At 41.7% G+C, this 57,671-nt stretch carries 46 protein-coding genes (1 of these 46 cut by a window edge); 17 read left to right on the forward strand and 29 right to left on the reverse strand.

Translation table 11 applies throughout. The features are described 5' to 3' along the window. The first annotated feature begins 14 nt into the window (after nt 1-14). A complete protein-coding gene (locus tag Q4557_RS03320) occupies nt 15-1,106 on the forward strand; it encodes a GGDEF domain-containing protein (protein ID WP_102531019.1) in 1,092 nt (363 codons plus the stop codon). A gap of 72 nt (nt 1,107-1,178) precedes the next feature. On the opposite strand, the gene Q4557_RS03325 is transcribed toward Q4557_RS03320, so the two are convergent. The 3 genes from Q4557_RS03325 to Q4557_RS03335 all read right to left on the reverse strand — a co-directional run bounded on the left by Q4557_RS03325 (nt 1,179) and on the right by Q4557_RS03335 (nt 3,209). Beyond that, nucleotides 1,179-1,418, reverse strand: a complete 240-nt coding sequence (locus tag Q4557_RS03325; RefSeq protein ID WP_102477044.1) for a hypothetical protein — start codon at nt 1,416-1,418, stop codon at nt 1,179-1,181. A gap of 446 nt (nt 1,419-1,864) precedes the next feature. Beyond that, nucleotides 1,865-2,074, reverse strand: coding sequence for a cold-shock protein (locus Q4557_RS03330; protein ID WP_076539522.1), 210 nt, complete (start codon nt 2,072-2,074; stop codon nt 1,865-1,867). Nucleotides 2,075-2,468: 394 nt separating this feature from the next. Then, nucleotides 2,469-3,209, reverse strand: coding sequence for a siderophore-interacting protein (locus Q4557_RS03335; RefSeq protein ID WP_303410656.1), 741 nt, complete (start codon nt 3,207-3,209; stop codon nt 2,469-2,471). 101 nt (nt 3,210-3,310) lie between these two features. Between Q4557_RS03335 and Q4557_RS03340 the strand changes: the two genes are divergently transcribed. Then, nucleotides 3,311-3,745 (forward strand): MarR family winged helix-turn-helix transcriptional regulator, encoded by a 435-nt coding sequence (locus Q4557_RS03340; protein ID WP_102439129.1) that lies wholly within the window; start codon nt 3,311-3,313, stop codon nt 3,743-3,745. 365 nt (nt 3,746-4,110) lie between these two features. Then, a complete protein-coding gene (locus tag Q4557_RS03345; RefSeq protein ID WP_303410659.1) occupies nt 4,111-5,106 on the forward strand; it encodes a calcium/sodium antiporter in 996 nt (331 codons plus the stop codon). A gap of 134 nt (nt 5,107-5,240) precedes the next feature. Here the strand turns inward: Q4557_RS03345 and Q4557_RS03350 are convergent, their stop codons facing one another. The 4 genes from Q4557_RS03350 to Q4557_RS03365 all read right to left on the reverse strand — a co-directional run bounded on the left by Q4557_RS03350 (nt 5,241) and on the right by Q4557_RS03365 (nt 11,253). Beyond that, nucleotides 5,241-8,531 carry an EAL domain-containing protein gene (locus Q4557_RS03350; RefSeq protein ID WP_303410660.1) on the reverse strand — a complete coding sequence of 1,097 codons (3,291 nt, stop codon included), beginning with the start codon at nt 8,529-8,531 and terminating at the stop codon, nt 5,241-5,243. A gap of 472 nt (nt 8,532-9,003) precedes the next feature. After that, on the reverse strand, nt 9,004-9,897 hold the full coding sequence (locus tag Q4557_RS03355) for a dienelactone hydrolase family protein (protein ID WP_102520779.1): 894 nt from the start codon (nt 9,895-9,897) through the stop codon (nt 9,004-9,006). Nucleotides 9,898-10,058: 161 nt separating this feature from the next. Then, nucleotides 10,059-10,790, reverse strand: coding sequence for an LrgB family protein (locus Q4557_RS03360; RefSeq protein WP_241904037.1), 732 nt, complete (start codon nt 10,788-10,790; stop codon nt 10,059-10,061). Between the two features lies 1 nt (nt 10,791). Then, nucleotides 10,792-11,253: a CidA/LrgA family protein gene (locus Q4557_RS03365; RefSeq protein ID WP_303410666.1), complete on the reverse strand. Its 462-nt coding sequence runs from the start codon at nt 11,251-11,253 to the stop codon at nt 10,792-10,794. Between the two features lie 105 nt (nt 11,254-11,358). Between Q4557_RS03365 and Q4557_RS03370 the strand changes: the two genes are divergently transcribed. After that, complete coding sequence (locus Q4557_RS03370) at nt 11,359-12,255, forward strand: LysR substrate-binding domain-containing protein (protein ID WP_303410668.1); 897 nt, start codon at nt 11,359-11,361, stop codon at nt 12,253-12,255. Between the two features lie 652 nt (nt 12,256-12,907). On the opposite strand, the gene Q4557_RS03375 is transcribed toward Q4557_RS03370, so the two are convergent. The 10 genes from Q4557_RS03375 to Q4557_RS03420 form a co-directional block, all read right to left on the reverse strand. Next, nucleotides 12,908-13,486: an LPP20 family lipoprotein gene (locus tag Q4557_RS03375; protein ID WP_241901119.1), complete on the reverse strand. Its 579-nt coding sequence runs from the start codon at nt 13,484-13,486 to the stop codon at nt 12,908-12,910. Beyond that, nucleotides 13,483-14,736 carry a transglycosylase SLT domain-containing protein gene (locus Q4557_RS03380; RefSeq protein WP_157936439.1) on the reverse strand — a complete coding sequence of 418 codons (1,254 nt, stop codon included), beginning with the start codon at nt 14,734-14,736 and terminating at the stop codon, nt 13,483-13,485. Before Q4557_RS03380 ends, Q4557_RS03375 begins: the two co-directional genes overlap by 4 nt. A 10-nt stretch (nt 14,737-14,746) precedes the next feature. Continuing rightward, entirely contained in the window at nt 14,747-15,541 is a 795-nt protein-coding gene (locus tag Q4557_RS03385; RefSeq protein ID WP_303410671.1) for an ETEC_3214 domain-containing protein, read from the reverse strand. A gap of 54 nt (nt 15,542-15,595) precedes the next feature. Then, nucleotides 15,596-16,321 carry a hypothetical protein gene (locus tag Q4557_RS03390; protein WP_102439142.1) on the reverse strand — a complete coding sequence of 242 codons (726 nt, stop codon included), beginning with the start codon at nt 16,319-16,321 and terminating at the stop codon, nt 15,596-15,598. After that, on the reverse strand, nt 16,321-17,613 hold the full coding sequence (locus Q4557_RS03395; protein ID WP_102439143.1) for a hypothetical protein: 1,293 nt from the start codon (nt 17,611-17,613) through the stop codon (nt 16,321-16,323). Before Q4557_RS03395 ends, Q4557_RS03390 begins: the two co-directional genes overlap by 1 nt. A gap of 17 nt (nt 17,614-17,630) precedes the next feature. Further along, nucleotides 17,631-18,995, reverse strand: a complete 1,365-nt coding sequence (locus Q4557_RS03400; protein ID WP_303410674.1) for a hypothetical protein — start codon at nt 18,993-18,995, stop codon at nt 17,631-17,633. Next, nucleotides 18,992-20,119, reverse strand: a complete 1,128-nt coding sequence (locus Q4557_RS03405; protein WP_102439145.1) for a hypothetical protein — start codon at nt 20,117-20,119, stop codon at nt 18,992-18,994. Before Q4557_RS03405 ends, Q4557_RS03400 begins: the two co-directional genes overlap by 4 nt. Before the next feature lie 8 nt (nt 20,120-20,127). After that, nucleotides 20,128-21,030, reverse strand: a complete 903-nt coding sequence (locus Q4557_RS03410; protein ID WP_303410677.1) for an LPP20 family lipoprotein — start codon at nt 21,028-21,030, stop codon at nt 20,128-20,130. Continuing rightward, nucleotides 21,030-21,731: a hypothetical protein gene (locus Q4557_RS03415; protein WP_303410679.1), complete on the reverse strand. Its 702-nt coding sequence runs from the start codon at nt 21,729-21,731 to the stop codon at nt 21,030-21,032. Before Q4557_RS03415 ends, Q4557_RS03410 begins: the two co-directional genes overlap by 1 nt. A gap of 706 nt (nt 21,732-22,437) precedes the next feature. Next, nucleotides 22,438-24,429 (reverse strand): alkyl/aryl-sulfatase, encoded by a 1,992-nt coding sequence (locus Q4557_RS03420; RefSeq protein ID WP_303410681.1) that lies wholly within the window; start codon nt 24,427-24,429, stop codon nt 22,438-22,440. Nucleotides 24,430-24,576: 147 nt separating this feature from the next. Between Q4557_RS03420 and Q4557_RS03425 the strand changes: the two genes are divergently transcribed. Together Q4557_RS03425 and Q4557_RS03430 are read left to right on the forward strand one after the other, a co-directional pair. Further along, entirely contained in the window at nt 24,577-25,404 is an 828-nt protein-coding gene (locus Q4557_RS03425) for a LysR family transcriptional regulator (RefSeq protein ID WP_303410683.1), read from the forward strand. A gap of 91 nt (nt 25,405-25,495) precedes the next feature. After that, nucleotides 25,496-26,641, forward strand: a complete 1,146-nt coding sequence (locus tag Q4557_RS03430) for a serine hydrolase (protein WP_102520890.1) — start codon at nt 25,496-25,498, stop codon at nt 26,639-26,641. 173 nt (nt 26,642-26,814) lie between these two features. On the opposite strand, the gene Q4557_RS03435 is transcribed toward Q4557_RS03430, so the two are convergent. Then, the gene (locus tag Q4557_RS03435; protein WP_303410687.1) at nt 26,815-28,002 is read right to left on the reverse strand and encodes a kynureninase; all 1,188 of its coding nucleotides are present in this window, start codon (nt 28,000-28,002) and stop codon (nt 26,815-26,817) included. A 147-nt stretch (nt 28,003-28,149) separates the two neighbouring features. Beyond that, complete coding sequence (kynA, locus tag Q4557_RS03440; RefSeq protein ID WP_102476692.1) at nt 28,150-28,995, reverse strand: tryptophan 2,3-dioxygenase; 846 nt, start codon at nt 28,993-28,995, stop codon at nt 28,150-28,152. Between the two features lie 408 nt (nt 28,996-29,403). Between kynA and Q4557_RS03445 the strand changes: the two genes are divergently transcribed. Then, a complete protein-coding gene (locus tag Q4557_RS03445; protein ID WP_102440441.1) occupies nt 29,404-30,963 on the forward strand; it encodes an NAD(P)/FAD-dependent oxidoreductase in 1,560 nt (519 codons plus the stop codon). Beyond that, on the forward strand, nt 30,956-32,173 hold the full coding sequence (locus Q4557_RS03450) for an FAD-binding oxidoreductase (RefSeq protein ID WP_102531899.1): 1,218 nt from the start codon (nt 30,956-30,958) through the stop codon (nt 32,171-32,173). Before Q4557_RS03445 ends, Q4557_RS03450 begins: the two co-directional genes overlap by 8 nt. Here the strand turns inward: Q4557_RS03450 and Q4557_RS03455 are convergent. The 3 genes from Q4557_RS03455 to Q4557_RS03465 form a co-directional block, all read right to left on the reverse strand. After that, nucleotides 32,163-32,816: a TetR/AcrR family transcriptional regulator gene (locus Q4557_RS03455; protein WP_198589377.1), complete on the reverse strand. Its 654-nt coding sequence runs from the start codon at nt 32,814-32,816 to the stop codon at nt 32,163-32,165. The two genes, Q4557_RS03450 and Q4557_RS03455, sit on opposite strands and share 11 nt — an antisense overlap. 355 nt (nt 32,817-33,171) lie before the next feature. Further along, nucleotides 33,172-34,263: a two-component system response regulator gene (locus Q4557_RS03460; protein ID WP_303410697.1), complete on the reverse strand. Its 1,092-nt coding sequence runs from the start codon at nt 34,261-34,263 to the stop codon at nt 33,172-33,174. Then, nucleotides 34,247-38,941: a transporter substrate-binding domain-containing protein gene (locus Q4557_RS03465; protein ID WP_303410699.1), complete on the reverse strand. Its 4,695-nt coding sequence runs from the start codon at nt 38,939-38,941 to the stop codon at nt 34,247-34,249. Before Q4557_RS03465 ends, Q4557_RS03460 begins: the two co-directional genes overlap by 17 nt. A 536-nt stretch (nt 38,942-39,477) precedes the next feature. Here Q4557_RS03465 and trmH point away from each other — a divergent pair. Continuing rightward, on the forward strand, nt 39,478-40,179 hold the full coding sequence (gene trmH / locus Q4557_RS03470) for a tRNA (guanosine(18)-2'-O)-methyltransferase TrmH (protein WP_102440436.1): 702 nt from the start codon (nt 39,478-39,480) through the stop codon (nt 40,177-40,179). Nucleotides 40,180-40,382: 203 nt separating this feature from the next. After that, the gene (locus tag Q4557_RS03475; protein WP_303410701.1) at nt 40,383-41,141 is read left to right on the forward strand and encodes a hypothetical protein; all 759 of its coding nucleotides are present in this window, start codon (nt 40,383-40,385) and stop codon (nt 41,139-41,141) included. A gap of 3 nt (nt 41,142-41,144) precedes the next feature. On the opposite strand, the gene Q4557_RS03480 is transcribed toward Q4557_RS03475, so the two are convergent. Further along, nucleotides 41,145-42,347 carry a cation:proton antiporter gene (locus tag Q4557_RS03480; protein WP_303410704.1) on the reverse strand — a complete coding sequence of 401 codons (1,203 nt, stop codon included), beginning with the start codon at nt 42,345-42,347 and terminating at the stop codon, nt 41,145-41,147. A 115-nt stretch (nt 42,348-42,462) separates the two neighbouring features. Here Q4557_RS03480 and Q4557_RS03485 point away from each other — a divergent pair, with 115 nt between their 5' ends. The 3 genes from Q4557_RS03485 (at nt 42,463) to Q4557_RS03495 (ending at nt 45,498) form a co-directional block, all read left to right on the forward strand. Further along, nucleotides 42,463-43,326, forward strand: coding sequence for a universal stress protein (locus Q4557_RS03485; RefSeq protein ID WP_102440449.1), 864 nt, complete (start codon nt 42,463-42,465; stop codon nt 43,324-43,326). Nucleotides 43,327-43,624: 298 nt separating this feature from the next. Beyond that, nucleotides 43,625-44,236 (forward strand): protein-disulfide isomerase, encoded by a 612-nt coding sequence (locus Q4557_RS03490; protein WP_102476685.1) that lies wholly within the window; start codon nt 43,625-43,627, stop codon nt 44,234-44,236. Between the two features lie 209 nt (nt 44,237-44,445). Beyond that, nucleotides 44,446-45,498: an NAD(P)/FAD-dependent oxidoreductase gene (locus Q4557_RS03495; protein WP_102476684.1), complete on the forward strand. Its 1,053-nt coding sequence runs from the start codon at nt 44,446-44,448 to the stop codon at nt 45,496-45,498. A 131-nt stretch (nt 45,499-45,629) separates the two neighbouring features. On the opposite strand, the gene Q4557_RS03500 is transcribed toward Q4557_RS03495, so the two are convergent. From Q4557_RS03500 to Q4557_RS03520, 5 genes are all read right to left on the reverse strand, one after another. Further along, nucleotides 45,630-46,271 carry a LysE family translocator gene (locus Q4557_RS03500; RefSeq protein ID WP_198589375.1) on the reverse strand — a complete coding sequence of 214 codons (642 nt, stop codon included), beginning with the start codon at nt 46,269-46,271 and terminating at the stop codon, nt 45,630-45,632. Between the two features lie 317 nt (nt 46,272-46,588). Then, entirely contained in the window at nt 46,589-47,371 is a 783-nt protein-coding gene (locus Q4557_RS03505; protein WP_102440447.1) for a polysaccharide deacetylase family protein, read from the reverse strand. A gap of 157 nt (nt 47,372-47,528) precedes the next feature. Then, a complete protein-coding gene (locus Q4557_RS03510) occupies nt 47,529-47,969 on the reverse strand; it encodes a hypothetical protein (RefSeq protein ID WP_303410711.1) in 441 nt (146 codons plus the stop codon). A gap of 24 nt (nt 47,970-47,993) precedes the next feature. Continuing rightward, the gene (locus Q4557_RS03515; protein WP_303410713.1) at nt 47,994-50,405 is read right to left on the reverse strand and encodes a winged helix-turn-helix domain-containing protein; all 2,412 of its coding nucleotides are present in this window, start codon (nt 50,403-50,405) and stop codon (nt 47,994-47,996) included. A gap of 457 nt (nt 50,406-50,862) precedes the next feature. Next, nucleotides 50,863-51,114, reverse strand: a complete 252-nt coding sequence (locus Q4557_RS03520; RefSeq protein WP_102440429.1) for a hypothetical protein — start codon at nt 51,112-51,114, stop codon at nt 50,863-50,865. Nucleotides 51,115-51,650: 536 nt separating this feature from the next. On the opposite strand from Q4557_RS03520, the gene katG reads away from it, so the two are divergent. Then, a complete protein-coding gene (gene katG, locus Q4557_RS03525) occupies nt 51,651-53,825 on the forward strand; it encodes a catalase/peroxidase HPI (RefSeq protein ID WP_102476679.1) in 2,175 nt (724 codons plus the stop codon). Nucleotides 53,826-53,990: 165 nt separating this feature from the next. On the opposite strand, the gene Q4557_RS03530 is transcribed toward katG, so the two are convergent. Further along, a complete protein-coding gene (locus Q4557_RS03530; RefSeq protein WP_076539562.1) occupies nt 53,991-54,239 on the reverse strand; it encodes a DUF3297 family protein in 249 nt (82 codons plus the stop codon). 458 nt (nt 54,240-54,697) lie between these two features. On the opposite strand from Q4557_RS03530, the gene Q4557_RS03535 reads away from it, so the two are divergent. The 3 genes from Q4557_RS03535 to Q4557_RS03545 all read left to right on the forward strand — a co-directional run. Continuing rightward, complete coding sequence (locus Q4557_RS03535; RefSeq protein WP_303410714.1) at nt 54,698-56,053, forward strand: NCS2 family permease; 1,356 nt, start codon at nt 54,698-54,700, stop codon at nt 56,051-56,053. A 362-nt stretch (nt 56,054-56,415) separates the two neighbouring features. Then, nucleotides 56,416-56,892, forward strand: a complete 477-nt coding sequence (locus tag Q4557_RS03540; RefSeq protein WP_198589374.1) for a cytochrome b/b6 domain-containing protein — start codon at nt 56,416-56,418, stop codon at nt 56,890-56,892. Nucleotides 56,893-57,664: 772 nt separating this feature from the next. Beyond that, nucleotides 57,665-57,671 carry the 5' portion of an MATE family efflux transporter gene (locus Q4557_RS03545; RefSeq protein WP_102435658.1) on the forward strand. The gene runs 1,367 nt beyond the window's last position, so 7 of the gene's 1,374 nt are visible here — the first part of the coding sequence; its start codon is at nt 57,665-57,667; its stop codon lies beyond the right edge, outside the window.

Consider the following 57,671-nt stretch of genomic DNA (forward strand, 5'->3'; position numbering starts at 1 on the left):
TAAGGAAGTCAATAATGAAATGGTTACCTGCTAAGTGGGTGTTAGATAAAGAGGCAGAACTATCATTTCAACAATCTTTAAATCAACGCTCACGCACAAATGCAGTAATGATGAGTTACATCTTAATTACGGTGTTGCTATTTTTTACCCTATCTTCATTTGCAGCCACTAATTATACTTTCGCCGACATCTTAACCCGTATTGTCAGCCTCCTAATTGCAATGGTAATGATTTTCAGTATTAAAAAATCAGCCACCTGTTACCTTGATTCGATACTGTTATTTTTTGCGGTGCTGTTTACCCTCATCAATGGTTTATTCTTTTATAGCTATGCTATTAACCATCAAGAGCTCCATGAAGGCGGCCCTATGCTGTCAGCCATTTTTATTACAGCCATTCCCATACTTCACTTAGGTCAAAAGTTCATTATTTGGCTGTTACTGGGTGTTGCTCTGCTTATAATCCAATTCAACACCGAGGTGGATATCATTTGGAGTATAAACTTCTATGTGATAACAGTTGCTATCATGACCGCGATGCAATATCAAACGGATGTACTGCTGAGAAAACAATATAAATACGAGTTAATTCAAACACAAAAAGCGCAAACTGATAAGTTAACAGGGATTCATAATCGCTATAATTTCGATAAGCAATTCTCGACTCTGTTACACAATTTAAAACAGGGGCAGTACCTTTCATTGGCGATGATCGATATTGACCACTTTAAAAAATATAATGACCGCTACGGGCATTTAATGGGCGATAAAGCCTTGGTCAGCTTTGCCCAGTTACTTTCAAACCAAGGTGCCGATATGGTGGTGCGCTTTGGTGGCGAAGAATTTATTTTGGTTTCTGTCAGTTCAAATCAAAATAAGCACTGGCTTGAAGATCTCCCCATGCAGCTTAAACGGCTCGAGATTGAGCATAGTGATTCAGCAACCGGGTTTCTGTCAGCATCCGCTGGGGTGGTAAGTGTTAGTGCCAATCAGCGTCACCTAGTTAATAAAACCAAGCTTTTAACCTTAGCCGATCGCTGTTTGTACCAAGCGAAAAAAGCCGGTAGAAACCAAGTGTGTCGCCAAAAGGTATCTTGTGAAGAATAAGACTTAAGTTAAGCTTGAGGCAAAAGTTGCAGTTGAGGCTGAGAATGAACTTGCGCTCACCGCCAGATAGCATCATTCGGATGAGTCTTTTTTATTTGCTTCTCTAGCAACCAAAATAAAGGTTAAATACATTTTAGTTGGCAGTGACAGCACCATGCCAAAAGCGACACACATCGAGCTGATGATAATTCCCTTAACGCCCATTGCGGCTACGGTATCATTAAAGTTGTGTAAATAAATCCCAAGTAAAATTAAGCAAATACCAATGGTAATACTGGTTCTAAGCAGTAGTATTAATTGTCTATTGCTCACTTAATTCTCCTCAGCTTAATGGTACACACCTTGGCATAGCACACCGACATTGTAGTCAATATATAGCTAAATTATGCCACCATTGTCAGTGAGTGTCGCGGCACAGGTTACGTTAAATATTACCAAGCAGTTAAAGAGCTTATTCTGACAAAAGATGGGTTAACCAGCTAAGCTTTTAGCTTTTATTAAAATAGCTCTCTTAAAGCCAAAAAAGGCTACCAGGCTTAGAAGATTAAATGCGTTCCAGCTAGCGCTTTAGTTGCAGCATTTTTAGTTTCTAAGCTTAAGCGCCTTGATGTGATACACAGATCGTTATACCTTGAATTTCAGACACAAAAAAGCGAACCCAAAGGTTCGCTCTTTTAATAATTACGATAAATAGGTAAACCTAAAAGCGTAATTATTTGAAGTAACGTACTGGCTAGCCAGTGACGTCGACTTTCAAATTAGATAGCAACTACGTTAGCTGCTTGTGGGCCTTTTTGACCTTGCTCTAAATCGAAAGAAACTTTTTGGCCTTCAGCTAAAGTTTTGAAACCTTCAGAAGCGATAGCACGGAAATGTACGAATACATCTGCGCCGCCATTGTCTTGAGTGATGAAGCCGAAACCTTTGTCTTCGTTAAACCATTTTACGATACCAGTAGTGTTAGACATAATGTGTCCCTTATATAATTAAGAATTAAAAAATTTATCGCGAAAATGCGATGCGCTGAGAGCTGAATTATTTAATGTGACGATGAAGCTAAGGGAAACACAGAGGAACAACGATAACGTAGAATTCTGAGGCTTTACTTTTACTTGATGTTTCATTAATAACTCTGAATGTCAGAGCGAGGTGAATCTTACATTAGTTTAAAAAATTGTAAAGGTATTATTTTATTTAAATATCAAAACAGCCAGATATCTGACCACTGACTAACAGGTATATAGCACAATTAATCGCTAATATACTTATGCTTAGCAGTAATTATAGCTCTGGCTGCTATGGTTTAGCTGTGATTGATAATAATATAGCTTGTCACTTGGCTATGACGGTTATCATGGATATTTACAGTGGATTAACTTTTTTCAACGCCCCGAAACGATCAGCATCAATCCCTTGCTTCCAATAGCCAACAGCAAAGATGTTAAGCCTTTCAAAACCAAGCTGTTGTTGTAATACGGGCTTCAAAGCGCGTATTTGACCAGCTTCTAGCCCCATAAAGACATGACTATCCTTGGGTAAGTCTTTAGCGATTAGTTGTACTTGTTGCTCAAGGGTTATTGTTGACTCATCTTCAATAAACCAATGAGTATTTTTTGAATCGTCATAATCCATCTCAATGATATCAGCACGGGTAGGCACGCTAATAATGGCCTTTAATTGGGCATCAGGATTAAATCTAGGCACGTAACCATTTATGGCATTTACAGAGGTGATATCCCCCACCAGCAAGTAACTATGGTGATTAAAGTCAGTTAATTTCATCAAACCTGGGCCCGCTATACTAATACGGTCGCCCACTTTTGCCTTTTTTGCCCAACTGGTGGCAGGACCTTGGTGACGGTTAATCACAAAATCTAACCCTAGCTGGTTAGTGTGTGGGTTAAAAAAACGAATCGTGTACGAACGCATTTTTTGCGCTTCATCGCCCGTCGATGGCAAAAACACTTTAACGTGCGCGCCTTCAAGCCCCTGCGGAAAACCTTGTAAACTGGTTCCGCTAAAGATAATTCGACGTAAATGAGACGACAGCTCAATAATCTCTGCAACCTGTACAGAGCGCAAATTGGGCTTTCTAGGCTTCATAGAGACATCCTCTTCGACTTGAAAAAAAGCTAGTAAGTTGATAAGGTCAACTATAGTTAGCATTGTTGACTAAGTCAACTAATTATCAGGACCAACCAAAAATGAGTCACTTATCCATTTCTGATGCGATTTTTAACATCGCACATTCATACCGTTTAGCCATGCGATCTTCTCTTAAGGCTAATGAAATTGGCTTAAATGCCATGCATGTTAAATGCCTTAGCTTGATTAACAACAGTCACACTTGCACCGCAAACGATATCGTTAACCTTTTAGCCAGAGATAAAGCACAAATTGCTCGGTTAATAAAAGAAATGATGGATAACCAATGGCTAACGAAAACGGCAAACCCAGAAGATAAAAGAAGTCAGATATTATCACTGACTGCAGACGGTAAAAAACTCGCTGTACTGATTGCAAAAACCCAAAACGATGTGAATCAAAAAATGCTGCGAAACCTGCCAGTTGAAGACTTGGCCACATTTACACGCATTGCTGATGCGCTCTTTAATAACCTTAATGACAATGAAGAATAAGCGGCCTTTTAGTTAGTTGCCTTTATCTTAGCCGGTTTTTAGCATGACAAGTCTCTCCTAGCACTAAGGCTTGTAAGCCGAGCGATATCAGTGCTAAATACTTGGCAGTAGCTTTGACGCGATTAGCCACAAATTTGCTATTGAAACGAATCGAATAACAGATTAAAATGCGCCCAAATTTGAGGGAGTAGCCGTTCTGTCACCACGACAGGAGGTTGTGTCAACATAATTGGTCGAAGACCATGGTGCAATCAACGCTTAGCATTAAGCGTCTGGCGAGACTCGAATGACCACACGCATATAGCTAGGGCTGGGCGTGGGTTTTTCGTGTCTTAACACAACCAGCCCTTGCAGTGCGTTATATTATGTTGTCATTATTTTTACCTTTACTTGCACTCGTTGCAGGTCTTATCGCTTTATCTGTCAGTGCCGACCGGTTGATCGCAAGTTCTGCGACTCTGGCTAAGCATTGCAAAGTCTCTATGTCCTTTATCGGTATGACTGTGGTGGCTTTTGGCACCTCAGCTCCAGAACTTCTCGTGTCCTCTATCGCAGCCCTAAATGGTGCTGGCGAACTCGCTATTGGTAATGGTATTGGCTCTAATATCGTTAATATAGGATTAGTGCTTGGCATTTGTGCTTTACTCGTGCCGTTATCCATTAAAGTCCATTTCATTCGTCGGGATTTACCTATCTTAATCGCGGCAATCTTATTTTGCGCCCTGTTAATGTCAGACGGCAATTTAGACTTCCAAGATGGCTTATTACTACTAGTAGCGTTAGCGGCATATTGTGGTTACCTAGCCTTTTTAGTGGGTAAAGGCGAAGCTGACGCAGAAGAAGTTGAGTTTTTAGGAATATCTAAAAGCCGCTCTGCTGTGGAAACGCTATTAATGCTAAGTGTGCTGTTAGCCGCCTCACAACTGATGGTTTGGGGCGCTGTAGAACTGGCTAAAGCTGCCGGGATCAGTGAGTTAATCATTGGGCTAACCGTTATTGCCTTTGGTACCAGTTTACCAGAGTTAGCAGCAGCCATTGCTGGAGTGCGCCGCGGTATGCATGACATGGTATTTGCAACTGTGATTGGTTCAAATATTTTCAATATACTTGGGGTGATTGCCTTCCCTGCGCTGTTAGGTGACAAGCAGCCATTACCAGAATTATTGGTCGCCCGTGATTACCCTATGATGCTGTTACTCACCGCTATCGTCGCTGTGGCATTTATGGTTACTTATTTTAAACAAAGAAACATCCCTGCTACTGAAAAAAGTTATACCTTTGGCCGCACTGCGGGGGCGCTGTGTTTAGTGAGCTTTAGTGGCTATATGCTTTATCTCGGCGCTGTGACAATGCAGGCCTAGTTAGCTAGGTAAATATTAACTAGGTAACCATTGGCTAGGTAAACAAAAGACAAATAACAGTGGGGTTCGAGTGCTCCACTGACCTTTACTCTTCGCTTACTTAACCTTCTCATTCCTATTCTGTATTTTCTTGATTACTGCCAAGCGCTATCAGGCTTCCAACTCTCTGCCCACATTGGTAATTGCTCAGCAGGCATTGGCCGTGCAATACCATAACCTTGCGCTAGCATGCAGCCCATAGACAATAGCTGGGTTCCATGTTCGATGGTTTCAACACCTTCAGCAATAACTTGGCGATGAAAAGCCCGCGATAAACTAATCACCCCCATCACAATGGCGCGGTCATCAATATCAATCAGCATGCCTTTGACAAAACTCCGATCAATCTTCAGTAGGTTGGCAGGTAAACGTTTAAGGTAAGTGAGTGATGAAAACCCTGTGCCAAAGTCATCAAGTGCAAAGCTGACGCCAATATTAATGCATTGCTCCATTGTCGCCAGCACTTGCCCCATATCCCCCAGCGCGCTGGTTTCTAGTATCTCAAGCTCCAATGAACTCGGTTTAATCAACGGTCGCTGCGCTAATGCTGCTGAGAGTTTGGCAGTAAAATCTTTTTGTTGTAATTGTAAGGCGTCAATATTAACGCTGACAGCAATATCAAAGCCAGCAAGGGTCCATGAATACATCTGTGAAAGCGCGGTATCAATAACCCAATATCCCAAAGTGACACTGATGGAATGATTATCAATAAAAGGAAGAAACTCCCCAGGTAATAGCAAGCCTTTCTCTGGGTGCTGCCAACGGATCAACGCCTCACAACCGATCACAGTGCCTAATTTCATATTCACTTTCGGCTGGTAATATAAAACAAACTCATCTTGCTCAATCCCCCGCTGAATATCATCAATCACCTCAAGGGTGCTTTGTAAGGATTTGTCTTTATTGACATCAAACAGGTGATAGCGGTTTTTGCCACTTTGTTTAGCTATATACATGGCCTGGTCGGCATGGCGTATCAGTTGATCTGCACTCACACCATCTTGAGGGTACAAGGTAACGCCAATACTGGCAGACACCTGCAAAATGGCTCCAGCAGCTTTAATCGGACAACTTGCTATCTCTAGCATCCGCTCTAGAACCAACTCACAATCGTGCATGCTTTCTAAATCCACCAGTAAAGCAATAAATTCATCACCACCAATACGGGCCAGAATGTCTCCATCTCGCAGAGTTTCGCTCATTAACTGCGACAAAGTAATTAGCAACTCGTCACCGACATTATGGCCATAGGTGTCATTAACGGCTTTGAATCCATCTAAATCAAGGTAAGCCACGGCTAAAAATTTTCCGCGTCTGATGCTCTGACTCATTGCATGATCCAGTCGTTCCGCCAGCATTACCCGATTGGCTAACCCTGTTAGCGGATCATAATGGGCAATGTGTTCTAGTTGTTGTTGATGGCGCTTCATTGAGGTGATATCTGAAAACAGTGCGACATAGTTTTGGGTTTGCCCCTCGGAATCTGTAACCGCACTAATGGTGATTAGCTCGGCAAATATGTCGCCATTTTTACGCTTATTCCACAGCTCGCCTGACCACTGCTTATGTTGTAATAACGATGCCCACATCCTGTTGAAGAACTCGCTGTTGTGCCTACCTGAGTTTAAAAAACGTGGGTTTCTGCCAATGACTTCTTCTCGCTCATAACCGGTAATCGCGCTAAAAGTGGCGTTAACATCAATAATAACCCCATTAATGTCGGTGATCATGATGCCCTCACGGGCATGAGTAAAAACACTGGCTGCGAGTTTGAGTTGATCTTCAATTTTTTTATTATTACTAATATCAATAACTTCAATAACTCGTGCATTACAGCCTTTATAAGTAATATTTTTTCCCTTAATGCTTAGCGGATATCGTGTTCCGTCCTTGCGAAGGCCTTCAGCTTCAAAACTATTTCTATCATCTTGATGCATTCTTATTTTTACCGTTTCAAGATACTCTTTCGCGATTAATTTCAAACCATCCATACCAATGAGCTCTGAGTAACTGAAACCAGTAATAGTGGATAAACCATTATTACACTCAAGGATACGGCCCTGATCATGGATAACAATACCGCCATAGGTTGCTTCGCTAAGAGCCCTAAAGCGCTCCTCACTTTGCTGTAAAGTCGTTTTAGCCTCTGCCAAACGTCGATTAAACAAGTGCATATAGAGAGTGATACTACTGGCTAAAACCACCAAAAAAAGCGCTATGGATAATACCGGGTAGAGCCAGTTAGGAGTTGATGTAGGGCTATCATTATAAATAAAGCCATCAAGGTGACGAATATCATTGACCACACTGGCCTTAGCAAAGGTATTTGCCATATGTTGCCAGCGATCAGAGTTCATATGCCCAATTTGGATCAAATTAGGCAGAATCAAGTTTTGCATTGCATTAGCTTCATAGAGCAAATGCTCACGGGTTTTATTAACCTGATACTTAGCCATTAATATATCGACTATTTCTTCAGGGTTGTCCATGGCATAGCGCCAACCTTTGAGGGTCGCTCGCCTCATTGCCGCAACACGTTTTGGATAATTATTTAACTCAGCTTCAGTAGTGAAAAAAATATCACTGTAAAAATCAACTCGGTAGCTTACTGGATCAATAATGTCATAGGGGACATTAGCTTGAGCAAGTACATAGGGTTCATTGGTAATATAAGAGTTAAAAGCATCCACCTTGCCCGTGATTAAATCATCAAGCTGAAAGCTGCTGGGGACGATCTCAAGCTGTGACAAGGAAATGCCTTCATTAACTAACATGGTCAAAAAGCCTGCATCTTTATCCTTATTCGCCAGCATCACTCTTCTGCCAATAAGGTCATGGGCAGAGCGTATTCCTGACTCTTTTAACGTCAACAAGATAGATGGTGAATGCTGAAAGATAGCAGCCAAAGCAATAAGTGGTTCACCTAAAAGGCGATGGTATAGCACCTCACTGTTACCTACTGCATATAAAGCATTACCCGATAACACTTCGGCTACCGGTAAGCGTTGCGGATCGCCTTCAAGCAAACGAACCTCAAGACCTTCTTCTTGATAAAAACCCTTTTCTAACGCAGCATAATAGCCGGCGAATTGAAATTGATGATGCCAACGTAACTGCAAATATACGATATCCACTGCTTTTGTTGACGCTAGTGATAACGATTCTGATATTTGGGTTATTTTGAGCTGTGCTGAGGTTTTTACAGAGCGTTCAACTAAAGGCTCAGATTTAGGCTCTGATAAGGGGGCAGATAAAGCAGCAGCGAACGAGCTAGATACGCTTACGATTAACAAAGTCACTAAGACAAATAGCACACACACAACTGCTGCACGACGCATCATCGAAGCATAGATACAATTTCTGAGCGATAATAAACCAAACCACATGCAGTAAACCTTAGCGCTAACAGTCGATAAAGGGTGCTAAATGCTGTACTTAAACCATGAATTTATTGGTACTGAGATTAAGAAATAAACGGCATTGCCATCGCAGGGAGGGGAATATAACTAAAGCTATTAGAATCTAAAAATTGCTCTTCTTCCCTGATATTAAAATCGACTTAAACCGCTAAAACTACTTTTTATCTTTGCAGCCAAAACACTGAATAATAAAAGTATAGAAGATAACAACACCTTCGCCATCAGCCAGGCTAGTTTAATCTAAAAAAGTGTCAAATAACGCCAATTTGTGGCAAGTATGTATTCAAGCTGAGTGTGAATAGCTTGGATATACTGCCAATAAAATATGCAAACCGATAAGATAACCCAGCAAAGAGTTCACCTGACTCTGAACTCTGGAAAAATAGCACTGAGCAGGTGGGCAAGTTAACACATGCCCACACACAGCTTAGCGCTCAACTCAGGCTAGTCTTGCTTCAAAAAATGCCACGGTTCTTGACCAAGCAAGTTCAGCATTTTTCTCATCATAACGGCCGGTAGAGTCATTATGAAAACCATGATTAGCATTGGGATACATGTGCATAACGTAATCGACATTGGCCGCTTTTAAATCCGCTTCATATTCTGGCCATGACGCATTAACCCGTTTATCAAGCTCACCCAATTGGATCATCAGTGGCGCCTTAATATTTGGCCGTAAGGCTTTGGCCGCTGGCGTACCATAAAATGGAACTCCGGCATCAATCAGATCGCTTTCTATCGCGGCTAAATAATTCACCATATAGCCACCAAAACAAAAACCTACTGCCCCCAGTTTACCGTTAGATTGCTGATGTGATTTTAAAAACTTAGCAGCGGCAACAAAATCATATTGAATTTTTTCACGCTCAAGGGTGCGCTGCATGGATCTGCCTTCATCGTCATTGCCAGGATAGCCACCTAGCGGAAACAAGGCATCAGGCGCAAACGCAATAAAGCCTGCTTTAGCCAGCCTGCGGGCCACATCTTTGACGTAAGGGTTTAAACCTCTATTTTCATGAATAACCAATACCACAGGGAATTTACTATCAGGGTTTTCTACAGCTTGGGTGGGTAACACTAAATAGCCTCGACCTTCGCCATGGCCTTGGGGGGACGCAAAGTTCTGATAACTGGCTTTAATGTCACTATCGTTAAATGACACTTGCTCGGCTAAGGCATAATTAGGTAATAGCGCACTGGTTAATACTGTCATGGAATAGCCCAGCGCCACTAAACCGGTTAATTTTTTCATAAAAGTACGACGGTCCATACCGCCATGGGCATATTCATCGTACCAATCAAAAGCTTCTTGTGGAATATTATTATTTTTCATATTTTACCCATATCAAATTAGCGGCGCTGGTGTATTGACTTGATTACTATTAACTCATCGCAGCATTTACCTAAACAAATGAGAATAACAATCAAAACCATTTTGACTAATTAATATGCGGTAAGCTTGCTTAAAAAGCAAACATAAAGCAGTTGATTTATTTACACTAAAACATAAGCAAATAACGGCGCGCCAATCACCATAGCAATACCGGTAAAAATCATGGTTAGGCTGGCCACAACCCCTTCCTCTTGGCCAATTTCAGCCGCCTTGGCCGCGCCCACACCATGGGCAGCGCCGCCTAAAGCTGCACCTTTTGCCAATGGGCTTTTAATTTTGGCTAATTTAAATACAGGGCCGCAAAGTAACATGCCTAGCACCCCAGTAATTAATACTAAGGTTGCAGTTAAATCAGGTGCACCGCCAAATGCGGTAGTTGCCTCAATAGCAAATGGGGTTGATACTGAACGCACCAGTAAACTGTGTGATAGCTCAGGCGGTAAATAAACAAACTGCTCAATCAGCCATGAAGATAATAATCCCACCAGCAAACCAGTAATCACCCCAATGCTAATTGTTAATGGATAACGGCCAATTAACTTACGCTCACGGTATATGGGCAGCGCAAAGGCAATAGTTGCTGGCGCAAGCAAAGCGCTAAGATAATGGTTATAAACAAAATAAGTAGGTAACGGCACTGAAAAAATCACTACCAATACCATTAAACTTGCCGGTGTTGAAATAATCGGTGACAACCACCAGTAATGGTAATGACGGTATAAAAACTTACTTGTAAAATAAGCCACTAAGGTTGCTAGCAGACAGATTAGCGCAGCGGTTTGTGATGTCATCCATGGCGATGTCATTAAGGTCAATGAGCTAAGAAACTGCATATTAAACTCCCACCGTATCTGACGTTGCCAGCGCTGCATCTGCTAACATTTTTGTTGCTCTTTTGCGACTTGCGCGGTTTCTACGGCGCTCGAATCTAAATACCCTATCGATAACAAAACCGGTGATCACTAACACTGAAATACTGCCCAGCACTAAGGTGAACATCAAACTACCCCCAAACTCTTCAAACATAGGAGCATAATGGATTGAGGCGATAACCGGAGGAATAAAAAACAGCAATAATTCACCAATTAACCACATTGCACCCACCGCGACAAACCGCTCAGGTAACCACTTAAATGCCAGCAGGCTGTACAAAAAAATCAGGCCAATCACACTACTTGGTATGGGTAACGCTAACAGCTCAACCAAGTATTGGGCGCTAAAAGCTAACCCACACAAAAAAGCCACTTGTAACAGCAAATGGGAAGTTCGTTTTACAAACAGCAGGGAGGAAGTCATAACACATCAGATTAAATTCGTTTCGATGTGGCTATTTTACCCTTGCAATAAAAATAAAAATAATGAATATTATTTACCAAATAGATAACTAATGGTTATGTAATTATGGATCTTAAAACGCTGCAATATTTTGTCGACATCGTAAACTGTGGTGGCTTTAATCGCGCTGCAGAAAAAATCCATATTAGCCAACCTGCGCTGTCAAAATCCATCACCCAATTGGAAGCTGAACTTGAGCTTACGCTACTCACCCGTGGTAAACGCGGCACAGCCATAACCCTGACCAGCTACGGCCAGCTGGTGTATGACTATGCGCAGCAGTTACTCAGTACTAAACAAGCGCTGTTTGATGAAATCGCTTTACTTAAAGGACTCGATAAAGGCGAATTAAAGTTAGGTTTAGCGCCACTGGGTAGCGCCGAGCTATTTGCGCCAATTATTGCCAAATACCAGCAACGTTATCCACACATTAATAATCAGCTGTTAGTTCGCGGTGGAGTGCAACAAACCTTAGCATTAAAAAATGGCGAAATAGAGCTAGCAACAGGTATTATCGAGCTTAATCAAGAGTTTGAAGGAATAGCAATTCATACCGAGCCTATGGTCGTGGTGCTGCCAAGTCAGCACCCGCTGGCAAAGCAGCCGCAAATATCCATCAAGGCACTGGGTAACTGCGAGCATATCTTATTTGAAGCAGAGTTTTCACTGCATGAGATGGTCATTAATGCTTATCAACAGGCTGGTATCAGCATAGAAAGCCCAACCTTAGTGAATCAACCTGAGTTTGGCATAGCGCTGGTTGCTGCAGGCACTGGGATAATGTTATTACCTAAGTTTATTGCCGAGCGTTATCAACTGGAAGGCGTGGTGCAGCGTGAACTTATTGATACCAATTTAAGCTGGAAGATGAATTTATTTTGGAGTAAAGGCAAGCCATTATCTTTTGCCGCAATGGCCATGATTGAACTGGTTAAAGAGCACCTAAACCAGCTAGCGCTTTAAATGCTAAAGTTGAATCATTTCAGATGAGATATCTCGCTATCAAACAACCTGAAAGTGATAATAGAAATGGATCGATTCTAAAGACAATTTAGGGCATAAGTGATTGAGTAATGCCGCAGTGGACGAAAACCCGGGCCAAGCGGCGGCTTTTTGCTTTTTCTGGCAGACCTTGTTAAAAGTAGTCACGACTGACCCAAGATGCGCCAGTGAACGAACACGCAATGACATAAGAGCCATGACAAAGTTTTCGCTTCTTTACATGTACACTTTAGCATTCTCGTGAAATCTAGTACGCTCTGATTTCCATCAGCTATCCTTACGGCCATACCCATGATTGAAGTTTCAAAGAACTTCATTAGCTGTTGAGTTGACATCATCCTTTTATTATCTTCCGCAGCTTCATGTGCTATGAATTTCTCGCCTTTCCAATCTAACAAGTTTACTAGCAAGAATCAGGGCAAGATAACGATGCCAATTTACAATAGAATACGGTCTTAGATGTTATATCACATTCTAAGACCTTCTATTACTTAATAGGATCCAGTTAAAAGCTATAGCCAATATCTGTACCGTTACTGATACTCAGAGTTTCACCGAGTAAGGTGAAACTCATTTCTGATGAATCATAAGTAGTGACTTTATAGCAAACTTATTAAAGCTTTTTTGCAGATGAAAGTTCAGCTTCTAGCTCTTTCATCGCTTTTTGAGTTTTAAATTCAGAATAAAGTACGGCTTCATCGTTAGGATCTAGCTTTTTACCAGACTCTTTAATTAACTTGTCAAATAAAGGCTTAGTATTTTCCATAATGACTAATGCACACAATTGTTTTTGATCATCAATACGAGCAAAAGCGACTTCTTTTGGTATTGCGCCTACAAGACTTTGTTCAGCAATCTGTTTGCTTACTTGTGCAAAGCTTGAACTACTTGTAGTCGTGTCATCTTCTTGTTGCTGTTGGTTAACTAGCTTATCCATCACCATTGCTTTAGTGTTTATTTGCGCAGCTAGATCTGCACGTGCGTTGGCAATCGCTTGTGCTCTACTTGCAGCCATATTACCGCTCCACTGAACACAGCTTGAAGATGCTAAGCCTGTTTCATGTGTCGGCATCAATACCCAACTCGGGACACTGTCATTTTCAGCTAGCGGTGTCGACTGAGGCTCTTGAGTGCTACTACATGCACCAACTAAAAGAAGGGTGCTAGCGATCATTAAATGTTTCTTCATCATAATTTACTGTTTCCATTCCATGTGGGTAATTTTGCTTGGTATTGCTCTTCTAATTTACGAACTTTTTTAAGGTAATTCTTAGTTTCAGAATAAGGTAAATCTTGCATTAGAGTGTGATAAACCTGCTCACTAGACATGGTATTTATTTTCCCTAATGCTTGTTTAACATTGCGATTGCTACCACCATTAAATGCCTTAGCGACATTACCTGCACCGGTATTGTAAGCCGCTATAACGCAGTATTTTCGACTTTGAGGATCAATAATGCCCTTAAGGTAGCGCTCAGATAATATCGAAAGATAGCCTGCTCCATAGAGAATATTTGTTTCTGGCTGATAGAGTTCGTTTGCGGTGGGAGCAGCTTCTTGTTGAAGCAACTTATTAGCCACATCCATTCCTGCCGATCTCGGGACAATCTGCATTAAGCCAAAGGCTGGTATATGGGATTTTGCTTCTGGATTAAATGATGACTCAGCATGGGAGATTGCTAACAATAAAGCCAGTTCTTGTCGCTGCTCACTGGCTTGTGTATTAAACGAATCCAAATATGGTGATGCCTTTTTATATAAATAGTCGTCAGGTAACGCAATCGTATACGACTGTATATTCTTATACTTCACATCCTTCTTTTTAACTTGCTCTACTTGTTTTTCAAGGTTTTTAACTCGTAACTGCTGTTGCTTATCAAGCTGTTGCTTCTTAGTCTTTAGCTCAGTTTCAGTAAGCCTTTCGTCAGCCTCAAAGCTATTTACGACTTGCTCATGCTGCACAATAATTTGTTGTTTTAGCAAAATTTCAGATGCTTCGACTTGAGGTTGCTGAATCATTTTTGGCGTTGTTTGCTGTAACAATTCAAAAGAATCGTCATTGTCGATGACGATTTTTACTAACGTCGCTGTATTGCTTTTATCCAGTTCTGCTGACGTTAAAGGATCATCCCCAACAAGCTGCTCTATGGTTAACGTATTGGCTTGTTCGTTAACAATAATCCTGCTGTTTAAATCGTCACTATAAACAATTTCTTGCTCAATTGAGCTTTGCGCAGGTGCAGCCCATTGCTCTAGCAGTTGGCCACGAAATGCATCATATTCTGCCAAGTATTGCTGCCTAAATGTGTCATATTCTTGCTGTCTTTGTTGGCTGAAATCCTGTTGCTGCTGTTTCCAGCCTTTTTTAAACTCATCAAAAGAGGCATCTGTTGCGAGTACCAAAGACGGTAGAAGTATCATTGGTAGCAGTAGTTTACGCATGACTATGTCCTTAAAAGTAAGCATTGAATTCATACTTTGTCAGCAATGAATCTGCAATATATTGCGGTGAAATCTCAGAAATGCCATAAAAATTAGCAGTATAAGCCGCTAGTTTTTGTGTTAATTGGCTTACCTCTGCAGAATTGTCTTCTAACGTTGCATGTTCAAGCTCATTCAAGGTTAAAGTGGCATTTGTTTGAGCTTGTTCATATTCAGTGAAACCGGCCAACAAATTTAAGTACATTCCCTGTGCCCCTAATTCTTTAGATTGCAGGTAGTAACTCACATTTTGATAATCATAAAAAAATAAATTTGAATCAGCTGTTATATCTGCAATGGTATTGGCTTTAAGTAAGTGGTCAGTAAAAGGTACTGCTGGGGTGAACTCAGCAAGTAACGGATTTTCATGTTGTAAGCTATGTAGCACAATTCCCACAATGCGCTGCTCTTTGTTAATTAGCGTCAGCAGATATTTAGGATCTTTATAATAACGATATTCGATATTGGGATCTAAATTCGAGGTTTTAATCACCTGAGGAATACCCACACTCTGCTGCACAAACTCAAGATAATTACCAATATCCAAAGCTGCTACTCTTTTATCCTCTATCTGGTGAGTAAAATGAGTAATGAATGCTTGATAACCCTCTGTAAGTAATTGCTTGGTGTCAGCCCAATTACCCAAGCCCATTAGCACCACCATCAGCACTAAAAAGCCTGAAGCGACTCGAGCAAAAAAGCCTTTTTTCTTGGGCTGGCCACCGGTATTGACGGTGTTTTTATTTAAAATATCTTGAGCATTCATTCGCTAAATTTTTATCCTTTACGTTTTACAATATGGCTTTATTGTTCTTAGTGATTAAAAATAACTACTTAAATCATCGGCTTGACTAGCTTCAATTTGTTGTAATTTGTCCTCTGCATTTTCAAGCAATTGCAGACAGACTGGCTCATCACAGGCCCCCATTAAGTTCACCACTTCATCAAATTTTTCAGCGGCTAACCATATTTTCCCGACAGCTATTTTACTTTGGTTTAGGGTTAATTTTTCAGGGTGTAAATGTTCGTCTAAATAGGCTAAAGCTGATGCTAAATCAGTTTGGCTCGCAATTAATGCCACCGCATCGGCTTGTGTTCGCCTATGCTGTAACGCCACCTTTAGCATCGCACGTAATAACTCAATATCACCGTCTTCTGCTGCCCACCAAGCGCCAGTGAGTGCCAGCCCGGCTATATTATATGAAGCATCACTAGAACTAACCTTACCTTCACAATTCAAACCATCGTGTGTTTTTTCTTGTTGATAATCCGTAATATTGGCATCTATAAAACTCAATGGTTTTGGCAGTACTTGCGACGTACGCGCCATTAAATCAGCGCGCACTTGCTCTCGTAGCGGTAACGTTAACGCACGCCGACAAGCTGCTTGTAAAGCAGCTTTTGAGTGTGTTTTTAAAGCCACCACTTTAGCGCTACTACCATTTGCCTCACTAATAAAAAAAGGGCTAGTTTCTCTAACGACACCACTACTATCTACGGAAATGTCGCCAGAGAAAATCGAGGCAGCTAAAACAATAGATAGCATTAAAGCTCCTCGGTGCTCGATACCTTGCCTGAAGCTGCTTGTGGGTTTGCCGCGTTATTATTTACACCGCCAACAGCCTTAATTTTGCGAGCTGAGTTATCGCTGGCATTTAAACTTTGCCCACCCACTTGCATCTCTTTATTGGCTTTTTTCGCTGTAGCTTCAAGGCTTGGTGAATACACTGCAATACTGTACTGCCAGTAACCATCTTCACTACTAAAGCTTTTTACACTGACACCCGCAGGCAGTGTTCCCTTTGCTAGTGTCGAGTAATCATCAGATTGTTTAAATTGGTTAACAAAGGTTTCACGATCATTTTCAAGCACTTTTACTTGCTGAGGATCTTGCATGTAAGGGTCGTCATATTGAAATTGTGAAGAACCTTCCATTTGCTTTTCATCAAAGCTACCTTCCCAATACACTTTCTCACCTTGCATGGTTGCCAATAATGCTGAGCGAGCTCGGGTTTGCGATTGTGACTTGGCTGCAGAGCGTAACTTATTGGCTACAGACTTATTTTTATTTTGTCGAATAATCGCAGAGCCATACCCCATAACAACAACTTCACCGGTTTCTGCATGGGTGAGGATTTTAGCGCCGACTGGAGGTAACACCCCACCTTTGATATCGCTAACAACTTGTTTAAAAATGCTATTAGGATCTGTGGTGACCGCTACTGCACCATGCTTTTGACGCACTTGAGCACGTGTTTTAGGCGTAGAAATTAAACTCACACGCACATTACTTGCTGCAACATCGTCATACACATCAAATGTCACGAAGCCTGCAAGAGAACCTGAGATCGACTCCTTACAGGCTTCCATCATTTTTGTTTGTGTATTGGCAACACTATCAACGCCAGTATCAATCGCATCCATACTGGTCTGAACGAGATTACTACATTGATGATCAACCCCTGTCATGTTTTCGATTAGCTGCTTTTTTGCGATCAAGTAAGCTTGGTTATAGGCGCCTCGCTTAGATAGTAATGTGGCATTGAGGTTGTCATAGGTGGTGTAACTGACGCTACCAATAGACAAAATCCCTGTTCCACTACCAACCTGGATCATTTTGACACCGTCTTCATCATTTTCAATCAACGCTTGATGTGCAACCGCAACCGCCAAACTGGCATCATCAGCGACGATGGCATCACCTTGCACGAGCACATCATCGCTATCAACCTGTTCAGCACCAGGTCTTGCCGGCACCATATCGGTTAAATCAAAGTCATCGCTCGCCATTGCTGGCATAGAAAGCGAAAGCGCTAGAGTTAATATTCTTAATTTCAAAATAGTTTCCTTACTTTTTAATATCTAAGAGTAAAATCATTTTCAATACTGATGGCGGATAATCTGTTACCAGTGGTAGTTAACACTTGATGCACGGCATCAGCGAGGTCACCTGTCGCGCCTTTATATCTCAGGCTAGCAACAATGTTGTTATCTTTTTCATATATGGTCACATCAGACACTCCGCCCAAGGTACTTAACAATGCTTGAAGTTTTTGCGGTTGCTTGATTTGGGATTGGGGTAACCATATTTGGCGGACTAGTCCGCCTCGAGCAACAACTTGAGTAAACGCCTGTTGCAACGCTTGTTGTAAATCTTGGGCTTGTTGTTCATGGGCAAGATGAACTGACATTAAGTCTTGTTCAACTCGCTGACCACTGGGCAAAGCTAATAGCGCAGGGTTATTTTTCCAGTGGCCATAGATATTACCGCTCAAATCTTGAACGCTCACATTGAGGTGTAATCGACTGGTATTGGTGGTATTCGCTAACTCAGCAGCGGCCAATACCACTAAACTAGCCACGTTAGCGACTTCCACACCTTGCTCACCTAACCATAAGGTTAATTCGGTTTTTAAAGGCTCTGGCGCAATCACTTTCACCCGCGGCGAGCCTATTACTGATAAAAGCTTGGATGCTTGCTGCACTAGCGGTTTTTTTTCAACTACCGCATGCAATGTCACTTGCAAACCATCATTATCGATATTTTGGCTATCTAAAATCTGCCACTCTTTAACTAAACCTTCGCTATGGCTGGATAACTGTTGCCCAATAAGCTCTTGCATTTGGGTGGTTTCAGTATCATTTAACACCTGTAAGTTCATCAATGATGACTGACTGTGCTGCTGGGTTAACCACACGCCAACCACCTGTGAAACAGCTCGTTGTAAAGCATCCATTTCAGCATGATGACGAGCGGTTTTGCCATTTTTAGGCCAACCTTCACCCGACACGGTAACACTGATATTTTGAGTACCTTCTTCCCAGTTTTGATGGCTAGGAGCAGGAATATCCAGCAAAGACAAGCTAACGCTGACACAAGTATCATTACCACTTAAGCTAGGTGATGAGGTGTTTAATGGAATAGCCCCCATACTTAACCCCTCAATAATGTCACTACGTTGCTGCTCATAAAGGCGCACAGTGTCATCATCTAACGATGCTCCTAAAAACTGATTATTGTCGGTAATAGCTAAACTTTTATTACCTTTAATAAATGCTGCCAGCTCTGCCGCAGCTTGGGTTTTAGCACTAGAAATAGCCAAGTTACCACGACCATAAGCGCAGGCAGTTGTTTCCATTATGCCATCAGGGAGAACCTTCACCTCTGCCGCCAGTGGCGTAGACAATAAGGCTAATAAACTTAAGCCTATTGTTCTCATGTGCGTTTCTCCAAAAAGCCTTGTGGCGTCCCTACAGAAACAGCAAATACCTTACTGTTAGGATTAGGGCGATAAATTCCACCTTTAGCTTTTTTCTTGATTGAATCCGCAAGGTCATTATCTTTCCAGCGAATGATCTCGCCAATAGAACTATTGGCAGAAGGAGTCACATGAGCAACACCAATAGGTTCAACAAACCCTGCTTCATAGCTAAATACAATCATGGTTTCATTGGGTAATACACCTGCATTTTGACCGCGGTCTAGACTTAGTTGATTACCTTTTATACCCATTACCTGAGTCGTTGCAGGCATTTCTGTCAGCATACGCGTTAATAAAATATCAATGCCACGAGAAGCCATATCATTGACTACGGCATTAACATGAGCACTATCAAAATAACGGAAGCCACTCACATAACGATTGCTGGCAGTGACGTATTTGAGTTCAGACCGCTGGCGCACATCTTCAGATTTAACTCTAATTTTGCCTAAATTAGGGTGAGATAATTTTTCACGAGTGTAAGGATTAAGCACCGAACTGGTTAGCTCTAAGGTGTAATCCATCCAACTGGTGATACTGCCTTCATTTTTAACCGTTCGTAGTGAATCTAATTTAACGATGTAATCTGGATGAAGCACTTGCTGGCTACTGACTTTTTCAGCTAATGCTTTAGCCCCTTGCTGATCAAGAACTGTTTGTTGTTCTTGTGAGACAGTTTTATCGTCACGGGTAACAATTCTAAAACGATTAATGCCAGCAAACTGATTCTCTAGCATCATTAACAGTTGCTGATCTTCAAAGGCACTTAATGCTTCAACCCCTTCCCCTTCACCAGTAACCCTAGCGACGTCAAAATACATCCGGACAATAGGTTTTTTCAGTGGGCAGCCATCATTTTCATTGTTTACATCGAAACTACAGCGGTCTAAACCCTGAGTATCAAAATAAGACGGAACACGAATGTCACTGTCTTTAAATTCGTAAGCACTTTTTGCCACTTCCGCATTAGATGCTCGATTACTGACTTTATCTGTGCGAGTCTGCTGTGCAGGAGTACTTTGACAACCCGCCAGCACAGCTAAAGCGAGTAGAGAAAAAGAAGCATATTTTACAAATTTCATAACAAATCCTAATTATCGAACATCCAATTACTGATAGGGTCTTGTACTTGTGTTTCTAACTGCTGCAGCGCAATTGACTTAGCTATCGCAGAATCAGCACCGACGCCTTCGGCAACAACATTGCGCTGATGTAATACTCTAAAAGGTGACTTGGTTTCTGTAATCGACAGCAACAAATTGGCTTGGGCTAAGCGCTTAGCACCACGATTAGCGTATTTCCATTTCAGATTAGCTTTGACCCACAAAGGCGTATTACCTCCATGAGGAAGTGCACTGCTTAAAGCTGACTTGACTGCGGCTAATTCATGACTGGCGATCACTTGGCAAGACACGGCATCAAATGCCTGTCGCCTGTGTGCCATAAAGCCCTCAAGCTGTTGAGAAAAAACACTCTTTTCAGCACTAAGGAGACTCAGTACTCTCAAGCGTTTATTGGCAAGTTTGAACGTTTCATCATAACGAAGCGCCCAAATAAATTTCAGGCTAGGATTTGAGGGAGGGGGTGACAGACGGGACAAAATAGCCAACTCATTTTCTAAGTTAGCGATGAGTGTCGATTTTTTTATTCCAAGCAATAAAGCGGTTTCTGTGTCGACTTGCGCAGCCTTTAACTCCTCTACACCTTCAAGCGTAAAAGGCAAACTACTCATCTGACTCGTTTGCGTAAATTGACTTTCTGCATGGCTGTTTTTAGTCGTTATAACCTGAGTTTGTTCAACGCTATAATCAACACTTAATTGTGCCACTATCTCGCTTAAAGCCGCATCTCTGGCAGCGATACGATCGCTGCCAGTCCCAATACCAATGATGTAATCATCATTGGTCGGTGTATGCGTTACCCACTCAGGCCAAGCATATACAGAAGCGCTAAAAGCAATTGCCATAAAAAAGGCAAATAGGCTTTTAATCATTAGCTTTTAGCTTCCTGCTCTTCTTGAAGCTGTTTAACTGCATCAATTGTTTCTTTTTCTAAATCAATAATTTCATTAGCTTCTAGTGCTAGTGATAATTGATCCGTGGCTTTTAATAATGCAGTACCAAGATCTTGTGGATCCTCTTCTGTTTCTTCATCAGACATCATAGATGAAAATAGAGAACCAGCTGCATTTAATGCCGTTGCTTGAGCTACTGCAGTGCCATGTTCTGATAAGATATAAGCAGACTTAGCAATCTCTATAGTCAAAGTGGTTGTTAACTCGACATTTTGATTGTAAACATTTTCATTCGCTTGGCTATAAGCATTGATTTTTGGTGCAATTTTTTCTTCTTCAGTTTTAGCGCCAGCATCAAATGTCACAATGGCAAGCTCAAGCTCTTCAGGGGTGGCATCTTTATAAGCATATAAAAATGCTTGTACATCTCTAAAATTTTCAGTTTGCTTTCTATATTCACCAATCACATTACGCTGACGTTTTAATATTACTGCCGCCATATTCAAAAACTCATCAACACCAGGTTGAATAGTTACTGGGTTATAGCCTAAGTTATCCATTTTGACAGTAAGCTCTGATACAGCTTGATCTCGATCAAGCGTTGCAGCGTTATCAGATGTTGAAGCACAGCCAGTAAATAATGGTACGCAGATTAATGCACAGATGAGAGATTTTTTCACGTGATAGTTCCTTTGATAATAGAATTATCAAGGAAGAAGGCGCAGGCAAATATTATAAAAAATGGATCTTCCATAATAAATTTCTTAACTCTTCCCTGAATCGTGGTTTCATACTACAACAATAAAAAAATATAAACCACAGGAAAGTAACGCATTTTTACATCACAATCACAAATTTAGACACTCAGCACAAACCGACAACAACCCAGTAAATAGCATGTACATTAGAAAAAAAACACAAAATAAAACTATTACAAAAACAAATTACAGAATAAAATTCCGCATATAAATTAAAAAATAACAACTAGGTTATCGTGAACGATAAAATTCACTCAATATTTATTAATTTAATATAAAAATATTAATATCTTTATATTAAATTTTTGAAATATATAAAAAGTACTTTTCTCTTCCTCCTCTATACCTCAATTAAGAGTGTGCAGTTATTATTTGAATTCGGGTTTTCAATGCTTAGCTAAACGTAATATATAATTTATTATTAGGCATGTTGCCATGATACATACCTTAAATAATCGCCATAAAATAATAGTTTCACTAATGCGCATCTAGTTAACCAAGAGATATTTAGCATTTAAGCCAGCCTAAGCGAAAAAATCCCTAGCTTAGATAGCTAGGGATTTTTTGTTGGTGAACTAACTCGTCTGCCTTTAACATTGAATGTTACAAATCGATTATACTCGTTCCCCTATGGCACAATTTTAAACGATGGGTTTGCTTGGGTTAGCGACTTAGCGAGTTTTTGAATTACTGTCTGATCGCCTTGTAAACTGGCTTGCTTGGTTTTCAGTAATTCCGCGATGCTCACCTGCTGTAAACTAAACTTATCAACATCTTCTTTGTTGATGGTAAAGGTTGCATCTGCAGCGCTCTTTTTAGTCACTTTGATGTTGTTGAGGTTACCGTTACTCATTTCAACATAGTAAGTTTCGTTAATATCAGGCAGTACGATATTCATGGTAAAGCTATTGTGTTGGGCAACACTGGCATCAACTTGCACTGCCAGATAATCTAAAATCATCCCCATGTCCATTTCACTGATCACATCAGCAGAATTGCCTTTTAACACTGTTTCTTGAATGCCATGGCGCAGTTCATAAGCACCACTTAAATACACGTTGCGCCAGCCCGCGCCTTCACTTTGATAGCCCAGTTGCTCGTAGGTATCAGCCAGTAAGTCGCGGCCTTGTTGTAGCTCAGGGCAAGCGGTTACGACTTTATTCATTGCCGTGGCAACAAAATTATATTCGCCTTTATCAAAGTCGCCCTGCGCTTTGGTTAACACCGCTTTACAGCCTCCCATGTACTCAACAAACTTAGCCGCTTCAGCTTGGGTTGGCAGTGGGTTAAGGTTTGCCGGATTCATATCAAAATAGCCAAGATATAAGTTATATACTGCTCTGGCATTATGGCTGTAGGTACCGTGGTACCCATTGGTATGCCATGCACTTTGAATGGTTTCTGGGATCAGGTTTTGGATCTCCCAGCCAATGTCTTGCATCACTACGCCGTTATTGGCTAAACGCAGCGACTGATTATGAACAAAGCCATAGTTGTCTCGTTGCAGTTTAAGAAAGTCATTTAAATCTTCATTGCCCCAAATCGGCGCTGAGTGCGCAGCAAATAACACATCCGCTTCAGCACCAAACTCAGTGATCACCTCATTAATTTTCTTTGACCACAGTAGCGCATCTCTGGTTTTCGCACCGCGTAAGGTGTAAATGTTATGCATGCCTTTATAGGTCAGCTCTGCTGCCCAAATGGCGTTCATACTTGGAATATAGGCCACAGCTTCTGAGGTCGCCTCTGTACCAGACGCATTCATGAAAATAAATTCAAGTCCATCAATAGTCCAAGACTCAATATCAGCTTTATGATTAGTTTCAATTGGTTTGACGTAGCTTAGCTCGCCTTTAGTGACCGCATTTGATAGCGCTGCATCAACAATACCGGTTTCACCAATTGGCAATACGGTGCCATATTGATAAGACACGCGGCGTGACATGGCATTACCCGCTAGCACGTTTTCATCAACTATTTCTTTGGTGATGTTTTTAGAGCCATAAGCCACTACATCAGGGAACATTTTTTGAATACCACGCGCGCCGCCAAAATGATCGCCATGGGAGTGGGAATAGATCATCGCTACCACAGGTAAATCGCCGTCTTCTGGTAAGTTGTTTAACGCAAAACGAAGCGATGCTTCAGCAGCCTCTGGGGTCGTTAATGGGTCTAAAATAATCCAGCCTGTTTCACCTCTAACAAGGCTCATATTGGCAAGGTCGGTGCCGCGTACCTGAAAGATTTTATCTGAGACTTGATACAAGCCTGCCGCTTCATGGTTCACTTGTCCTTGACGCCATAATGATGGATTCACCGTATCAGGGGTTTTACCTTCTAAAAATCGATAGTCATTCCAAATGATGGCTGCGGTCGTTTCATCAAATTCGGCGATTAAGCCTTTACGGGTTTCTTCAAAACCCTTGGTATTGTTAAAGTCTAAGGTTTTGGCAAAAGCTTTATTGGCTGCAATCGTCGCTTTGGTGGCTGGCTTTCCTTGGTATTCGAATGTGGTAGTAAGCGCATGCTCATCAGTGCCTGCGCTATGGTCATGATCGTGCGCCACGACAGCTGAAGAACATACAGACAAAATTACTGTAGTAATAATTGATTTTTTCATAAACACCTCGGTTTAAAGTAAAGCCAGATATCAGTTTAAGGGGACTAAATATCATCAATAGGTGTATTATATATAAGCTGTGACAACGATGAATAAGCTACAAGTGATGTTAAACATAAGCCTGACTTATATTAAAGAGGCCGTAATATGGATTTGAATCTGCTAAACACCTTCATAAAAGTGTATGAATTACAGTCATACACTAAAGCTGCCGAGCATTTTAATATCAGTCAGGCGGCGGTGAGTATGCGCATAAAACAACTTGAAGCCGATATCGCTAATACGTTATTTATCCGCAAAGGCCGCTCTATTGAGCCTACTGCCCATGCGAATTACATGATGACTAAACTCGCGCCAGCATCAGATTTAGTTTATGAAGCCTTATTTAAAGTAGGCCATAAAATTTATGCCCCTGATTTATTGGTTTATGACTTAGCCAACCTCGACATTGACGTATTTACCCCACCATTAAATCAAGAGCAGATTTTTACTGATATCAGAAATCGAAAGGTCGACTTGGTATTAGACTTTGTCACCATTAACGACCCAAGCGTGGTGAGTGAAAAGGTATCTGAAGAAGAAGTGATGGTTGCCGTAAGACAAGATCATCCTCGGATTGTAGACTCAATCACTGAACAAGAGTTTTATAATGAGCGCCATGTATCCATCAATGTCAGGCGCGAAAAGTCGAACTTATTTATGCTATTAAGTGACGCGCCAAAACCCAGAGATATTGCCCATGAGGCCACTTCGCTAGTCTCACAGCTTGCCTATGTCGCCCATACTGATGCCATATCCATCACCCCGAAACGACTTGCCGCGATTGCAACAAAGCTAGGCGTAAAGCTACTTGCTTGCCCAATGAAAATGAATAAAGCGCCCATCTCGATGCTTTATCATCGATCATTTTTACATAATGATGAGCATATAAAATTAAGGCAAAAAGTGAAAAATAAAATCAGCCTTCGCAATTAAGGTTAAGCAACTGATTTTTTTATTTGAATGTTGAGATAACAAGATAGTTACCCCCAAAAAATATGCTGCCCAATAATGTTAAGGACAACTAATGACCGTTTGTGTAAACACCACCAAATTAATCTGTTTTTTATTATTACTAACTAGTCAAAGCTATGGCTATGCCTCCTCGTTATTAGGTAATACAGCGCCTAAAAAAGTCAGCATTACAACTACATCAATAGCAAGGTTAATCAAGGACACCATAGATGATTCACCTCAGCCATTTAGTGGCAGCGTCATTTTACTAGAAAATGGTAAGCCACTGCTCAAGTTACAAAAAGGCAAAGAAATTACCCAAGGTTCTAGCTTTGTTATAGCATCTCTTTCTAAACAAATTACCGCCACTTTGATTCTGCAAGCTGTCGATGCTGGTCAGCTAGACTTAAAGGGTTCACTGAATAGTTATCTTTTTGATGAGGCTGCCCCTAATCAACCCAAACAGCACAACAGTATTGAGTCGAGCTCAATCGAAAAAACTCATTTTGATCCTAAACGATATAACGAAACAATTACCATACATCACCTCCTTAGTCACACCTCTGGAGTTGACAAGTTAGGCCAGCCCAATAAATTTGAACCTGGCAGTCAATTTCAATACTCTAACTTTGGTTATTCTCTTTTAGGGCAACTACTCGAACAGGTAAACCAACAATCATTTGCTCAACAGATTGTGCAGTTTTCACAAAATAATAAGCTAGACGAGCTTTATGCAGAAGTGGGCAGTATTGATAGTATTCGACGAAAAGTGACTTCACTGGCTGTCGGCCTAAATGAATCAGATGTTCTTACAGCTACAGATTTAGTGATTGACGAAGCACTTCTCCCTGCAGGAGGGTTAATTGCATCCACAAAAGCTTTTGCCTCATTTCAGCATAAATTACATTCTGGTAAGTTTATCAGCCCAAAAAGTTATGGGCTTATGACACAGTCTCATAGCAAGATTAAATTTTTATGGCCGGACATGAGTTATGGCTACGGGCTTAGGATCAATAAAGAAGATGGCATTTTAGAGTACAGCCATACTGGCTACTTATCTGGCTACATGTCTATGTCACTCCACTACCCAGAATATAATGTAGATTTGGTCATGTTAGAAAACATATCCTTAAATCTAAATGATCTCAGCCGCGTCTTCGAGCTTCACACCCAGATACGACAAGCTATTCGTCACAATTTATCCCTCAACAAACGATAACACCTCTGTAAACATTAACTCCCCAGTAAATAAAGTGAAGCGCTCAAAATTAACTCCTCAATATTAACCAGCCAAGTAGCATGGCTGGTTAATCTTTTAAGCAGACAAGCGCTGCAAAAGCTAAGCAAAAAAACTTTAGTAACAGAAATTTAGTAAAAAAGTTTAGTAAAAAACTAGCTCAAGCTTTTAGCCAAGTCCTCAATCGCATTCAGCGCATTAGATAACTGCGCATTTGATAAGTATGGTGCGGGGCCAAAGCGTAACTGATTGCCGCGACTGTCACATAAAACGCCTTGTTTCCCCAGCGCCACAACCCACTGATTGGCTTTGGCGGTGGTTAAAGACAAAAATCCAGCATTATCAATGATGTTATGTGACGGCAAAGCTAAAACGTCACGGCTTAAGCCCATAGTTTCAATCCCTTGCCATAAAACGCTAATTTGTTGCTGACTTATCGCCCTCAGCTTGATGTCAGTAAGCTTATGTTGCTCAAAAAAATCAAACACTTCAGCGGCGCGGTAATGGCTGGCGGGATCATAAGTCGAGCCTGCAAAAGCGCTTTGACCCGGGCCATAACCCACTTTCCCCGGTACGTGATCAAGTACCTCAAATTCCGCATACCAGCCAGTGATAATCGGGCTGCCCTGATAATCTGCAGGAATGCGCAGCATGCAATTGCCTTCACCTGCCTGACAATATTTGTAGCCACCAGCCACGATAAATGCCGATGTGAGCTGCCATGCATCGAGATTAAATGGCAGCACATTAAGGGCATGATAGGCATCAACCAAACAAGGGATGTTTAAATCTTGTGCCGCTTTTGCCACCAAGCCAACGTCGTTAAATATCTCACTGGTGCCAAAAAATACTGCTGATAACATTACGGCATCGGTATCGCTATCAAGCTTGTTGATGATGCGCTCAGCTAAAGTGTCACTTGGCTGCACCTCAACCACTTCAATATCAACATTGATGTCTTTTAAACGGCTCAGTTGGCGCCTCAAGGAGTGAAATTCACCATCTGTAGTGACAATCTTAATCGGGCGTTTAAGGGGCTGTTTAAAGCAATGCAAGTCGGACAAAAAGCGTAAGATCAGTTCATGGGTTGAAGCGCCTAAGGCAATTTGCGCTTGGGGCTCACCCAATAAACCACGGTAAAAGTCACGCACCCGGTCAGCTTTTTCAAAGGCTAGTGACCATTTTTCATCTATGTGTTTTGCGGCATCATCAAAGCACTTTACTAAGCCCAGCTTTGCTACATCAGGCCAGGCTTGATGAGAGTGGCCCGACAATAAAATACGCTCGCTCACCTTAAAGCTTTGATAGTGAGTTTGTAGTGTTAGCGCAAAATCCTGATCCATGCTTGCTCTCCAAAACCGATTATTTTTATTGGTAATCTTGTGTTATTTGTAACTGATACTATTACTGATATCGCTACTGATATTGCTGCCCGCGCTCGTACTTGTGCTAGCAGGGTTGTAAATATAGTAGTAAACCCGTAATCAAATTTACAGATGGGTGCGTAACTCAAACAGCTCAGGAAAAAAGCTAATATCCAAGGCTTTTTTTAAAAACCCCACCCCAGATGAACCGCCCGTACCCATTTTATTGCCAATAATGCGCTGCACGGTATACATATGCTTAAAGCGCCACTGCTGAAAACTGTCTTCAATATCAATTAACTTTTCCGCGAGTTCATACAGTTGAAAGTGCTCGTCGGCATTTTGGTAGACGTTTAGCCATGCATTTAACACTGAATCATTACGCTCATAGGGCTGGCTAAAATCACGATTTAACTGCAATGCTTCAATATGTAAACCACGCTCATGCAATACTTTTAAAGTGACATCATACAAACTAGGCGCTTCGAGAATTTGCGTTAACTCTTGATGCACCACAGGATCGCTTTCATGCACTTTTAGTAAAGAGGCGTTCTTGTTACCCAATAAAAACTCCAACTTACGATAACCATAAGACTGAAATCCCGATGAGTGGCCTAAAGAATCTCGAAATTTAAGGTAATCCACAGGGGTTAGTGTTGAGAGGATATTCCACGACTGAGTTAACTGGTTAAAAATCTGTTTGACCCGAGAAATCACTTTAAAAGCATGACCAAAATCGCCCTGCTGGATATTGGTAATCGCCACACTGAGTTCATGCCCTGCTAGCTTTAGCCACAATTCACTGGATTGATGGATAACAATAAACAACATCTCATCATGTTGATCTGATAATGGCTGCTGCGCCGACAACACTTGATTTAACTGTAGATAATCGCCATAGGACATATCATCTTTAAAGTCGGTGTGAATATCCTCTTCCATCGCCCGATAGTTACTGTGGGGACAACTCATGTTTATCGCTCCGGTTATTATTTTTATGCCTCAAAAACGATTTATTTAATCACGAACACTGCCTCAAGTCAGTGAGGACTGAATATTAACGTCATGCCTTACTGTACGCCTGAGTTAACACTGACGTTACAAGTGCCGATAACAAAACTGACAGCTCAACCGATAACTAAACCAACAGCCATTGTCCAAAAGCCAGTTAATTGATCAAAAAAACAGAGATGATTAACTGAATCAATCTTGACAAAGCACACATAACACACATATCTTTACAGTATAAAGTTTACACCGTAAGGATTGCTTTTTAACTTTGCCTTACTCGTTCGAGCCTTATCTGTTCAAAGGGACACAAGGGATTTATACCGCAAGTCGATATAACAAATTGATACTAACAATGGAGCTGAAACCACAATGACAGATTTTGATGCGATTGTAATTGGAGCAGGGAACGCTGGCTTAACCGCAGCAACCACCTTGCAAAGAGGCGGAGCAAGAACATTATTGCTCGAACGCCATAATATTCCTGGAGGTTGTGCCACCTCTTTTGTGCGCGGTAATTTTGAATTTGAAGTGGCTCTCCACCAACTTAGCGGCATGGGCACTGAGCAAAATCCGTTTATCATGCGTCAAATATTCACTGAACTGGGCATCATGGATCAACTTGATGTGGTTGAAGAGCGCGAGCTATATCGCTTTGTGATGCCATCAGCTAACGGCGCTAAGCCTGAAATTGATATTACTTTGCCAGCACATTGGAAAGCGCTGGGTAAAACACTGGTGAGTCACTATCCAGAAGAAGCAGACAATATTGGCCAGTTTTTAGATTTATGTGCAGGCCTTGCCATGGAATGCTTTATGGTCATGCCTAAAGTAAGGCATTCAAATGATGAAGCTGTTTTAAAAGCAAGCTGCCCGTTATTTGTGAAGTACGGCTTAAGGCCAGCCAAAGAATTACTGGATCAATTTTTTACCAATAAAGATCTTAAAGCCGTTATCGCCGCCTACTGGTGCTATCTGGGTTTACCGCCAAAAGACTTCCCGTTTCGTGACTTGGCAGTGATGCTATATGCCTACGCATCATTCAAACCTTGTCATATTAAAGGCGGTTCACAAGCTATTTCTAGCGCCTTATTGGAATCATTCCTTAATGCGGGTGGTGAGGTTCGTTTTAACTGCGGCGCTGACAAAATTATTACTGATAAAAACCAAGTTGTTGGGGTTAAAACTGAGCACAATGAGATATTTACTTGTAAGCAAGTTATCTCCAATACCAGCCCATTACACACCTTCAATGAACTGCTGGATATCCCAACGCCGAAACAAGCCGCATTTGATATGAAGTCGCGCCGTATTGGCACCTCTGCTTTTGTGCTTTACCTAGGGTTAGATTGCTCCCCAAGTGATATCGGCGTGACTGCGGCATCCAACTTTATTATTGATGATCGAGATGAAGAAGTGGCTCATGAGATCATGCAATCGTTAACGCCGCCAAAACACACCATGATGACCTGCTATAACCATGATGATCCCAGTTTTGCCCCGCAAGGTAAGTCGGCATTATCTTTACTTTGTTTGCAGTATGGCGAACCTTGGCAAGCACTCAGCCCTGAAGATTATGCTCGTACCAAATACCAGTTTGCAGAAAAACTCCTTGATCACGCCGAGCGAGTATTTCCTCACATTCGTGAGCATATTGAAGAAGTAGAAGTGGCCACCCCATTAACCATGATGCGTTACTTAAATACCCCCCATGGGGCGATATATGGTTTCCAGCAAAACACCCAAGATGCCAATATATTTCGTCGCCGCGTCAGTGAAGTAGCCGGTCTCAACTTAGCAGGTTGCTGGAATGGCATGGGCGGCTTCCAGCCAACCTATATGGTCGGTCAAAGCACCGCCAAAGAAGTACTAAAGCAATTATCAAAGCCTAAAGCGGCCTCGCAACCACAACAGGAGTTATCACATGCCTAATTCAGTCATCGAAAAAGAACAACGCCCCGTGGTGAATATTTTGCATGCGGTCGACGGTTACAATGAAGCGCTAGCACACCAAAAAAACTTGTATCAGGCAGGCACCGACTTTAACGAACAAAAAGGCAATGTGGCCCAAACTATCGCTCGGTTACATCCTAAAAGATTAAAGCTCACTGTCAGTGAGGTGATTGTCGATACCCCAAGCACAGTCACCTTGCGCTTAACCTCAAACACCCAAACCCTGCCGCCATTTCAGGCAGGCCAATATATTAATTTATTTGTCGATATTAACGGCACTAAAACCGCTAGACCTTACGCCATATCCTCAGCGCCCCAGCAGCGAGAATATTATGATTTAACCATCAAACGGGTTGAGGGTGGCTTTGTATCTAACTATTTACTAGATCAAGTGAAAACAGGCGATAGCTTTGAAAGCACAGGTCCCATGGGCACCTTTTACCATAACCCGCTATTTCACGGTGATGACTTAGTCTTCATTGCAGGCGGTTCAGGCATTGCCCCAGCCAGAAGTATGATCAAAGACATTGTTGCCAACACCTTAGTTGAGCGTAAGAAAAACCAAAAGCTGCATCTTATCTATACCAGCAGTTATCAAGCTGATGTGATTTTTGATGAAGAATTAAAGCAACTTGAAAAAGAGCATGATTTTTTGCGCATCAGTTGGATCATTACCCGTCCCAACGAGCAATACCAAGGGATGACAGGACGGATTAATGTTGAGCGGCTGACACAATTGTTAGGGGATGACGCTGAAAAATTATCACAGAAGATGTTCTATGTATGCGGGCCTACCAGCTTTCATGACCACTGCGCTGAGCAACTCAGGCTACTTAACGTCAAAGCCAGACGAGTACGAATAGAATGTAATGGCCCGCCTAAAAACCCACAAAACTTAGCGGGATGGCCGAGCAATGTTAACGCCTCAGATGTGATTAAGGTGACGATTAAAGGCCAAGGCAGTTTTGAAGCCAGAGTGGATGAGCCATTACTCAACAGCATGGAGCGTTATGGCTTTAGCGCCGAGAATGCCTGCCGCTCTGGTGAATGCAGCTTATGTCGAGTGAAGGTGTTAAACGGCGCGGTATTTAACCCCGCAGAAGCAAAGCTACGCTCAACCGATGAAGCTTATGGCTGGTGTCATTCTTGTGTGGCTTTTCCCTTAAGCGACATTGAAATTATGATTTAAGCTTGAAATAAACCGAGCTGGCGTCAGCTAAATATTGTTTTAAGTTAACCCCTTGCGGTAACTGAATATGGCCTTCGGTCATAAGTGCCGCCATGCCGTGTACCATAGCCCAAGCGCCAATTGCTTGGGCTTTTACTTTTTGGTTGTCTTCATTTTGTAAGGCAAAGGCGGAGCGAAGCAAATTAAATGGTCGTCTTAGTTGCTCATTTTCATTATGACTATTCTCACTATGGTTATTTTGTTCAGTCGACGAACTTGTCTTTAATGCTGGCGTTTTCATTGCTGAAGCCTCAACTTGACCAAGCATCAAACGGTATAGTTGTGGATTCGCGATGGCAAACTCTAAGTAGCTCACCCCATAAGCCAACACTAACTCTCCCGCTACCGCAGCATCATTTTTATCTAGATGTGCCGTGCAGTGTTCCATCGCATCAGCCATGAGTACAAAACCAGACTCAATAATATGACTCAGCAATTGTTTTTTGTTTTTGAAATGCGCATAAGGTGCCATATGAGAAACACCCACTTCAGCCGCTATCGCCCGCAGTGACAAGGCATTAGCGCCATCGCGTTGCAAGATAGTATTGGCTGCAGCAATCAAAGACGCCTTTAAGTCACCGTGATGATATTGTTTATCACTCATAAAACTCATACACCTTAAGTCTAATATGTTAATTATTATAATGAGGGCAACGTGAGAAATCATTAGAAATATATAATAAATCCAATATCTTGCTTTAAATTAGATGACGAGTTTTACAATAATGCTTGTACCCAATAGCCAAAAAGCCTATTTAACGATTAGCGCCACTGTCACGCTGTAGTCTTTATTCCCCCTCAACAATCCGCTGACCCTTTTTTGAGATAGCAAATCCGCCAAACAGCATAGGCTCTTTAAAATAACGACAATGTTATAAATTGATTTAAAATAGAACGTTAGCCTAAGACTTAAAGTGCATTAGGCTTGTCACGCCTCTTTTATTGCTTAATCGTTAAGGTTAATCATCATCCTGAAAGCGATCGGCAATTTTAATAAACTCTTCTTGAAGCGCATCAAAGGCATCTGCTATATGTGGGTCGAAATGACAGCCGCGGCCTTCTTTGATTATGCTTGTAGCCTGTTCGTGTGTAAAAGGCGGCTTGTAAACTCGACGACAAATAAGTGCATCATAACAATCGGCAATGGCCATAATCCGTGCCGACAAGGGAATATCTTCTTCAGCTAAACCTTCTGGATAGCCGCTGCCATCCCAACGCTCATGGTGACTATAAGCTATATCTTTAGCGATGCTTAAATAGCTTGAATTTCCGTATTCATTTTCAGCGCTTTCCAGTGCTGATTTACCATATTCGGCATGCTTTTTCATTTCACTCCATTCGCCTTCATCAAGCTTGCCTGGCTTTAGTAAAACGGCATCCGGAACCCCCACTTTACCAATATCGTGTAACGGCGCTGATTTAAACAATAGGTCAATGTAAGCATCATCAATACTCGCAGAATAAGGTGAGTTTTCTCTTAAATATTCAGCTAAGGCTTTAACGTAATATTGAGTGCGACGAATATGTTTACCGGTTTCATTATCACGAGTTTCTGCTAGCGAGGCCATACAGTAAATAGCGACATCTTGGGTTCGAGATATTTCAGCCGTTCGCTCAAGCACTTTGGCTTCTAAGTCATGGTTTTGCTCTGCCAGAGCTCTATTTGCCGAAGTTAAGGCCAAATGGGTTTTAACTCGAGCTCGAATAATGGGAAGGCTAAAAGGTTTGGTGATGTAATCAACAGCACCCAATTCAAAGCCCAATATTTCTTCTTCTATTTCAGCCTTTACCGTCAAAAACATTATCGGTATGTTGCTAGTGTCAGGGTTACTTTTTAACTTTTTACATACTTCATAGCCGTCTAATCCAGGCATCAAAATATCCAGTAACACTAAATCAGGCATAAAGCCTTGGGCGATACGTTCCAGTGCTTGTTCGCCACTTTTCGCCACAGAAACATGGTATTTACTCCCCAAAACCTCGATCAATACACTAATGTAAAATGCTTCATCATCAACAATTAATATTTTATCTTTAAGATATGGTGACATGTTCAGTTTCCTGTTCAGTTTCCTGTTCTGCTTGGGCTATGACTTGGGCGATTAATTCTCTAGCATTATCAAACTCAAATTCATTGACCTGCTCGATAAGTTTCTCAATCAGATGACTATCGACCTCGCCATCGAGGGCTAATATGTTTTCTTTAGCTTGCGGATTTCCAGCTGCTAATAGCTCATCAAGCGGTGATAAAACCCTGCTTAAATTGGCTGATACTTTAAACGGCTGTCTTATGTCAGTGCTATTACTTACGGATTGATTAATCCATTGGCATTGCTCAAGCCCTGCGATTAATACCGTAAGACTATCGGTAAAAGCTTGCCACTCAGGGACATCAAAGGGGGATGGGTGACTATGCAGTTGGCTTTCTAGATTAGCCGACGCCTGCTCTAGTTGTTTAGCGCCAATATTGCCAGCAACACCTCTTAAAGTATGAACGGCTCGTATGGTTGATTTTAAATCGTCAGCATCTTGATAACTCTGCAACAAGTGCAACTGATCTTTGTGACGCTGATAAAACTCACCAATAAGTTGCGCATAAAGCTGTTGGTTGCCCCCTAATCGCTTAATACCCCAGTGCACATCAACTCCCTCTATGGGGGCAAGCGACATATTTTGCTGCCCCTGAACTTTCTGGCTTTGTATATGGGTAAGGTAGGGGCTAAGGGCTAAATAAAGCTGATCGGGCTCAACGGGTTTAGCCAGGTGAGCGTTCATCCCAACTTGTAAGCACTTATCGCGATCCCCTTTCATCGCATGGGCGGTCATCGCAATAATCGGGAGTTGTTTTTTATCAAAACGGCTGCGGAGGATTTCGGTGGCTTCGAAACCATCCATAATCGGCATTTGTACATCCATCAAAACAACATCAAATGTCTGCTCATCAACCATTTCTATTGCTTGCTTACCATTGTCGGCTACTGCTGAGGTTAACCCCATACGCTGTAAAAATTCAGTAGCGACCTGTTGATTAATCGATTGATCTTCTACCAATAACACATGGCCCTCTAACTGCTCAATCGTATTCTTCTCTGTTGCTGGCCCCATGGGCTGCGAAGGCTCAAAGATTTTCATCAAGGTATCAAATAGCACTGACGCATTAAGCGGTTTAATTAAAAATGCATCCAGCAAATCATTTTCCACCTCATTCATCACATCTTCACGCCCGTAAGCGGTAATTAAGATTATTGACGGTTGCTTACGCAGCGGTAAGTATTTAATGCTTCGGCTAGCCTCAATGCCATTCATTTTTGGCATCTGCCAATCCATTAACACTAATTGATATGGCCGCTCATCTTCCATATTGTTGATCACGCTAAGCATTTCAATCGCTTGCGCACCACTGACTGCGGTCTCAACTTCAAAGGAAAATGACTCCAGCAGCTCTTTTAAAATTTCTCTGGCATTGTCATTATCATCAACCACAAGCACTCTCATCCCTTTAAGGGAAGCACATTCCGTAATGACTGATTTTCGACTAGAAGTGACTTTAGGCACTGCAAGATTAAGCCTAAAGCTAAAGGTGCTACCTTGATCGGGTTGACTGGTTGCAGAAATATCACCTTGCATTAATTCAACTAATTGCTTACTGATGCTCAAGCCTAAACCAGTACCACCATGGAGCCGAGTAATACTGCCATCAGCCTGAGTGAAGGCATTGAAAATACTAGTTAAATTAGCTGGTTCAATCCCTATACCTGTGTCTTTAACTGAAAATTCTATGGCTACTTGCTCGTCTGTTTGCGACAGCATTTTAGTACGCAGCAATACCTCACCTTTTTCGGTAAACTTTATCGCATTTTGGGTTAGGTTTATTAGCACTTGCTCAATGCGTAACGCATCACCAATAATTGTTTCTGGTATTTTAGGGTCTAACTCAAACTGCAGCTCAATGCCTTTATCGACGGCTTTTATCCCCAATAGGTTGGCAATGTTAGTAAATACTTCATGTAAGAGAAACTCGCTCTGTTCAATTTCGAGTTTACCCGCCTCTACTTTTGAAAAATCGAGTATGTCATTAATAATCCCCAACAAACTTAAAGACGCTCGTCTTATTTTTTCAGAATAATCCTGTTGTTTATGATTTAATTCTGTCCCTTGCAATAAATGCGTCATACCAATAATGGCATTCATGGGGGTGCGAATTTCATGGGACATATTGGCAAGAAACTGACTTTTAAAAGCGCTAGCCTGTAATGCATCACGCTTTGCCTCCTCAAGTTTTTTACTACTTTGTGTTAATTTAAGCCTTGCTTTATTAAGCTTTCTATTCCAAACAAGGGTATACAGTATCATTGGCAACAATATGCCACAGGTAATTAAGATAGCCCGCCAAATCTGATAATGATTATCCTGATGTTCAAACTGCACAGAAAACCACTTATTTTCGATAGCTTGCCGTTGCTGAGGGTCAATTCTCGCAATCGCGAGATTGACAATTTCCAACAATTCAGGCCAATCTTTGCGAATACCGATTGATTGTTTAAAGGTATAAGGCGTGGTTGCGGTCACTTTTACATTACGAATACCGAGTTCTTCTAATGTCCAAGATGAGGCATTTAAATTACCAATATAGCCATCAATTTCACCAGCGCTTAGTGCAATCAGTGCCTCTTTATTGGATGAAAATGGTACTAAATTAAATTGTGGATAATCATGTTTTAATGTCTCTTCGATGGCATAGCCTTTAACCACACCGACTTGCTTATTATCAAGATCATCAAGACTGGTCACAAAACGGGTATCTTGATGAACTAACACCATATATGGACTTTCCAAATAAGGGGTAGAAAACAGCATCACCTCGCGCCGTTCAGGTGTGGGGGTTACAGCAGGTAAAATATCTAGCTCTCCAGCGGAAAACTCTGCCAACACTTGGGACCAGGGTTTGTTAACAGGGGAAATAAACTCTGCACCAATTAAATTTGTCAATCTGGACATCACATCTGCCGACATCCCAGAATAAACACCGTTATCATCAATAAATTCAAAAGGCGGCCAGCTGTTATCAACTCCTAGTCGCCAAGTGGGATGAGCCTCCAACCATGCATGCTGTTTTTGAGTAAAAATAAGTGGACTGCTAATTTTACTGTCTTGATTAATCCAATCAGTATGTATCTGCTGGCGTCTTGACACACTTATCGAATCGAGGGCTTTATTGAGAATGCCAAGCAAGGGCTCCCATTCAGGATCTTTATAAATGGCAAATCTTTGATGAGCGGGCGCAAACATAGGATCGCCACTAAAGGTTAAATTAGTCAGCTGCAAACTATCCATAAGCCAAGTGACAACCGCTTGATTGCCAATATACGCATCAACTGTACCGAAAGAGACCGCTTTCAATGCCTCTTCAGTTGTTGAAAAGGTCATTAGATTAATCTCGGGATGATTATTGCTAATTTCATCGACTAAATAAAAGCCTTTCTCTAATGCTAATCTCTTGCCATACAATTCTGTCAATTTGAAATATTGTTGTGCGCCAGTTTTAGAAACAATCACCTTAATCGCACTAAAATAAGGCGCACTAAACCACAGGTTTTTGGCACGGTCTGGTTTTTTTACTAATGTTGCACCTAGTTTTAAATTTCCAGAACTAACCGCAGAAAGCATATCTTGGAAACTACCAAACACTCGAGTGTCAAAGCTCACTCCTAACTGCTTTTCAAAAAGGGTTAAATAGTCATGTAAAATTCCCGAGTGCTCACCATTAGGGTCGATAAAATCTACCGGCGGCCAACGACCGTCTACGCCAATAGGAATAATCGGATGAGCAGCTAGCCATGCTTTTTCTTCTTCTGTAAGGGTAATAATTGGCTGTGTCACTAATAACGGTTCAGCTAAATTTTGATACTCCCAATGAAAACCACTCCACTTAGCAGATATCGCATCTTTTTTCTTATTATCTATTTGTTGTATGCCTGTATCTATTGTTTGCAGTAATTCAACGTTTCCCTTCTTCACTGCTGCGCGAAAAGGATGTGAATATAATGCGGATTCAATGGTTTTGAATTTAGTCGTTGCAGGTGTTTGTTTTAAATAGGTGTCAAGGTAAAGCGGCTGGCAGATAAACAGGCTTATTTCGCCATTAATTGCAGCATCAAATAATGCTTTATAGCCTTTGAAAGTCCTGATGTCGGCATTGGGGAAATATTTTTTTAGCCAATTATGATGAAAACTATTGTGGGTAACACCAATACGGTATTGTGGTATTTGTTTAATAAATTCAATATCTTGCTCTACAGAATTGGCATATAGGAAATATTCACTATGTAACAGTGGCGCAGAAAAAGACATACTTTTAGCGCGTTTTTCATTTTGAAATACCCCAGCCAACAAATCGACTTTATTCTGCGCTAACCAAGTTTGCCCTTCTGCATTAGAGCCTGGTACAAATTCAACGGCTTTACCTGTGATTTGCGACCAAGTACGCCAATAATCAATTAAAATACCAGCAGCTTGGCCTTTGTCATTAAGATATTGCAACGGAGTGCTATCAGTTCGGTAAGCAATACGCACTACTTGCTCATCATTAGGAATTGCTTCAGCTTCAGCTGCTGCCGTAAGGTGACAGAAAAAAGGACAAAAAAAACCGAGGAATAGGCAAGCTAACCTCAATTTCATTGCAAAGTGGCTTACTAAAAGTAGACGAGGCATCCTTGTGAAGCGACTCATGCTAACTCCCTGTATGAGCTTAAAATAATAAATTCCTTATGTGCTTACCTGCACTGAATTAATCTTAGCACTCAAATGGCCAGATGCAATTTTGGCGATAAAATTTCAGCATCAAAACAGTAATTAATAATTCATTTTTAAATCCTTTTATTATTTATTGAAAACAAGTCAACCTAGAGAAAGTTCGTCCCTGAAAAATGACATACCCACCAATGTAAAGCACATAATAACTCCGCAAGTCATTAATGCTATTGACCAACGCAGCCCAAAAAGTACAACGAGACGGTTAGCCAAATAAATTAATACCTTGCGTCAACTCATCATGTGTACGGGGGGAGTAATTTAAAATGAATTATTTAAGGTTTTGTCCCCTAACTAAGATTAATAACTAAAATCAAACATGTACAACTGAATAGCATTTTAGCTTTAGCAATTAAGCGTTATAATGACGCAGATATTAACTCAGCAGTTACGGACGGATTATACGCCTTTTATTAATTCGCTTTTTCTTAGATAAAACCAAGTAGAACAGCCCCATGAGCCCAGAACGTTTAGCCCGAATAAATCAGATGCTTGATAATCGCCAAGTCGACCTGACAGTTTGCCTCGATAAAGTCCATAAATCGCAAAATATTGCAGCCGTGGTGCGCACCGCTGATAGCGTTGGCATCCATCAAATTCATGCGGTTATGCCCGATAACAGCCTTTGGGTTTCAGGCAATACTGCATCTGGTAGTCAGCAGTGGGTTAATACCGTCAATCACCGCAATTTTGATGATGCAAATAAGCTATTTAAAGCGCAAAAAATGCAGGTGTTAGCCACCACATTTTCAGACACTGCGGTAGATTTTCGCGAAATCGATTATACCCGTCCAACCGCCATCATCATGGGTAACGAGCGTGATGGTGTCAGCCCTGAAGCCATCGCAGCCGCCGATCAACATATCATCATCCCTATGATTGGCATGGTGCAATCACTGAATGTATCAGTCGCTGCAGCCTTAGTCATGTATGAAGCCCAGCGTCAACGCCAACAAGCTAATATGTACGGTAGCCGCCAGCTTGATCACAGCTACTGCCAAACCATGTTATTTGAACAAGGTCACCCAATATTCGCCAAGGCCTGCCGTAGAAAAAACATCCCATACCCAGCTATCGATCTGCAAGGGCAAATTGATGCTAGCGATGAATGGTGGCAGCGCATGCGCGCGCCAGATCCACAAGCTGAGCTCGGTTAACATTAACCTTTACTGATATTAAACAAGATAAGAATATCCTCAACACTGAGGCCTAGAGTCTCAGTGTTGTCGGCTCTCGCTTCCTCAATAAACATCCTCTAGCGGCTCTTTGATAAATAAAACTCCAGTTGTGAGCAACTTAACCGCTAACAGCGTCTATGCTTATTGTTGTAAATAAAAATTACTTACATAAGGAAATAGGTATGGGGATAACTGCTAAGAATCATTCAAGGGTAAAATTAACAGGAGTTGCCTTAGCAACACTACTTGCGCTTTGTGGCTGTCAATCAACCACCTCTGTCATCAGCGCTAAAAAAGACCTCGATATCAGCGTGACACAAAACACTGGCAGGTGCGTGACGGATAACAATGCCAATATCGGCTCACTCAGCGTATTTACAGCCAATACCCTATCAGGCTATATCGTTGATAATAAATTTGACCAATATGCTAAAGCCCATATTCAGCAATACCAAACCGACATTGTCATCAAAGATATATACCAAAGCGAAGATGCCAGCTGGAGTCAACTTTGTGTCAGCACCCAATTAGATATGACCTTTACCGATAAAGCAGATGCCAGCAAAACATTAACGCTACCTCTATATTTATCATTAGATAAAGGCAGCCCTGTACTTGAGATCCACAGCAATAAAACTGATATTGAGTCAGTAAAAGCCAGTGTCTTTCAAAATAATGCTCGCCCAGGTAAGGCGACGCTAGTGATGAAATGGGTCACCCAATGGCGAGAAGATAATCAAGGAAAAGAACTGCAGCTTTGGAACGGCGAGCTGTTATCGTTTACCTTTGACGATAAAGGCCAAATAAGCGTAGATGGACAATTAGGGCAACCCTATGTCACCTTCCCAATGCCATCGTATTCTATGGTCAATAACCAGCCGTCACAGTCGGTGCAAAAATTAACTTTTACCCTGACAGTGGTTAATGACCAAGCTGACTAAGGTTTATTCTACTTGCGAATGATGACCATGCTTGTTCAAACTCCATTTGAGCAACATGGGGCCGATTAACGTGGTGATTGCTATGATCACCACTAACTCGGTAAATAATTTATTGTCGATAATGTTCGTCTTCAGCCCCATTTCAGCAAACACTAAGCCGACCTCCCCTCGCGGCACCATAGCGCTACCCACAATAAGTTTCTTTTGCCAGTTACCACCAGCAACCGTGCCGGCAACCAGTTTGCTGGCAATGGCTAACAATGACAGCCACAGCAATACCCCGCTAGTACTGTAATCTAGCTGGCTCAGATCTAAGCTTATTCCAACGTAAACAAAAAATATCGGGGTAAAAACGTCAACTAATGCCTTACTTGATTGCTCCATTTTGTGGGTAAAGGCAAAAGGGTTAACTAGGTAGCGATTGAGTGGTGAGGTAAATTGGCGGCTAAGTGCTAAGCCAACCGCAAAGCCGCCTAACAAGGCTGGCGCACCGAATAAGTGTGCTAGCCATGCAAACAAGCACACTAAAATCATAGTGATGATAACTTCAAAACCTGAATTATCGCTAGCCGGTTTTAGTACTCGTGCAAAATACAATAACACCCTAGCCACGGGCGGCGTCAGTAACAAAAACACCAGCACTTTAGTGATAAGTAATAGCGTGCTAAATACATCAAACTCCCCATGGGCTGCAAAGTTGAACAAAATGCTGAGCAAAATCACTCCGCCGATATCATCAAACACGGCGGCGCCTAAGATAATATGTCCCGCGGTCGTTTTTGCATGATTGGCATTAACCAACACCCGTAATGAAATGCCAATACTCGTCGCTGTTAAGGCACACCCAAGAAAAATAGCGGTGAATATTGAGTCGGTAAGATAGTAGGCACCACTCACGCCCATCACAATAGCCGGAACAATAATTCCCACTAAGGCCACGCTTACCGCGCGACCACCAGCTTGATAAAGTCTTTTAATTGAGCTTTCACAGCCAATGGAAAACAGCAGCAAGATCACCCCAAGCTCTGCCAATACAGTCAAAGTAGGATCAGGGCTGATAACATTAGTAAGCGACGGGCCCAATAATAAGCCCGCAAGAATCTCTCCCACCACCACTGGCAGTTCGAAGCGTTGAAAAATCTCGCCAAAAAGTTTGCCCAAAAACAAAATCAGGCAAAGTGAAATAACAAACTGGTCAACGTTCATATTAACCTTAATCTTTTTATTGTTATTGATTAAATGTTGAGCGTTTAGATGATAAAGATCAAGGTTGATTTTTAACCAACTGCTAAGCTTATACTTAGTGTCAGAGGAAATGAAAATGAGTAAATTATTTATTATTTCACAACAGCATCAGCAGCAAACTAATGCCATAAAAGAAGGGATTAACCTCGCTAAACAGTTAGGCTTAGTTCCTGAAATCATGTCCTACAGTTATGAGTCCTTAAGTGGCGATGCTTACTATAATCCCCGTATTGCCGGCGTGGTTCGAGAGCAAGTTCGCGCCGATGATAGCGCCGCAGTGAAGCAACAACTGAGTGTTCTCAATGCCAATGAGGTACAGTTTACTAATATGTGGTGTAAGCATTTAGTTGAACATGTATGTGAGTATGTCACCCCCGACAAGTACGCCATGATGCTAAAATCTATTCATGAATCAGCCTGTTTTCGCCCTTTAGATTGGCAGCTTATTCGTCATATCAAAGTACCGTTGATGTTATTGAGTAATCACCCCTTGCATAAGGCAAATTCAATTTTAATGGCGCTGGACTTGGGCACTAGCGATCCACTAAAACAAGCCCTCAACCAAGATGTAATTACCCAAGCCCAGCAACTTGCTAAGGCTACGGGTTGTGATTTACACCTAGGCTACGTGGTGCGTTTTCCGCAAATACTGCGGGATATGGATATCGTCAATACTCACACCTTAGTGAAAGAAGCTTACCAGCGTTATGACAGCAAGATTGCAAAGCTTGGCCTAGATAAGGAGCATGTGCATATCCTGACAGGCAATGCCGATCTATGCCTGTTCGAATTAAGTTGTCGCCTAAAAGCTCAATATCTTGTTATAGGCGCTCGCCAGCGAGAAGGCATTATTGGATTTATGCTCGGAAATACCGCTGAGTCGATCTTAGAGCGAGTTCGCAGTAACGTTTTAGTGGTGCCACATCGCTTGGCAGATTAATGCCATTGCTATGACCAAAGGTTTTAAGTTACTTGCTAGCTTCATTTTGTACCTCAAAAAGATTACTTAGGACTTAAACGTCTGGTTCGATTAAATCAAGCCCTACCATCGATATGTGCTATCGTTTGATGGTTGAATTGTATAAGGAAAAATTCAAAGCACGATATCGATTGTAAAGGGTCAGCCCCTCTGCAAGATGTAAACAGCCAACTTATTAGCTATGTATGCTTTCAATCATTGAATAATGGCCACAAACTCACTAGGATCAACTCATCAGATAGCAAACAAGAATTTTCCTATGACCACCGAGCTTTATTTCATCTACGACTCACATTGCCCTTGGAGCTACGCCGCAACACCTTTGGTGAATGCATTACAAGAAGCCTACCCTGAAATGAATGTAAACTTATTACATTGCGCCAATTTCATCGGCAAAGACAGTGCTGGCGAAGAGCAAATGGAAGCGGCAGCAAGAATGAGTGGACTTAAGTTTGGCAGAGATCATATTCGTTATGCCAATAGCCCTAAAAACTCAGTCAAAACCGCTAACCTAATGGGATGGTTGCAAAGCAAGCAAGCGAATAAACAACTGCCTGTACTTAATGCGATTCAAAGAGCACACTTTATCGAAGGTAACCCGCTTGATACTAAGCATGATTTCAATGCTATCGTTGAAAAGTTTAAACTGTCGCCATCAAATAAAGTCTTTAAAGATGAGCTGAGTATGGACGCTGAATACGTACTCGAAGGCATTGCCGAAATCCAACAGGTCATTGGTACTAACAGTTTTCCAGCATTAGTGATGACTGTAGGTGATAACGCCATATTTATCGATCACTCAAAATACATCAGTAGCCCGCATACTGTGGTGGCAGCTGTTGAGCAAGAAATAGCTGCGTTTAAGAAGTAATATAGCTAAGGCTAGTCACAAACAAAAAACCACGGTATTTACCGTGGTTTTTTATTGAAATTAAACCTTTAGAGTTTAATTTCAACGCTAAAAAGCGACCAAGGTTTACAGTAACGCCGTTAACTCTTTTAAGGCCACAGCCGATTCAGCGCTGATGTTCTGTTAGAATGCAGCCCATAATAATAACCATATGTATTTATTGGGGTTCCATGAAAGAATTTATCATCATTGGCGCAGGGCAGTCTGGCCTGGCTATGGCGTATAACTTATCGAGCAATAATAAAGACTATCTCATTCTCGATGCCAATGAATATATAGGGGCTCCATGGCTCAAGCGCTGGGACTCTTTAACCCTGTTTACTCCCACTGAATATAACCATCTACCGGGTATGAAATTTCCTTTTCCCAAAGGTTATTACCCCAATAAATATGAAGTGGCAGACTACTTAAAAAGTTATGTAGATAAGTTCTCGATACCGATTGAGTTTAACCAAAAGGTCACCTCGATTAAAAAAGTGAATGGTATTTTTGACATAACCACTGCCAGCACAAGCTATAAAGCCAAACAAGTCATCATTGCCACCGGGCCGTTTCATACCCCTTACACCCCACCTTGTCATGCTGATATTGCCAAAGATGTTGTTCAACTGCACAGTGAAAACTATAAAAGCCCATCTCAACTGCAACAAGGTGATTGTTTAGTCGTGGGTGCGGGTGATTCTGGGGTGCAAATATTATCTGAAATAGCCGATACCGGCCGCACAGTGCATTTTTCTGGCACCAATAAAATCAAAGCCATTCCCCAAGCCTTTTTAGGTAAAACCCTATGGTGGTGGTTCACCAAAATCGGCTTTTTATCGGTTAACCGTTTTAGCAAAATTGGCAAGTGGTTGAGCAGCGGCGTGCAACCTGTCATTGGCACTGACGTAAAATCACTACTAGCAAAAGACAATGTCATCCACATGGGCAGAACCTTGTCAGCCGATGAAAGCAGTATTAAATTTCAAAAAGGCAGTGTGAGTAGTATCAGAAATATTATTTGGGCTACAGGCTTTAAGCCCAACTTTTTTTGGATTGACGGTATCTCATTTGATGAAATGAACTACCCCAGCAATTATCGCGGTGTCAGTAATGATATTGAGGGCTTGTATTTTATTGGCTTGCCGTGGCTTTATACCCGAGGCTCTGCCACCCTAGGCGGCGTTTACAAGGATGCGCAGTACTTAATGAATTACATCTCTGAAAACGTTAAAGCGGCTTAAAAGCAGATATCAAGAACACGCTATGAATATTAATGGTTTGTTCTCTAAAACAAAAAACGGAATGAGTGGCAGCTCATTCCGTTTTTTATTTTTAAGCAAAGTCGCTTTAAAATTCAATACCTTATATTGGCCTAACTAATGCTTTGCACTTGAGAAGCTAACAACCAAATGGCTAAGGCAAAAAATATCAATCCCATAAACTTATTTTGATAGGTTCTAAACTTGTCATTTTTAAGCAGCGGCTTACCTAAACTGCCCACTAAAGCCACCAGCAGTAAATTAAAAGCGAGCCCCATGACGTTCAGTATCAGCCCAAGAGTCAACATCTGCTCGCCTGAGCTGGCACTAAGCTGGGTAGAGACAAACTGCGGCAAAAATAACACAAAAAATATCAGCGCCTTGGGATTAAGCAGGTTACTCATTACCGCGCGGCGATAAAGTAATTTGGCTAAATTATTTTGCTGCTCAATTTCAGGGGCATCAGCTGCGCTGCTGCGCATACAATCCCAGCCCATTTTTAATAAATAAGCGCCGCCTAGCACCCGCAGCACTTCTAATGCCATCGGGTTCATTGCCACTAACGCCGACACACCCATAGCTGCCAGCAAGGTTAAAATAAGCCCAGAGGTCGCATTGCCAAAGCTTGCATACACGCCCACCTTGCGGCCATAACTTAAACTCGAGCTGGCGATCAGCAGCATGTCAGGCCCAGGTATTAGCAGTAAAGCGACCACAGTGGTTAAATAAACAGGAAGTAAAGCCAGATCAATCATGATAAATACAAAATTAGTGATAAAACAGCCGCGGATTCTACAGTTATCCAACATGAATAAAAGTCATCTTGTGTTTAAATGAGATCTTGAGTTGGCAGAGTTTATTTACAGCTAATATTAGAGGCTGATGTTAAAGGCTGATGTTAAAGGCTGAATTAAGCTAAAGATAGCGTAAGCTGAAACAAGCTAAATAGAATTAGCTGCTATTACTTCGCAGCTGCATAGTTCATCAAATTACGGTATGAATCCACATGATACTTGTCACTGCCTCTCACTAGATATAGCCAAAGCTTAAAACACCCAAATCTAAAAAAGTGTTATTGCTGAGCGGCTGCATAGTTCATCAGGTTAAGGTATGAATCGACATAGTACTTGTCACGGTTGGCCGCTAAATAAGCCAATAGTTCAGCATGAGCTTTGGATGATACCGATAAGTAATCACCGCCCACCCCATGAAAAACTAAGTTAATCAGCAAGGTATCTGTAGAGGTATTATTAATATAAGCAATTAACGCTTTACCGGTTTCGCCGGTTGGGTAAATGATGGGGTTAAAGCGTGTGTCAGCGCCGTGGCCTTTAATCGCGGTAAAGAGGTGGTTTACTTTGTTAAGGTACTCTTGACCACCAGTCGAGTCATCATCTAAGCGTAAAGCACTGCCCACCAGTAAATCACCGCAAGGGACGGTATAGGTGCGCTCAGTTTTACCATCAATAGCATTTAAAAAAGTATTAGCAGCACTAAGCTCATCAATCATCTGTGTGACACTATAATGATCAAGGTCTTGCTCTACCTTAACCCAGCCCCTATTGGGCAATGAGGCGCGGCAAGGATGCTGCATACTGTGATTACCTAGCTCATGACCTTGTTTAACTGCAGCTTGCCACTCACTCTTTCGCTGCGCTAATACCGAAGACGTGGAGATAACATAAAAAGAGCCCTTAAAATGATGCTTATTCAGTGCTGGCAACACATTGTCTAAATGGCTGTTTAAGGCATCATCATAAGAAAGGCTCACTGCTAGTTTTTCGCCGTTAGGCCAAGTAAACCTTTGAGTTTCAGCTGCCGACGCTGAAAAACAGGCCAATGGGAGTAAGACCATTGACCTTAAAATCTGTGATATTTGTTTATTGATAATCAATTTCGCGCCCATAAAAGTCATGCCAGCCCAGATTTTTATAAATCCAAATATAAAACAAGCTATAAACTAACATATAAATCAGCCTATTATGCATACTCTGACTTTCACTGAGCCGTTATTATTTCGAAATAACAATACGTGGATCTGTGCCTTCATCACAGCCTTCAAGCATCACCAAATAGTCAAAGCTTTCCCCAACGTCAAGCTCTTCTTTCACTTTGCACTTTACTTTACCTTTTTTAAAATTCTTACCACATTGTTCTTTAAGCGGCGAATTTTCGCTAAACTTTAACTTAAATTTGGCTCTATTATTATCGCTCATTTCCCAAGTGATAAAGTCACCTCGCTTAGCGCAGATACACGCTTCAACCCCTTCACATTGCCCTTGCTCACAGCCGCTACCTTCTTTAGGTGTTACCGTGACAGCGCACTCACTGGCAACCAAACTAATGGTTTGATCTTCAGCAAGACTTTGTCGTGAAAACATCCCCAATAGACCTATGAGTGTAACTAAGGTTAATGCTCGAGCTGTGAGTAATGGTTTTATAGTAATATTCATTGCCTTCTTCCTTGTTTTATTGCGTTATGGCATCGCCATGTTGACGTAAACACCTTGAAACTGAATATCTCTAGCCAGCAACTTTTTCGAATAGCCTAATTTAAGGGCATTATCGATATACTGAATAGCCAGTTGTTTTTCATCACAATTTATCGCCGCTATGGCCATATCATAAAAAAGATATGGATCGGGGCTATCTTGTAATTGAGTTGAGGTTATTTTTTGCAATGCCGGTTCACACTCCCCAAGCTCTGATTGATACCGAGCAAACATTGCTTGCATAACATGGTCGTTAGGATTAACTACAAATTGCTCACGAGCTAATTTATAGGCTTGTTGATAGCTTTGAAGGGCTTGAGTGGCATCACCGGAAAACTTTTCTGCATCCGCTAAATTAGCCCACAATACTGGGTCGTTGGGGCTCAGCTTAATGGCTTTACGATAACTTTGGGCTGCATCAGTAAACTCATATCTAAAAAAGAGTGCTGTCCCAAGGTTTGAGTAAGTTAACGCATTAGGTGCTAAAGATAATGCGGTTTGCCACGCCATAGTGGCCTTTTCTAATTCATCATCAAGAAAATAGGCGCCGCCTAAACTACTGTAGCCATTAGCGTAGTTAGGCTTTAATAATGTGACTTTAAGGTATTTATCTTTGGCTTTTTTATATTGACCATTATTAAAGTAATAATTGCCAAAGCGCTGATAATTTTTCCAGTATCCCGGCTCTAATTGAATCGCATTAGCAAATAAATCCACCGCCTTATCATTGTGACCCAGTTGAGTCTGACTGTCGGCTGCGCCAATAATTGCTTCAATATTTTTAGGGTTAAGGGTTAATGCCTCGTCAAAAAACGCAATAGATTGTGAATAACGGCCACTTAAGCGCTCTAGGTTACCTAAGGCAACTAAGCCTTCTTCTTTTAAATTCGACACCTGAGTCAGTGCATTACAAATTTGCTGGGCTGATTCAAACGTCGCAAGTTTTTTATTTATCTGGTATTGATTTAGATAGGTTTGGCATAAACCTGCGCTGGCTAAGGTAAATTCCCCATCAAATGCCAACGCCTTCATAAAATGAAATTCAGCTTGGGCTAATGTGGCCTGAGTGGGAGCTTTAAACAGCTCGCTTTTACCTTGTATATAACTGTCATAAGCTTTGAAATCATCGGTGCTGATAAGGTCCTGACTATCTAATTCACTCGACTGTGCAATCAGTGATAAGGCATTAAAAAGCTCACGATATATTTGTTTTTGCACCAACAAAATATTGCCGACATCACCTTTAACAACCGAAGACCACACCTGTAAATACGTTTTGATATCAGTAATATGTAATATTATTGAAAATTCACCTGCATTTTCAGTAATGGCGCCATCGACTAAATATCGCACCCCGAGTTTTTCGGCATAGGTGGATAGTTTGCTGTTTTGGGGAATTTCATTTACTGCCCGCTGAGACATTAAATTAAAAGCGCTTTGCTTGCTTAAGGCGCTAATCACTTCGCCTTGAAAGGTGGATTCAAAATAATGTGGTAATTGGCTTTGCTCATCAAACACAAAAGGGATAACCGCAATGAGATTATCTTGAATAGGTAGGCTAGTTTTCAGCGCTGCGACCTTGGGTTTTTCATTATAAATAGAGTCAATTAAATGCAGCGATAAAAAGCCACCTAAAATGGACAACGCGCCAATAAAGAAAAAATCAAACGCCAACTGTTTGTAAAACACCTTTTTCTTCGGATGATTTCTATCAGCTTTAAATAAGTCTTTTTTGACCTTAATATCCTGAAACCATGTGTAAATAAGTAATATTGGAAAACCGACAACCAGTACTAAAACAACAATTTTAATGCCCCAATCAGGCACATTAAAAATCGGAAAGATAATGGCTATAATTTGAATAATGAGCCAAGTCATAATCGAAAAAGCCACGCTAACACGAAATAAATTAGAGTTTTTTAACAGGGCAATATTTAAGTGCCATTGCGGTGTATGTGCGCTATCGGCAGAATGCGTGGTAGACAACGGCGCTTTTAACGCAGCACGCTTTCGGTTAAGCGCCTCTTCATCAAGGGGGGCGACTGTCGCGATTAATCGATAGCCCTTTCGGGTAATGGTTTGGATAAAAACAGGGGACTCTTTGTGATCATCTAAGGCGTGGCGAATTTCGCTAATTACATGGCTCAAATTTCTACGCTTTCGATTAAGTTTCCCCCAACCAAAAGCGAGCAATCGCTGACTTGAAAGCAACTGCTCAGGGTTTGAACATAAATATAATAAGATTTCAAAAGCTTTAGGAGGCAAATGACGCCGTTCCCCATGAACAATCACTTCACCATCGTCGGGTAATACCACAATGTCATTTAACACAAAACCTTGACGTAAGTTAGGGTCGATTCCTTCCATATCGCTTTGATTTCTGCCCTTTGAGTCCATAAAAATTGAGCCTTATAGATTCTAATATTTGCTTGATTATGCGGAAACTTCACTGTTAAATGGGGAGAAACTTGATATTAAACTGAATGTTCAGTCTAGGTAGGTTTTGTATATTGCGCAAACCATGTGAGCCCCTTGATTCAGCGGTGTTTATCACAGGAAAATGACTCTAAAGCGGCCATATCAGGCAATGTAGCGATATACATGCTATCTGTAATTTTTACCGGTTCACTTTAGTAACTGAAATTATATACATAAGTAGTACAAGATAATAGAGCATTATATGTACTTTAGTTGCATGCTTGTTATTGTTTGAAGCTAAAATTTTAGCACTCATTGATAACAGCATATTAATACAGTAGGCAACCGGCACCTATCGACCCAATGATTGCCCCTCTAAGCCAAAAATAAAAAGCGCCAGTGATAACTAGCGCTTTTTGGGGGTAACTCCTTTAAATTAGTCTTCGTTCAACTGAACGGTGACGTTAGCAACATCATTTGCCTCGTTACCTTCATTATCTTTAACCACCACCTCAACGAGATCGGCAAGGTTACTGGCATAAGGGGTAACGTCACTGGTGTCATATTTAAACACATTTTCAGCGGCGTCATTTTCAGTGGCAAGCAGATGCACATCGAACTGACATTCATAATAATCGTTAGCTAAAATGATTTGTGTACCATCAGTGCTACAACTGCTGTTACTCACCTCAAATGAGTTCGAATTAATTGCCGTACCGGAATCGGGGACGACCTGATCAAATCACCAAATTAATGTGCCGCCAACGGGTGGCAAGGCTTCACCTCAAAGCTTAGCTGTTTTTCAGCAAACCAAGAGTTGCAAATACCTCATAGTGGTGAATCCCATCAATTAGACTCACTATCAGTTTATTCGTCTAACCAGCCGTAATGACACGAGCAAAGACTAAACCGAACAACAAACTGTAGATGCCCTAAAAATTGGCAACACAAAAGATAGCCATGTTTTGTTTATCCCCATTCAGATAAAAACCATCAAAACGATTGAGCTTAAAAGCGCCAAAGTCTGACTTTATGAACTAACTTGATAGATAGTCATATCGAAAAGCAGTGACTATCGCTTTCATCATACGCCAATTGTGGGAGGTAAAAAGTGGGTAGTCATTCAACCTGAACACCTAATGTACTGCGCCTTATAGCAATCATATTGTGCAAGCTATGCTGCTAAAAGCGGCTTAGGGTTCTACATACTAAGGAAGTTAAGCTATGAATAAAAACACCACAAATACTGGTGGCAAATGTCCAGTAATGCACGGTGCTACGACCGACAACAGCATGCCAAATACCAAGTGGTGGCCTAAAGCGCTTAATCTGGATATTTTGCATCAACATGATGCTAAGACCAACCCCATGGGCGATCGCTTCAATTATCAAGAGGAAATTAAAAAACTCGATGTCGCCGAGCTAAAACTAGATATGCATGCACTGATGACAGATAGTCAGCCATGGTGGCCTGCTGACTGGGGGCACTACGGCGGCTTAATGATCCGCATGTCTTGGCATGCGGCGGGCACTTACCGCACTGCTGACGGCCGCGGCGGTGCTGGCACAGGTAATCAGCGCTTTGCCCCGCTTAACTCCTGGCCTGACAACGTCAACCTCGATAAAGCCCGTCGGCTACTGTGGCCAATTAAGAAAAAGTACGGCAACAAGCTCAGTTGGGCAGATTTAATTGCCTACGCAGGCACCATAGCCTATGAATCCATGGGGCTTAAAACCTTCGGTTTCGGCTTTGGCCGTGAAGATATATGGCATCCTGAAAAAGACATTTATTGGGGAGCTGAAAAAGATTGGCTGGCTCCAAGTGGCAGTGAAGGCAGTCGCTACTCAGGTGAGCGTAATCTCGAAAACCCACTAGCGGCAGTGATGATGGGGTTAATTTACGTCAACCCAGAAGGCGTTGATGGTAACCCTGACCCACTAAAAACCGCCCATGATATACGGGTGACCTTTAAACGTATGGCCATGGACGATGAAGAAACAGTGGCCCTTACCGCTGGCGGCCATACCGTGGGTAAAGCCCATGGTAACGGAGACGCAAGTCTACTGGGCCCAGAGCCAGAAGCCGCTGACATTGAACAACAAGGCATGGGCTGGAATAACCAAGCGAACCGCGGTATTGGTCGTGATACGGTTTCCAGTGGTATAGAAGGCGCATGGACGACTCACCCAACCCAGTGGGATAATGGCTACTTTCAACTGTTACTTAACTACGATTGGGAGCTCACAAAAAGCCCAGCAGGTGCTTGGCAGTGGCAGCCCATCAATATTAAAGAACAAGATAAACCTGTTGATGTTGAAGACCCAAGCAAACGTTACAACCCCATGATGACTGATGCTGATATGGCGATGAAAATGGATCCTGAATACCGAAAAATCTCCGAGCGTTTCTATCATAATCCTGATGAGTTTTCTGATGCTTTTGCCAGAGCTTGGTTCAAGCTGACTCACAGAGACATGGGGCCTAAAACCCGTTATGTCGGCCCTGATGTGCCAGATGAGGAGTTGATTTGGCAAGATCCTATTCCCGCAGGAAACCGCCACTACGATATTCAATTGGTAAAAGAGCAAATCAGCGCCAGCGGGTTAAGTGTTAGCGAAATGGTAACAACAGCATGGGACAGCGCCAGAACCTTTAGAGGCTCAGATATGCGCGGCGGAGCCAATGGTGCCCGTATTCGTTTAGCACCACAAAATATGTGGCAAGGCAATGAGCCGACACGCCTGTGTAAGGTATTAACTATACTTGCCCAAATCGCGACAGATACCGGCGCCAGTATCGCCGATGTGATTGTTCTAGCAGGTAATGTCGGGGTTGAACAAGCTGCCAAAGCGGCAGGTTATGAGATGATAGTGCCGTTTTTTCGCGGCCGTGGTGATGCAAGCCAAGCGATGACCGATATTGACTCCTTTGCCGATTTGGAGCCGCTTCATGATGCATTTCGTAACTGGTTAAAGAATGATTATATTGTCAGCGCCGAAGAGTTAATGCTTGATCGCAGTCAACTGATGGGGCTCACTGCCCCTGAAATGACGGTACTTGTGGGCGGTATGCGGGTGCTTGGCACCAACTACGGCAATACATTACATGGGGTATTTACCGATAATGTTGGCGTGCTCAGTAATGACTTTTTTGTCAACCTCACCGACATGAATTATAGCTGGCAACCAAAATCAGATAATCTGTTCGATATTTGTGAACGTCAAACAGGCAAACTCAAGTGGACGGCAACACGGGTAGATTTGATTTTTGGCTCAAACTCACAGCTGCGTGCCTATGCTGAAATGTATGCCCAAGATGACAATAAAAAACGATTCGTTCGCGACTTTATTACAGCGTGGGCAAAGGTGATGAACGCTGATCGTTTTGATTTAATCTAAGTCGTAAACAGGCATGAACGCAATTTAAGTCTAATGCTAACAAAGCGTCGAGATTAAAAAACAAAAAAGCGAATCAATCGATTCGCTTTTTTATGCTTTAAGTTAACAACTCAAGCTAATGCTTTTTGCTCTTAACTCAAGCTACTGATTTAAAGATTAATCAGCTTACTTGTAAAAGGCTTCAATAGTGCCTTTAACTGTCATCATTAACGGTTGACCGCGACGGTCTAACGCTTTGTGAGACGGTACTTTAACCCAACCTTCACTGATGCAATATTCTTCAACGTCAAAACGCTCTTTACCGTTAACGGTAATACCAATGTCGTGATCGAAAATGGCAGCCACATGATGTGGGCTACGTGGGTTAACGGAAAGGCGATCAGGTAAAGCGAGTTTCTCAGTTGAGTCAGTCATGGTCTGCTATCTGTAGTAATAAATATATCCGCTATTGTAGGCAATAGCGCCGTTTTGCTCAAGCGCAGCAGTCATAAATATCAACTAACTAAATAGCATAGACTTTCAAATCAAAAGATTTGTTTAACTATCGATATCGCTTAGGTCAAATCATTCACGTAACTTTCACACTTGTTGCGTAAAACTGTTAGCTGTTTCAAATTTCGCTATTGGTTAATCCTGTAAACTTCGCGCCAACAAAAGCTATGTTGGTAAGAGTAAATTTTACCAGATAATGTGTATAACAAATTTGTTTACTACATTTGTTTACTACAATAATCGCAGGTCACTAACGCTTATAGCGCTAAGTGGATCTCTCACCCAATACCATAAGGTTTTGGGGCTCTACCTGCCGTAGCTATGTAGCCAATGAATACTCATTGGTTAACTGATATTTAAGAGATCAAAGGTTATCTACTATGACGTCTAAACAGACCACCAAGGCTACTGCAGCCTCTGCTCCATTTATCGATCGCTATTTCAACATTTCTGCCCGTGGCAGTACCTTAAAACAAGAACTCATTGCCGGTTTAACAACTTTTTTAGCCATGGTGTACTCGGTGATTGTGGTGCCCAATATGCTTGGCACTGCAGGCTTCGACCCTGAGGCAGTATTTATCTCCACTTGCTTAATTGCCGCTTTTGGTTCTTTACTCATGGGGCTATGGGCTAATTTACCCATGGCCATTGGTTGTGCTATCTCACTCACAGCATTCACGGCATTCAGCATGGTACTGGGTCAGGGGATATCAATTCCGGTGACTCTGGGCGCTATTTTTCTTATGGGTCTCATATTTACTTTTGTGAGTGTCACAGGGATCCGCCAGTGGGTACTGACTAATTTACCTCAAGGTATTGCTCACGGTACAGGTATTGGTATTGGTTTGTTCTTACTTTTGATTGCCACCAATAGCGTGCAATTAATCGTCTCTAACAATGCTGGCTTACCGGTAAAATTAGGTGACATCAATAGCCTGCCCGTTATTGCTACCATTATTGGACTTGCGGCCACCATTGGCCTTGAACGACGCGGGATACCAGGCGGTATTTTACTGGTGATCATTGGCTTATCGCTATTTGGGTTATTGTTTGATCCCAACGTGACCTATCAAGGCTTGTTTGCCTTACCTGATTTAATGTCTGATAAATCATTAATTGGTCAGCTCGATATTATGGGCGCATTAAACCCTGTAGTACTACCCATTGTCTTGGCTTTGGTGATGACCGCTATTTTTGATGCCACAGGTACCATACGTGCCGTTGCAGGCCAAGCAGAATTACTTGATGACAAAGGTAATATTATTAGTGGAGGTAAGGCACTTACCTCAGATTCTGTAAGCAGTATTTTTGCAGGCGCAGTCGGTGGCGCCCCCGCTGCAGTGTATATTGAATCAGCTGCAGGTACAGCGGCAGGGGGGAAAACAGGACTAACCGCAACCATCGTTGGTGTATTATTTTTACTGATGATGTTTTTGGCGCCATTAAGCTATTTAGTGCCTGCATATGCCACCGCGCCCGCGCTGATGTATGTTGGCCTGCTGATGTTAAGTAATGTCAGTAAGCTTGATTTTGACGATAAAGTCGATGCAATGGCAGGGCTAACTTGCGCAATCTTTATTATTTTAAGTTGTAATATCGTCACCGGAATTATGCTAGGGTTTGTCACCTTAGTCATTGGCCGAATATGCAGCGGTGAGTGGCGTAAGCTTCGAGTGGGCGTTATCGCCATAACCCTTGGTTTAGTTGTTTTCTACATGGGTGGTTGGGCAATTTAATCACCTTGCTTACGATAGCAAGTACTTACGATAGCAAGGCCAACTATTGACGTTGGCCTTTTTTTCTTTTTGTTAATGATCAGCCATAAAAAAGCCTATCCACGCAAGGTGGCGGGCAATTCAATAGGCCCTCTATCACTTCTGCGCATAACATCACTGTATCACCATTAACCACGACGAAAAGTCGACTACGAATGTGAAAAATACCAAGTGTAAACCAAAGTAAAGTTAGTTGATAAAGTCAATTAACTTAGGGTAAATTGCGCTGATTGCAGCAATCTATTTTCATGTCAGTCAATGAATATGAATCGCTAATTGGGATAATAAAATGTCATCGATGATGGTTAATGGAAACTTGATAAATGAAAACTTGGAAAGACGATTTAGGTAAAACACTCTACGTCATGGATGCACTACTGTTAATTGGATTTATATTAGTTTGCGCCCCTAAAGCCACAGGGGTTTTATTGCACGAATGGTTAAGCTTATTGTTTATAGTCCCTTTGGTTATTCACCTATTACTGCACTGGGACTGGTTAAAGTCACTGCCTAAAAAGTTTGTCAGCCAATTATCTGGTGAAGCCCGTTTTAATGCTGTGTGGGATTTTATTTTCTACCTAGCAATGGTGATGGTTATTTTAAGTGGCTTTTTGGTGTCAGAAGTGATGCTACCTCAGCTAGGGATTCATTTTGACATCCTTCCGGTATGGTCAAAAATACATCACGACCTAGGCAATCTATTGATGCCAATGCTAGGGATCCACTTAGCAATGCACTGGAAATGGATTAAGGGTATGAGTAAAAAGTTTTTCAAAAAACAAACAGCAAAAAAGGCCTAAATTATGAAATACCTTAGCCACAAATGGATAAGCCGTAGTTTTATTATTCTGTCAATTTCACTGCTATTCACCGCTTTATTGTGGACAGTATCCCTGAGTGAGTGGGCGACAACTTTCAATATGGTTATTAGTGAGCCCCACTCAGAACCGAATATTTCACCATTACTTATCGGTGTTATTTCACTTATCAAAGTAACCTTATTGACGCTGATACCGGCTGTGTTGTGTCTTGGAATTATGACTTTTGTCAGTTCAATATCGCGCTTTTTAAAGTTTCGTTCCCACAACATGAAGCTAAAATCCTAAGGATTAATACCTTGCGCTGGTAATTAATTGCCACAGCCGAACTGTAACATCCTCAATCCTCAACTTACTTAAGCCATAGCTAAAGTAAGTTGTGTTGCTTTTCTCTTTATCGAATCGACCACTCAGTTACACCAGTTCCTATAACGTCCTATGCTCTTTGTTTTATCAGAGTATCAATAGCTAATCTTGTCATTTATAACCCCAAAACTAAAAGCTCCCCCATAGCAACCAAAAACGATTTAAGTTATTGTAGTACAAATAGGTATAGCTCGATGATAGTCCCTGCAAACGTTAGTAGTGCAGTGTGAGCTAAGCGCCTGTCAATAAGCTTATTGGAGCGATTATTCAAGATTGAAATATGGTTATTTAGCCTATTATTCAACGTTAACGCCTTCTATAACTTGATTAAATTTACAACTTATTCTGTTTTTAACTGATTTAACTTAACCGCATTTAAGGTCTAGCCGTGCCCT

It is taken from the genome of Shewanella sp. 5_MG-2023 (genome assembly GCF_030547465.1).
Lineage (GTDB): Bacteria > Pseudomonadota > Gammaproteobacteria > Enterobacterales > Shewanellaceae > Shewanella.

Bases quoted from the DNA above. Each gene is read 5' to 3' on its own strand.
- Q4557_RS03505 (WP_102440447.1), bottom strand. From the start codon at position 47,371: ATGGTCTTACTCCCATTGGCCTGTTTTTCAGCGTCGGCAGCTGAAACT.
- Q4557_RS03510 (WP_303410711.1), bottom strand. From the start codon at position 47,969: ATGAATATTACTATAAAACCATTACTCACAGCTCGAGCATTAACCTTA.
- Q4557_RS03380 (WP_157936439.1), bottom strand. From the start codon at position 14,736: ATGCGTAAACTACTGCTACCAATGATACTTCTACCGTCTTTGGTACTC.
- Q4557_RS03455 (WP_198589377.1), bottom strand. From the start codon at position 32,816: ATGAGTGATAAACAATATCATCACGGTGACTTAAAGGCGTCTTTGATT.
- Q4557_RS03405 (WP_102439145.1), bottom strand. From the start codon at position 20,119: ATGAAATTTGTAAAATATGCTTCTTTTTCTCTACTCGCTTTAGCTGTG.
- Q4557_RS03375 (WP_241901119.1), bottom strand. From the start codon at position 13,486: ATGATGAAGAAACATTTAATGATCGCTAGCACCCTTCTTTTAGTTGGT.
- Q4557_RS03360 (WP_241904037.1), bottom strand. From the start codon at position 10,790: ATGCAGTTTCTTAGCTCATTGACCTTAATGACATCGCCATGGATGACA.
- Q4557_RS03475 (WP_303410701.1), top strand. From the start codon at position 40,383: ATGGGGATAACTGCTAAGAATCATTCAAGGGTAAAATTAACAGGAGTT.
- Q4557_RS03370 (WP_303410668.1), top strand. From the start codon at position 11,359: ATGGATCTTAAAACGCTGCAATATTTTGTCGACATCGTAAACTGTGGT.
- Q4557_RS03485 (WP_102440449.1), top strand. From the start codon at position 42,463: ATGAGTAAATTATTTATTATTTCACAACAGCATCAGCAGCAAACTAAT.
- Q4557_RS03355 (WP_102520779.1), bottom strand. From the start codon at position 9,897: ATGAAAAATAATAATATTCCACAAGAAGCTTTTGATTGGTACGATGAA.
- kynA (WP_102476692.1), bottom strand. From the start codon at position 28,995: ATGAGTTGTCCCCACAGTAACTATCGGGCGATGGAAGAGGATATTCAC.
- Q4557_RS03430 (WP_102520890.1), top strand. From the start codon at position 25,496: ATGACCGTTTGTGTAAACACCACCAAATTAATCTGTTTTTTATTATTA.
- Q4557_RS03480 (WP_303410704.1), bottom strand. From the start codon at position 42,347: ATGAACGTTGACCAGTTTGTTATTTCACTTTGCCTGATTTTGTTTTTG.
- Q4557_RS03495 (WP_102476684.1), top strand. From the start codon at position 44,446: ATGAAAGAATTTATCATCATTGGCGCAGGGCAGTCTGGCCTGGCTATG.
- Q4557_RS03350 (WP_303410660.1), bottom strand. From the start codon at position 8,531: ATGTGGTTTGGTTTATTATCGCTCAGAAATTGTATCTATGCTTCGATG.
- Q4557_RS03500 (WP_198589375.1), bottom strand. From the start codon at position 46,271: ATGATTGATCTGGCTTTACTTCCTGTTTATTTAACCACTGTGGTCGCT.
- Q4557_RS03450 (WP_102531899.1), top strand. From the start codon at position 30,956: ATGCCTAATTCAGTCATCGAAAAAGAACAACGCCCCGTGGTGAATATT.
- Q4557_RS03465 (WP_303410699.1), bottom strand. From the start codon at position 38,941: ATGAGTCGCTTCACAAGGATGCCTCGTCTACTTTTAGTAAGCCACTTT.
- Q4557_RS03435 (WP_303410687.1), bottom strand. From the start codon at position 28,002: ATGGATCAGGATTTTGCGCTAACACTACAAACTCACTATCAAAGCTTT.
- Q4557_RS03540 (WP_198589374.1), top strand. From the start codon at position 56,416: ATGAAAACTTGGAAAGACGATTTAGGTAAAACACTCTACGTCATGGAT.
- Q4557_RS03365 (WP_303410666.1), bottom strand. From the start codon at position 11,253: ATGACTTCCTCCCTGCTGTTTGTAAAACGAACTTCCCATTTGCTGTTA.
- Q4557_RS03420 (WP_303410681.1), bottom strand. From the start codon at position 24,429: ATGAAAAAATCAATTATTACTACAGTAATTTTGTCTGTATGTTCTTCA.
- Q4557_RS03390 (WP_102439142.1), bottom strand. From the start codon at position 16,321: ATGCTATCTATTGTTTTAGCTGCCTCGATTTTCTCTGGCGACATTTCC.
- Q4557_RS03445 (WP_102440441.1), top strand. From the start codon at position 29,404: ATGACAGATTTTGATGCGATTGTAATTGGAGCAGGGAACGCTGGCTTA.
- Q4557_RS03345 (WP_303410659.1), top strand. From the start codon at position 4,111: ATGTTGTCATTATTTTTACCTTTACTTGCACTCGTTGCAGGTCTTATC.
- Q4557_RS03460 (WP_303410697.1), bottom strand. From the start codon at position 34,263: ATGTCACCATATCTTAAAGATAAAATATTAATTGTTGATGATGAAGCA.
- trmH (WP_102440436.1), top strand. From the start codon at position 39,478: ATGAGCCCAGAACGTTTAGCCCGAATAAATCAGATGCTTGATAATCGC.
- Q4557_RS03515 (WP_303410713.1), bottom strand. From the start codon at position 50,405: ATGGACTCAAAGGGCAGAAATCAAAGCGATATGGAAGGAATCGACCCT.
- Q4557_RS03330 (WP_076539522.1), bottom strand. From the start codon at position 2,074: ATGTCTAACACTACTGGTATCGTAAAATGGTTTAACGAAGACAAAGGT.
- Q4557_RS03530 (WP_076539562.1), bottom strand. From the start codon at position 54,239: ATGACTGACTCAACTGAGAAACTCGCTTTACCTGATCGCCTTTCCGTT.
- Q4557_RS03340 (WP_102439129.1), top strand. From the start codon at position 3,311: ATGAGTCACTTATCCATTTCTGATGCGATTTTTAACATCGCACATTCA.
- Q4557_RS03320 (WP_102531019.1), top strand. From the start codon at position 15: ATGAAATGGTTACCTGCTAAGTGGGTGTTAGATAAAGAGGCAGAACTA.
- katG (WP_102476679.1), top strand. From the start codon at position 51,651: ATGAATAAAAACACCACAAATACTGGTGGCAAATGTCCAGTAATGCAC.
- Q4557_RS03425 (WP_303410683.1), top strand. From the start codon at position 24,577: ATGGATTTGAATCTGCTAAACACCTTCATAAAAGTGTATGAATTACAG.
- Q4557_RS03385 (WP_303410671.1), bottom strand. From the start codon at position 15,541: ATGAATGCTCAAGATATTTTAAATAAAAACACCGTCAATACCGGTGGC.
- Q4557_RS03490 (WP_102476685.1), top strand. From the start codon at position 43,625: ATGACCACCGAGCTTTATTTCATCTACGACTCACATTGCCCTTGGAGC.
- Q4557_RS03410 (WP_303410677.1), bottom strand. From the start codon at position 21,030: ATGATTAAAAGCCTATTTGCCTTTTTTATGGCAATTGCTTTTAGCGCT.
- Q4557_RS03335 (WP_303410656.1), bottom strand. From the start codon at position 3,209: ATGAAGCCTAGAAAGCCCAATTTGCGCTCTGTACAGGTTGCAGAGATT.
- Q4557_RS03400 (WP_303410674.1), bottom strand. From the start codon at position 18,995: ATGAGAACAATAGGCTTAAGTTTATTAGCCTTATTGTCTACGCCACTG.
- Q4557_RS03535 (WP_303410714.1), top strand. From the start codon at position 54,698: ATGACGTCTAAACAGACCACCAAGGCTACTGCAGCCTCTGCTCCATTT.